The 57,671-nt window shown below is 70.2% G+C and carries 42 protein-coding genes, 1 tRNA gene and 5 pseudogenes (1 of these 48 cut by a window edge); 25 read left to right on the top strand and 23 right to left on the bottom strand.

The annotated features are described in order from the left end of the window. The 3 genes from AC5P09_RS23910 to AC5P09_RS23900 form a co-directional block, all read right to left on the bottom strand. Positions 1–198, bottom strand: the start of a protein-coding gene (locus tag AC5P09_RS23910; protein WP_493875834.1) for an ATP-binding cassette domain-containing protein. Its footprint begins 720 nt before the window's first position; only the first 198 of its 918 coding nucleotides appear in the window; the start codon lies at positions 196–198; the stop codon falls past the left edge of the window. Positions 199–353: 155 nt separating this feature from the next. Beyond that, a complete protein-coding gene (locus AC5P09_RS23905) occupies positions 354–509 on the bottom strand; it encodes a hypothetical protein (protein WP_493875833.1) in 156 nt (51 codons plus the stop codon). Between the two features lie 122 nt (positions 510–631). Further along, positions 632–871 carry a histidine kinase dimerization/phosphoacceptor domain-containing protein gene (locus tag AC5P09_RS23900; protein ID WP_493875832.1) on the bottom strand — a complete coding sequence of 80 codons (240 nt, stop codon included), beginning with the start codon at positions 869–871 and terminating at the stop codon, positions 632–634. A gap of 1,171 nt (positions 872–2,042) precedes the next feature. Between AC5P09_RS23900 and AC5P09_RS23895 the strand changes: the two genes are divergently transcribed. Then, positions 2,043–2,558: an LURP-one-related/scramblase family protein gene (locus AC5P09_RS23895; protein WP_493875831.1), complete on the top strand. Its 516-nt coding sequence runs from the start codon at positions 2,043–2,045 to the stop codon at positions 2,556–2,558. A 159-nt stretch (positions 2,559–2,717) separates the two neighbouring features. Here the strand turns inward: AC5P09_RS23895 and AC5P09_RS23890 are convergent, their stop codons facing one another. From AC5P09_RS23890 to AC5P09_RS23875, 4 genes are all read right to left on the bottom strand, one after another. Continuing rightward, entirely contained in the window at positions 2,718–4,913 is a 2,196-nt protein-coding gene (locus tag AC5P09_RS23890; protein ID WP_493875830.1) for a zinc ribbon domain-containing protein, read from the bottom strand. 271 nt (positions 4,914–5,184) lie between these two features. Beyond that, positions 5,185–6,069 carry a type 1 glutamine amidotransferase gene (locus tag AC5P09_RS23885; RefSeq protein WP_493875829.1) on the bottom strand — a complete coding sequence of 295 codons (885 nt, stop codon included), beginning with the start codon at positions 6,067–6,069 and terminating at the stop codon, positions 5,185–5,187. Between the two features lie 131 nt (positions 6,070–6,200). Continuing rightward, a complete protein-coding gene (locus AC5P09_RS23880) occupies positions 6,201–7,637 on the bottom strand; it encodes an amino acid permease (protein ID WP_493875828.1) in 1,437 nt (478 codons plus the stop codon). A gap of 228 nt (positions 7,638–7,865) precedes the next feature. After that, the gene (locus AC5P09_RS23875) at positions 7,866–9,221 is read right to left on the bottom strand and encodes a glutamine synthetase family protein (RefSeq protein WP_493875827.1); all 1,356 of its coding nucleotides are present in this window, start codon (positions 9,219–9,221) and stop codon (positions 7,866–7,868) included. Positions 9,222–9,492: 271 nt separating this feature from the next. Between AC5P09_RS23875 and AC5P09_RS23870 the strand changes: the two genes are divergently transcribed. From AC5P09_RS23870 to AC5P09_RS23825, 10 genes and pseudogenes are all read left to right on the top strand, one after another. Continuing rightward, positions 9,493–10,068: a MarR family winged helix-turn-helix transcriptional regulator gene (locus AC5P09_RS23870; RefSeq protein ID WP_493875826.1), complete on the top strand. Its 576-nt coding sequence runs from the start codon at positions 9,493–9,495 to the stop codon at positions 10,066–10,068. Positions 10,069–10,286: 218 nt separating this feature from the next. Continuing rightward, the gene (locus tag AC5P09_RS23865) at positions 10,287–11,756 is read left to right on the top strand and encodes an aldehyde dehydrogenase (protein WP_493875825.1); all 1,470 of its coding nucleotides are present in this window, start codon (positions 10,287–10,289) and stop codon (positions 11,754–11,756) included. Next, entirely contained in the window at positions 11,749–12,693 is a 945-nt protein-coding gene (locus AC5P09_RS23860) for a 3,4-dihydroxyphenylacetate 2,3-dioxygenase (protein WP_493875824.1), read from the top strand. Before AC5P09_RS23865 ends, AC5P09_RS23860 begins: the two co-directional genes overlap by 8 nt. 10 nt (positions 12,694–12,703) lie before the next feature. Beyond that, on the top strand, positions 12,704–13,549 hold the full coding sequence (locus tag AC5P09_RS23855; RefSeq protein WP_493875823.1) for a fumarylacetoacetate hydrolase family protein: 846 nt from the start codon (positions 12,704–12,706) through the stop codon (positions 13,547–13,549). A 42-nt stretch (positions 13,550–13,591) separates the two neighbouring features. After that, positions 13,592–14,956, top strand: a complete 1,365-nt coding sequence (locus AC5P09_RS23850) for a pyridoxal phosphate-dependent decarboxylase family protein (protein ID WP_493875822.1) — start codon at positions 13,592–13,594, stop codon at positions 14,954–14,956. A gap of 184 nt (positions 14,957–15,140) precedes the next feature. Continuing rightward, positions 15,141–15,947: an acetoacetate decarboxylase family protein gene (locus tag AC5P09_RS23845; protein WP_493875821.1), complete on the top strand. Its 807-nt coding sequence runs from the start codon at positions 15,141–15,143 to the stop codon at positions 15,945–15,947. 20 nt (positions 15,948–15,967) lie between these two features. After that, positions 15,968–17,458: an aldehyde dehydrogenase gene (locus tag AC5P09_RS23840; RefSeq protein ID WP_493875820.1), complete on the top strand. Its 1,491-nt coding sequence runs from the start codon at positions 15,968–15,970 to the stop codon at positions 17,456–17,458. Beyond that, on the top strand, positions 17,455–18,162 hold the full coding sequence (locus AC5P09_RS23835; RefSeq protein WP_493875819.1) for a gamma-glutamyl-gamma-aminobutyrate hydrolase family protein: 708 nt from the start codon (positions 17,455–17,457) through the stop codon (positions 18,160–18,162). Before AC5P09_RS23840 ends, AC5P09_RS23835 begins: the two co-directional genes overlap by 4 nt. Before the next feature lie 181 nt (positions 18,163–18,343). Then, positions 18,344–19,708, top strand: a complete 1,365-nt coding sequence (locus AC5P09_RS23830) for a Bcr/CflA family efflux MFS transporter (protein ID WP_493875892.1) — start codon at positions 18,344–18,346, stop codon at positions 19,706–19,708. 3 nt (positions 19,709–19,711) lie between these two features. Then, positions 19,712–20,050: pseudogene (locus tag AC5P09_RS23825) on the top strand (transposase); the annotation flags it as partial. Positions 20,051–20,796: 746 nt separating this feature from the next. On the opposite strand, the gene AC5P09_RS23820 reads toward AC5P09_RS23825, so the two are convergent. The 7 genes from AC5P09_RS23820 to AC5P09_RS23790 all read right to left on the bottom strand — a co-directional run bounded on the left by AC5P09_RS23820 (position 20,797) and on the right by AC5P09_RS23790 (position 30,773). Then, positions 20,797–22,929 carry an alpha-galactosidase gene (locus AC5P09_RS23820; protein WP_493875818.1) on the bottom strand — a complete coding sequence of 711 codons (2,133 nt, stop codon included), beginning with the start codon at positions 22,927–22,929 and terminating at the stop codon, positions 20,797–20,799. Positions 22,930–23,030: 101 nt separating this feature from the next. Next, positions 23,031–25,652 (bottom strand): CBM35 domain-containing protein, encoded by a 2,622-nt coding sequence (locus tag AC5P09_RS23815; protein ID WP_493875817.1) that lies wholly within the window; start codon positions 25,650–25,652, stop codon positions 23,031–23,033. A gap of 164 nt (positions 25,653–25,816) precedes the next feature. Beyond that, positions 25,817–26,896: a LacI family DNA-binding transcriptional regulator gene (locus AC5P09_RS23810; RefSeq protein WP_493875816.1), complete on the bottom strand. Its 1,080-nt coding sequence runs from the start codon at positions 26,894–26,896 to the stop codon at positions 25,817–25,819. Between the two features lie 53 nt (positions 26,897–26,949). Beyond that, complete coding sequence (locus AC5P09_RS23805) at positions 26,950–28,299, bottom strand: ABC transporter substrate-binding protein (RefSeq protein ID WP_493875815.1); 1,350 nt, start codon at positions 28,297–28,299, stop codon at positions 26,950–26,952. Between the two features lie 116 nt (positions 28,300–28,415). After that, a complete protein-coding gene (locus AC5P09_RS23800; RefSeq protein WP_493875814.1) occupies positions 28,416–29,249 on the bottom strand; it encodes a carbohydrate ABC transporter permease in 834 nt (277 codons plus the stop codon). 14 nt (positions 29,250–29,263) lie between these two features. Next, on the bottom strand, positions 29,264–30,247 hold the full coding sequence (locus AC5P09_RS23795) for a carbohydrate ABC transporter permease (protein ID WP_493875813.1): 984 nt from the start codon (positions 30,245–30,247) through the stop codon (positions 29,264–29,266). Between the two features lie 316 nt (positions 30,248–30,563). Then, complete coding sequence (locus AC5P09_RS23790) at positions 30,564–30,773, bottom strand: hypothetical protein (protein WP_493875812.1); 210 nt, start codon at positions 30,771–30,773, stop codon at positions 30,564–30,566. 247 nt (positions 30,774–31,020) lie between these two features. Between AC5P09_RS23790 and AC5P09_RS23785 the strand changes: the two genes are divergently transcribed. Next, positions 31,021–31,356 carry a hypothetical protein gene (locus AC5P09_RS23785; protein ID WP_493875811.1) on the top strand — a complete coding sequence of 112 codons (336 nt, stop codon included), beginning with the start codon at positions 31,021–31,023 and terminating at the stop codon, positions 31,354–31,356. On the opposite strand, the gene AC5P09_RS23780 is transcribed toward AC5P09_RS23785, so the two are convergent. Beyond that, the gene (locus tag AC5P09_RS23780; RefSeq protein ID WP_493875810.1) at positions 31,313–31,579 is read right to left on the bottom strand and encodes a PLD nuclease N-terminal domain-containing protein; all 267 of its coding nucleotides are present in this window, start codon (positions 31,577–31,579) and stop codon (positions 31,313–31,315) included. The two genes, AC5P09_RS23785 and AC5P09_RS23780, sit on opposite strands and share 44 nt — an antisense overlap. Before the next feature lie 193 nt (positions 31,580–31,772). Here AC5P09_RS23780 and AC5P09_RS23775 point away from each other — a divergent pair, with 193 nt between their 5' ends. Next, positions 31,773–32,204 carry a transposase gene (locus AC5P09_RS23775; RefSeq protein ID WP_493875809.1) on the top strand — a complete coding sequence of 144 codons (432 nt, stop codon included), beginning with the start codon at positions 31,773–31,775 and terminating at the stop codon, positions 32,202–32,204. After that, positions 32,104–32,512 (top strand): annotated as a pseudogene (locus tag AC5P09_RS23770) (transposase). The gene AC5P09_RS23775 and the pseudogene AC5P09_RS23770 overlap by 101 nt, the downstream one beginning before the upstream one ends. A 189-nt stretch (positions 32,513–32,701) precedes the next feature. On the opposite strand, the gene AC5P09_RS23765 reads toward AC5P09_RS23770, so the two are convergent. Then, complete coding sequence (locus AC5P09_RS23765) at positions 32,702–33,526, bottom strand: SDR family oxidoreductase (protein ID WP_493875808.1); 825 nt, start codon at positions 33,524–33,526, stop codon at positions 32,702–32,704. Positions 33,527–33,619: 93 nt separating this feature from the next. On the opposite strand from AC5P09_RS23765, the gene AC5P09_RS23760 reads away from it, so the two are divergent. From AC5P09_RS23760 to AC5P09_RS23735, 6 genes and pseudogenes are all read left to right on the top strand, one after another. After that, positions 33,620–34,240, top strand: a complete 621-nt coding sequence (locus tag AC5P09_RS23760) for a TetR/AcrR family transcriptional regulator (protein ID WP_493875807.1) — start codon at positions 33,620–33,622, stop codon at positions 34,238–34,240. Between the two features lie 383 nt (positions 34,241–34,623). Then, positions 34,624–34,938, top strand: a pseudogene (locus AC5P09_RS23755) (flavodoxin domain-containing protein); the annotation flags it as partial. Positions 34,939–35,469: 531 nt separating this feature from the next. Further along, a tRNA-Arg gene (locus AC5P09_RS23750) sits at positions 35,470–35,545 on the top strand. Positions 35,546–35,759: 214 nt separating this feature from the next. After that, the gene (locus AC5P09_RS23745; protein ID WP_493875806.1) at positions 35,760–36,026 is read left to right on the top strand and encodes a hypothetical protein; all 267 of its coding nucleotides are present in this window, start codon (positions 35,760–35,762) and stop codon (positions 36,024–36,026) included. After that, the gene (locus tag AC5P09_RS23740; RefSeq protein ID WP_493875805.1) at positions 36,023–36,469 is read left to right on the top strand and encodes a hypothetical protein; all 447 of its coding nucleotides are present in this window, start codon (positions 36,023–36,025) and stop codon (positions 36,467–36,469) included. Before AC5P09_RS23745 ends, AC5P09_RS23740 begins: the two co-directional genes overlap by 4 nt. A gap of 867 nt (positions 36,470–37,336) precedes the next feature. Then, complete coding sequence (locus tag AC5P09_RS23735; protein ID WP_493875804.1) at positions 37,337–37,903, top strand: Uma2 family endonuclease; 567 nt, start codon at positions 37,337–37,339, stop codon at positions 37,901–37,903. Positions 37,904–38,285: 382 nt separating this feature from the next. Here the strand turns inward: AC5P09_RS23735 and AC5P09_RS23730 are convergent, their stop codons facing one another. From AC5P09_RS23730 to AC5P09_RS23720, 3 genes are all read right to left on the bottom strand, one after another. Beyond that, on the bottom strand, positions 38,286–39,650 hold the full coding sequence (locus AC5P09_RS23730; RefSeq protein ID WP_493875803.1) for a protein kinase domain-containing protein: 1,365 nt from the start codon (positions 39,648–39,650) through the stop codon (positions 38,286–38,288). A 40-nt stretch (positions 39,651–39,690) separates the two neighbouring features. Further along, on the bottom strand, positions 39,691–41,181 hold the full coding sequence (locus AC5P09_RS23725) for a hypothetical protein (protein ID WP_493875802.1): 1,491 nt from the start codon (positions 41,179–41,181) through the stop codon (positions 39,691–39,693). 66 nt (positions 41,182–41,247) lie between these two features. Next, positions 41,248–44,820, bottom strand: a complete 3,573-nt coding sequence (locus AC5P09_RS23720; protein WP_493875801.1) for a protein kinase domain-containing protein — start codon at positions 44,818–44,820, stop codon at positions 41,248–41,250. Between the two features lie 158 nt (positions 44,821–44,978). Here AC5P09_RS23720 and AC5P09_RS23715 point away from each other — a divergent pair, with 158 nt between their 5' ends. Next, positions 44,979–47,867 carry an AfsR/SARP family transcriptional regulator gene (locus AC5P09_RS23715; RefSeq protein WP_493875800.1) on the top strand — a complete coding sequence of 963 codons (2,889 nt, stop codon included), beginning with the start codon at positions 44,979–44,981 and terminating at the stop codon, positions 47,865–47,867. Positions 47,868–47,898: 31 nt separating this feature from the next. Continuing rightward, the gene (locus AC5P09_RS23710) at positions 47,899–48,213 is read left to right on the top strand and encodes a serine/threonine kinase C-terminal domain-containing protein (RefSeq protein ID WP_493875891.1); all 315 of its coding nucleotides are present in this window, start codon (positions 47,899–47,901) and stop codon (positions 48,211–48,213) included. A 73-nt stretch (positions 48,214–48,286) separates the two neighbouring features. Here AC5P09_RS23710 and AC5P09_RS23705 read toward each other — a convergent pair whose 3' ends face one another. Beyond that, a complete protein-coding gene (locus AC5P09_RS23705) occupies positions 48,287–51,091 on the bottom strand; it encodes a tetratricopeptide repeat protein (RefSeq protein WP_493875799.1) in 2,805 nt (934 codons plus the stop codon). A 194-nt stretch (positions 51,092–51,285) separates the two neighbouring features. Between AC5P09_RS23705 and AC5P09_RS23700 the strand changes: the two genes are divergently transcribed. Then, the gene (locus tag AC5P09_RS23700; protein WP_493875798.1) at positions 51,286–51,516 is read left to right on the top strand and encodes a hypothetical protein; all 231 of its coding nucleotides are present in this window, start codon (positions 51,286–51,288) and stop codon (positions 51,514–51,516) included. A gap of 357 nt (positions 51,517–51,873) precedes the next feature. Here the strand turns inward: AC5P09_RS23700 and AC5P09_RS23695 are convergent, their stop codons facing one another. Then, the gene (locus AC5P09_RS23695; RefSeq protein ID WP_493875797.1) at positions 51,874–52,197 is read right to left on the bottom strand and encodes a hypothetical protein; all 324 of its coding nucleotides are present in this window, start codon (positions 52,195–52,197) and stop codon (positions 51,874–51,876) included. Positions 52,198–52,283: 86 nt separating this feature from the next. Between AC5P09_RS23695 and AC5P09_RS23690 the strand changes: the two are divergent. Beyond that, a pseudogene (locus AC5P09_RS23690) lies at positions 52,284–53,006 on the top strand (AfsR/SARP family transcriptional regulator); the annotation flags it as partial. A gap of 492 nt (positions 53,007–53,498) precedes the next feature. Here the strand turns inward: AC5P09_RS23690 and AC5P09_RS23685 are convergent. Both AC5P09_RS23685 and AC5P09_RS23680 read right to left on the bottom strand, forming a co-directional pair. Then, positions 53,499–54,389 (bottom strand): MFS transporter, encoded by an 891-nt coding sequence (locus AC5P09_RS23685; protein ID WP_493875796.1) that lies wholly within the window; start codon positions 54,387–54,389, stop codon positions 53,499–53,501. A gap of 884 nt (positions 54,390–55,273) precedes the next feature. Next, positions 55,274–55,500: pseudogene (locus AC5P09_RS23680) on the bottom strand (type II toxin-antitoxin system RelE/ParE family toxin); the annotation flags it as partial. Between the two features lie 321 nt (positions 55,501–55,821). Between AC5P09_RS23680 and AC5P09_RS23675 the strand changes: the two are divergent. Continuing rightward, positions 55,822–57,671 (top strand): fatty acyl-AMP ligase (locus AC5P09_RS23675; protein WP_493875795.1); only part of this gene is annotated, 1,850 nt, incomplete at its 3' end.

Raw genomic sequence — 57,671 nt, 5'->3', positions numbered from 1 at the left:
CTCCGCATAGGTGCGGCCGTCGAACGTGGTGCGGCCTTCGCCCTGGTCGAGGCCCAGCATCAGCCTCATCGTGGTGGACTTGCCCGCCCCGTTCGGCCCCAGGAACCCGGTCACCACACCGGGTTCCACCGTGAACGACACATCGTCAACAGCGGCCACCTGCCCGTACCGCTTGGTCAATCCCCGGGTGACGATCATCTGTCCTGTCCCCTCACGTGCTCCGGCACCACCGCGGTGCCGGCAGGACACCCAGGCTCGTCCAAGCTCACCGCCCGGCCGTCCGCCATCCGGCCAAAGCCGCATACGCCGAAGGATGTACGACGGCTGCTCACCACCCGGCCTCGTCTCGGCGATCAGCCGCCGCCACGGGCCACGGCAGGCAGCGCTGTGCCGCCCTCTCCGTTGTCGAACACGGTCACCTGAAGGACCTGGCCGTCGTGGGTGAGGTGGACGGTGATCTCGGTGGCGTCGGCGGCGTGGCGGCGGATGTTGGCGAGGTCCTCTTGCACGACGCGGTAGGCGAGACCTGGACGTCGTAGGGGCAGGTCGTCAGGGAGGGATGGATCGCGGTGGAGTACGGCTCTCGGGCCGACCAGATGCGCGAAGTGCTCAACGAGTTCGGGCAGAGCCTTCAGATCGCCCAGGCGTCGATCAGCGACGGCCTGTCCCGGGCCGTCTCGTCGAGGCTGTCGCGCAGGATGCCGACAGTGCGGCGCATGGAGGCGAGTGCTTCCGTGGCGCCGTGCTCGGCGCCGTCCAGCAGCCTGGCGAGCTGGTCGGGGTCGGTCGTGTGCACCATCTGTGCCGTGCGAACCTGCATCAGGATTCCGGTGACGCGGTGGGCCACGAAGTCGTGCGGATCCGCCGCCATCGCGAGGCGCTCGGCGCGCCGGGTGGCGGCGACGGCGGCACGTGAACGGTCACGATCAAGGAGAGGCCCCCGGGCACGGCGGTACGCAGCTCAGCGGGGAACCGGGGCGGCCGCTTGGCGACCGGCCACCCGATGACGGCCAGGCCCACCAGCAGCACAAGCAGATCCCACCATGGGCTGATCTCTTGGAGGTCCCGCCACATCGTCTGTTCCCAGACGTTGCGGTCCCCAAAGGGCCGCGCCCGCGGTCCTCGGTCAAGGGCTGCGGCAGCACACGTCACCTCTGTGCACGGTGGGCGAGTTCGCCGGAGCGGTTGGGGGCTGCCTGGACCCGGCCGTCGGCCGGATGGGGCGCATTCCGCCGCACCCGGGGCGGAAGGTGACAAGAGGGTCGCACGTTCGCAGCCGCCACGGTGTTCGCGATCTCAGGCCGTGTCCGGGGTTTGCGCCGGGAGTTCGGCAGCGGACAGCTTCAGGTCCTGTCCGTACATCTTTCGTCGTACGTGACTTTGGCTATCTGGCTAATGGATGGTCGGCGTGCTTCGACGAGCCTGGATGCCCTGACGGTGCCGCGCCGGTGCCCGGACACGTGAGGTGGAGGACAGGGTGATCGTCGTGATGGGACTGACCAGGCCGTACAGGCAGGTGACCGCAGCCGATGACATGTGGGTGGGAGCCGAACCCGGCGCGGTGACCAGGTTGCTGCGGCCGAACGCTCCCGACCGCCGGCGCAGACACCTCCTCATGTGGAGTGGATACATGGTCGGCCTCGCCGCGGCCGGCCTGATCGTGGTCTCCTGCCTGCGCTGCGCTCAGCGCACGGAAGAATGCCCGGCATCCCGCGCCGCCTTCTCCAGCCCCCGCGACGACACGCAAACCGCGGGCGGCGCGCTGCTGTCCCACCCGGGCGGCCCCAGAACCTGCGTCCCCACCGTGCCGGACCCTTCACCTGGGATACCGCCCAGGCCTCCCGTATGGCCGGCAGGCGGTCATCATCCAGAGGGCTCGCGGTGAGGAGAAGGCTCAGGTCGGGATCGGCAAGCAGGCCCACGGTGAGGTCGAAGGCGCCAACCCTGTCCGGCCTGCGGCGCGTCAGGGCCGGAGGCCGGCCGTCATATTTCGACCGGTCAACAAAAGACCGGCCAGCAGCACGGAGCAGGAGGAGAGCGGAATGAAGTACCTGGTACGGGAGCGGATCCTTGGGATCGGGGACGACTTCTGGATCGAGGACGAGCAGGGCCGCAAGGTGTTCCGGGTGGACGGAAAGGCTCTGCGGTTTCGCCAGACCTTCGAGCTGCAGGATCCGTCGGGCCTGGTGGTCGCGGTGATCCGGAAGAAATTGCTGAGCCTGCGTGACGTCATGCAGGTGAAGGACGCGCACGGCCAGGCGATCGCCGAGGTGAAGAAGAAGCTCTTCACCCCGTTCCGGGACGTCTACCGGGCGAAGCTGGCGGGTGGCCGGAAGCTTGAGATCCACGGCCACTTCCCTGACAAGGAATACGACATCGAGGCGGACGAGGACCGGGTGGCGCGGATCTCCCGCAAGTGGTTCCGGTTGCGGGACACCTATGCGGTGGATGTGGCGGAGGGCGCCGATGCGCCGCTGATTCTGGCGATCGCGGTGTGCGTGGACCGGCTGTCCGCCAAGGAGCACGAGAGCAACGAGACGCACGAGGACGAGAACTGACATCGCCCCGTCGCCCTTCCAGCAGACCCGCAGAGTGTGCAGGGACATCCTCCACTTGAGTGAGGGCTTCCCTCGGCGTCAGTGACCAGTCGAAACGACAGTCTCGACAAGGGTCTCCGCATAGGGGGCTCCCCAACGTTCCATGGGATCTCAGCGCCTCTAGAACTCTGTGTGTGCCTGTGGTTTCCAGGCTTTTCGGGCGCGGCGTGGCCGTGTGCGGTCGCTGTCCGGTGGTCCGAACCTCGGGGTGAGGGGGTGGACTTCGGTGGCGTGCAGGTGGTGGAAGCCGGTCCGCTCGGCGGCGCGGGTGCGTCGCCGACAGGTTCTGCGTGAGAGCCGCACCCGGCCGGATCGAAGAAGGTGGTCTTCGATCCGGTGGGGTGCGGGTACTCCATGACCTGGCACCGGCCTGCATGCTGCTGGTGTCGTGGTGTCATGCCCCGCCGGACGCTGGACTGCCCCCGGGGTGGGAGCGGTGGCGGGGACCGTACGCGCATCGGGCATACGGCGGGAAGTCTTCTGGCCCGGGGCCGGGGGCAGGGCCTGTTCTGTGGCGGCGCGCCGGACAGCTCGGTGCCGGGGGCAGGTGGGCTTGCTGGGGGTGGGACGCCCCTTGCCCTTGGTGGTCTTCGGCCCGTGCGGTCGGGGTGGGGCTGTCTCCGCGTGGCGTTGGCGGCGCAGGCGGCGGGTGGTCTTCTTCGGACGCCGGACCACGGCTACGGTGCCCTCCACCGTGGTGCGGATGCTCCGGGTCCCGGTGGCGCGTTCGGTGGTGGTGTGGGCCTGGGCGAGCAGGCCGCGGGAGACGATCCGGCGGGCGGCGGCATGATCCCGGTCCATCGACAGCCCGCAGCCCGCGCAGTGCGCCCATTTCCAGCCCCGCTCGTGCAGCCGGTCGGGGGCCGAATGGTGGGTGAGCGTGCTCAGGCAGCCGGGGCAGAGTTTGGAGGTGCCCCGGGCCGGAACGGTGACCACCGCGATCCCCGCCTTCGCTCCCAGGTGGCGGATCGCCTCAGCCACGGTGCCGCGCACCTGTCCGGACAGCCGGGCGTTGCCCTTGCGGTGGCCGCGGGCTTGAAGGGTGGCGAGGTCCTCGAGGTAGATGACGCTCGCGCCGAGCGCTACCGCCTGGTCGACGGCCCAGCGGGCCGCCGCCCAGGCCAGCGCGGCATTCAACTGCCGGATGCGGGCACACACCCGCACATGCTCCAACTCCAGCACCCGCGCCCGGTCGAGGTGTTCGCCCCAGGCAACGTGTGGGGAGGCGAGCCCGTCCGCGAGGGCCCGGTAGTGGTCGCGCTTGGCGGCGAGGTCCTCGCGGTGGCCGCGCAGCCGGTGCAGGCCGGCACTGATGGTGGTGGCGTCGAAGACCAGGGGACGCCCGTCGGTGACCACCCGGCGGGTGGGGCCGCCTGCGGTGAGGCGGCCGAGGGTGCCGGTGAGCAGGGTGTTGACACCCCAGTCGAAGCCGACCGCCACCCGATGCCCGCTCGCTTTGGTGGCCGGGGCGGGCTTTGAGTGCGGCAGGTCGACGGCGATCCGGCCCGCGCGGGTGGGACGCAAAGTGGGGGTGTGCAAGGCCGCGTCCGGCGTGATGGTGCCGGGCAGCCGGATGTCGATCACATGCCAGGCCCAGTCCCGCCCCGTGGCAGGAACCGCGTGCAGGGGGAGTTTGACCCGCAACCGGGCGGTGACCTCATCCACCCGGGCCAGGGTGACCTGCTGGCGGTCCATCGCGGCAAGGAGCACCTGAGGGGCCACCCGCGGCGGGCCCTCCAGGATGCACAGCCCGGCGGGCAGCTGCCCGTGCTCGGTCACGTAGGCGCGGATCTGGCGGGTGCGGTTGCGGATTTCCGCACCGCTCACCCCGGCGGGCAGTGCCGCCCGCAGCGCCGCCCACTCGCCCTCGGTGCGCCGCCGCGGATCGGCGGGCCAGGTGGCCAGGACGGCGGCCACGATGCTGCGCCGGTGCAGGGCCAGGCGCAGCGTGCGGGCCGCGTACTCCTCAGCACCCCGGCGCACCCGGTCCGAGACGTACGCCCCGGCCGGGGGCGGCACAGTCTGCGGCCAGTTCAGACGGCGCAGGGCCATCCACCCCTTGGACGGCAGGTCCTCGCCCTGCTCGTCCACCCCGGCGGCCAGCACGTCCAGGCACTTCTCGTCCCACCGGGAAGCCACTAGAGCGCCCGTCAGATCCTGGCTCAACCGGGTCAGAAAACCCACCCGTTCCAGCAGGACCCGCTGACCGACCCGCTCCCCGGTGGATTCCAGGACGCCGCGGAAGGCGGTACACGTCGCCGTCGCCATCACCCTGCCCACCCCCGCCACCTCGTTCTCCCTTATGAGTCCGGCCACTTCCCCAAGCGGCCTGTATCCCGGCACTCCGATCGGCCTAACGACCGACCATCGCACAAAGACACGCCCCCGTCCCGGCCTGTTCATCCACCCGGGGACTCCGCGCCCCGAGGGCGTGGGAAGGCCGCGGGCGTCAGCATCCGACCAGGAGGACGAGAAGGCGAACATTCACCTCTCTCGAAGCCAGCGGAAAACATGACTGACGGGGTGAAACCGGTGGCAGATCCTGAGGTTCCGTACCGATGCCACGAAAGAGCATCAACCAGCCTGCTTAAGCCAAACCCCCAACAGTTGAAGACCCTTCCACCGGGTGCCCACCCGGTACCTGCTTGCCGCCCTGTCCCGATTCGTCGGGCCCGGTGGTGCGCCACACGGCGGCCGATCGGTTTGCCGGCGGCCTTGGTGACGGCGGTGCGGCAGGGAGGACGAGGTTCACCCTGCCGACGGCACAGACCGGAGAGGCCACATGGTCGAGGAACGCGTCGACCAGGCGGTACGCGTTCTCCCGTGCCACCGGCTCCATGGCGCGGCTGCGTGCGACCAGCTCTTCCGGATCGATGCCGAGCCGCGCGCACTGCTCCGCGCCGCCGAAGTCGACCCAGCGCCGCACGACGGCCGGGATCGCCTCGGGGTGAAACTGGACCCCGAGCGAGTTCCTCACCCGGAACGCCTGCGTGCACACGGCGTTGCGGGCCGTCTCGTGGGCGCCGGGCGGCGGGACGCAGCAGTCGTAGTGCCACTGCATCCAGGGACCGGGCGGTATGAGGGAGGGGTCGTCCGTGTCGATCTCGACCCAGCCGATCTCGGGACGCGGGGCCGCCTCGACGCGGCCGCCAAGTGCGGTGGTCAGGGCTTGGGCGCCGAAGCAGATGCCCAGCACTGGGATGCCGAGGTGGTGGGCCTTGCGCAGCAGGGCGAGCTCGCCGCCGATCCAGCTGCCGACTGTGGTCTCGTCGTACACCGACCAGGGGGCGCCGAGCGACACGACCAGGTCCCAGCCGTCGGCGTCGGGGAAGTCGAACCTTACGTCGGGTGTGTGGTGCCGCTCCTGCGGGACGACTGTGAGGAGGGTGAGGTCGTACCCGCGCTGGACGAGCCGGTCTCCTACCAGTCCGGGCTCCGTGACGTGGTCGTGCCGGATGATGAGTGCACGCACGATGGGCTCTCCCTTTCTGTGGAATGTGAGGGGTTCGGCGCAGCCCTGGTGTGTCGAGGCGTCCTGGCGCTGCGCGGAGGGTGGTGCGCGTTTCGTCAGGGCTGCGGACTCCGCCGTCGAGGCGGTTCGTGCTATGGCTTGGCCTGGTTCTTTGCCCATGCGGTGCGGATGGCCGCGGCGATCAGGATGAGTGCGGTGAGGGCGGCGGTGGAGAGCAGCTGGGTGCGTGCGTCGGTGTCGGTGCACATCAGGGCGAGGACGCCGGTCATGCCGACCAGGGCGGTCCAGCTCAGCCAGGGGTGGCCCCACATGCGCACGGTCGGCGCCCGGCCGGGGGTGTGTTCGGCGGTCTGGCGCAGGCGGAGTTGGGAGAGGGCGATGGCGATCCAGACCACGAGGATGATGGCGCCGATGGTGTTGAGGAGGAAGGGCAGGACGCGGTCGGGGGCGAGGAAGTTGAGGATGACGGCGATGAAGCCGAAGGAGACGGAGGCGAGGACGGCGCGGCGGGGGACGCCGCCGCGGGAGACGTGCAGCACGCTCTGGGGGGCGTCACGGCGCTGGGCCAGGGAGAAGGCCATGCGGGAGGCGCCGTAGAGGTTGGAGTTGAGTGCGGAGAGCAGGGAGGTGAGGACGACGACGTTCATCAGCCCTGCGGACGCGGGGATGCCGATGCGCTGCAGGACGCTGACGAAGGGGCTGGTGGTGGCGGAGGCGGAGCTCCAGGGCAGCAGCAGCACCATGAGGGCGACGGAGCCGATGTAGAACAGCAGCAGCCTGACGATGACGGTGCGGGTGGCCTTGGCGACGGCCTGGGAGGGGTTGGGGGATTCGGCTGCGGCGATGGTGACGAGTTCCATGCCGCCGAAGGAGAAGACGACTGCGAGGAGTCCGGTCAGGACGCCGCTGATGCCGTGCGGGAGGAAGCCGCCGTGGGTGGTGAGGTTGGTCAGTCCGACGGAGTGGGTGCCGGGCAGCAGGCCGAAGACTGCGAGTGTGCCCAGGACGAGGAAGGCGACGACGGCGGTGACCTTGATGGCGCCGAACCAGAACTCGAACTCGCCGAAGTGGCCGACGTTGAAGAGGTTGACGGCGGTGAGGGCGGCCATGAAGGCCAGGACGTAGGCCCACTGGGGTACGGCCGGCAGCCAGCTGTGGGCGATGGCGGCCGCTCCGGTGGCTTCGGCCGCCACGACGACGACCAGCAGCCACCAGTACAGCCAGCCGACGGTGAAGCCGGCCCAGCGGCCGAAGGCTTTCTCGGCGTAGACGGAGAAGGATCCGCTGTTGGGCTGGGCGACGGCCATCTCGGCGAGCATGCGCATGACGAGGACCATGAGCAGGCCGGCCAGTGAGTAGGAGATCAGGATGCCGGGTCCGGCGGTGTGGATGCCTGCTCCGGCGCCGAGGAAGAGTCCGGCGCCGATGGCGCCGCTGATGGCCAGCATCGTGACGTGGCGCCGTTTGAGGCCGGTGCCCAGGGCGGGGGCGCCGGGCTGGGGACAGTTTTCGTCGGGTGAGTCTGCCGGGTGGGATGTGCTGCTGTCGGTCGGCGTACGAAATGCCATGTGAGGAGTCCTTCGCAAGTGGTGGGCTGACGTACGGACACGGCCCACCCCGCTGCGGCGGGGTGGGCGAAAGCCCGGCCCGCGCAGTGCGGCGGGGCAGGAGAAGGCCGCGGAAGGGCATGCGGAGGCTGCGCTTCGGCGAGGGTCGGCCTGGGGGAAGCAGGTGGAAGGGTGAGGCGCCGAGCAGGCGGCGGAACCAGATGGTCGAACGGGGAAGCGGTGCGGTGGTCAGTTGATCTGGGCGTACTCGCGGAACTCCCAGTCGGTGACGTGCTTGTGGAAGCGAGCGAGTTCGTCCCGCTTGAAGGTGAGGAAGGCGTCGACGAAGGACTTGCCGAGGATGTCGGTGAGCTGGTCGTCGGCCTGCAGGGCGTCCAGAGCCTGGCCGAGGTCGGTGGGCAGCCTGTCCGCGGCGTCGGTGTCGGCGGCGTGGCCGGTCGCCGGTGCGGGGGGCTCGGCGGCGGCGGTGATGCCGAGGTGGATGGCGGCCAGCAGGCCGGCGATGGCGAGGTAGGGGTTGGCTGTGGCGTCGCCGAGGCGGACTTCCAGCCGGGAGGCGGCACCGCGCTCCGGCGGGATGCGCACCATCGCGTTGCGGTTGTCCAGGCCCCAGTTGATCAGCCACGGGGCGGTGGTGTCCGGGCCGAACCGCTTGTAGGAGTTGACGGTCGGGTTGAGCAGCGCGGACAGAGCCGGAGCGTGTTCGAGGACGCCGGCCAGGGCGTGGCGGGCCGTGGCCGAAAGGCCGTGGGCGTCATGAGGGGCGTCGAAGACGTTGGTCCGGTCCGCGTCGACGAGAGAGACGTGCAGGTGGAATCCCGAGCCGCCGCCGTCGTTGAACGGCTTGGCCATGAACGTCGCCAGCCGGCCCTCGGCGCGGGCCAGTTCCTTGATCGCGGCCTTGAACCGGAAGGCGCGGTCCGCGGCGTTCAGTGCTTCGGAGTGGTTGAGGTTGATCTCGAACTGCCCGCCGTCGAACTCGCGGTTGCCGCCGCTGACGTCGAGGCCGAGCGCGTGCAGGGCGCGCACCGTGCGCAGGAGGTGTCCGTCCGGGTCGGCCCGGCGGCCGGTGGTGTAGACGTTGCCCGCTTCGGGGGCGTAGCGCTTCCACCCGGTGGGTGTGTCGGCGTCCGGCTCCAGCAGGACGTATTCCAGTTCCGGGCCCACGAGCGCGGTCAGGCCCGCGTCGTCCAGACGGGCGAGGACCTGACGCAGCAGGTCCCTGGGTGATTCGGGCACGCTCCGGCCGGTGGCGGGGTCCCGGACGTCGCCGATGCACCAGGCGACGTTTGGCTCCCAGGGCAGCGGGACGACGGTGTCCAGGTCGGGGCGCACCAGGACGTCCGGCAGGCCCGCGTCCAGGCCGCCGGCGATGTCAGAGTGATCGCCCAGGGCGCCGGTGTGATAGACGGCGCGGCTGAAGGCGAGGCCGTGTCCGGTCGCGTGCGGCAGATGGTGCAGCAGGATGTCCCGGCTGCGGTCGGATCCCATCAGGTCCGGGTAGGCGACGCGGAGGACATCGATGCCCTTGGCGTCCAGCGCTTCCATCGTCTGTTGGACCTTGGGGTCTGTGTGGGCGCTCAAGGGATGCTCCAGTGGGTGCGGCGATGAGTTGCATTCTGTCCGATTTGCCCGCGCGAAACCGTGTGGCCGCATGGCAGGCCGGTGACGCCAGGAGAATCATTTGATGCCAAACGATAAGAGGCGGATACGCCGCCCACAAGAGGTGTCAAGCAGATTTTTGCCGATGCTCATCCATGGCCGAAGTCCACCGGGCCAAGACGCTGCGGGATACATTTGGCCGCAAACGAACACTCCGGCGGCCCCGCGCCGCCCCGACGCGAAGGAGGAGCCTGTGCCTGGGCCCCGCCGATCCATCACCGAGACCGAGCAGGCCATACAGCGGCGGCTGGGCGGTCTGACCCTGCAGCGCGAGGCCATGGCCGCCGTGGGAAACATCCACCGGGCCGCCGCGGCCGTCCGTCAGCATCTGGAGAACTCGGTACTGCGTCCGCACGAGCTGACGTGGACCAGCTTCGTCGTGCTGTGGGTGCTGTGGATCTGGGGCGAGGCGGAGACCTGGTCGGTGGCGGAGGAGGCGGGCATCTCCAAGGGGACACTGACCGGCATTTCGCGCACCCTCGAGTCGCGCGGCCTCGTGTCCCGCTCACCCCACCCCGAGGATCGTCGCCGGGTCCTGCTCTCGCTGACCCCGGAAGGGGAGACGCTCATGGAGCAGCTGTTCCCGGCCTTCAATGCGGAGGAGGCGTTCGTCTCCGCCCCGCTGAGTCCCGAGCAGTGCCTCCAGCTCGCCGACAGTCTGCGCGCCGTCGTCAGCCGGCTCGAGGAGCAGGGTGAGCAGCGCCGGCGGGAGCTGCTCGCCGGCGAGGACCTGGCCCCGCGGCGATCGGGCCGTCGCCCGCGCCCGTAGCCATGCCGTCGGGGTCCCGGCTTCCCGTGCCGCGTCCGGCTTTGGGCGTCGCATCCATCGTCAGAGATGGACTGTGCGCCCTCCCGGACTGCCGGTCTGCTGCCGTGACAGGGTGACCCTTCCCTCAAACGTTTGGGTCCAAATAAAACTACCTTCAACCCTTGACACCGCCACGACCCGGCTGTTTATTTGAGGCCAAACGAAATGGAGGTTGGGACATGACCCGCGAGCCCCAAGCAGCTGTCATCGCCGGTGTGCCCGTTGACACCCGGCACTGGATCGGCGGCGAGCGCGTTGCCTCCACCGAGACGTTCACCGACATCTCACCGATCGACGGCAGCGTTCTGGGCGAGATCTCCCGGGGCACCGCGATGGAGGCGGCTGCGACCGTAGCCGCCGCGAAGGCCGCGTTCCCCGGCTGGGCCGCCACCTCGCGCGCCGAGCGCGCCCGGATCCTGCACGCGATCGCCGATGGCGTGGAGAAGCGGCTGGAGGACCTGGCGATCGTCGAGACATGCGACAACGGCGCCCTGCTGCGCTCGCACCGGCGCGGTGTGGTGCCCCGTGTCGCGCACAACTTCCGCTTCTTCGCCAACTGGTTGCTGACGCTGGACCACGAGGACTTCGAGACCCGCGGTCACACCAACCACGTCAGCTGGGACCCGGCGGGCCCCTGCGTACTGATCACCCCGTGGAACGCCCCGCTGATGCTGGCCACCTGGAAGGTCGCCCCGGCCCTCGCGGCCGGCAACACGGTGATCCTCAAGCCCGCCGAGTGGTCCCCGCTGACCGCCTCCCTGCTCGCCGACATCGCCGCCGAGGCCGGGCTGCCGGCCGGCGTCCTCAACGTGATCCAGGGCTACGGCTCCGAGATCGGCGACGCCCTCACCTCGCACCCGGACGTACGCCGCATCAGCTTCACCGGATCGGTGCCGACGGCCAAGCGGATCTCGTCGTCGGCCGCCGCCAACCTCACCCCGCTCAGCCTCGAACTCGGCGGCAAGTCACCGCTGCTGGTGTTCGCCGACGCCGACCTGGACCTCGCGGTCGACCTGGCGGTGGAGCAGTACGACAACGCCGGCCAGGTGTGCCTGGCGGGCACCCGGCTGCTGGTCGAGGAGTCGATCGAGGAGGAGTTCACACGCCGCTTCGTCGAGAAGGCGAGCGCCCTCAAGCAGGGCGACCCGCGCGACGAGGCAACCGACATCGGCCCCATCATCCACCCCCGCCAGCTGGAGAAGATCGACGGCTTCGTGCAGCGGGCGCTCGCGGCCGGGGCCCGCGCGGTCATCGGCGGCCACCGCAAGGACGGCCAGTACTACGCGCCGACCCTGCTCACGGACGTCGCCCAGGACTCGGAGATCGTGCAGGAGGAGGTCTTCGGCCCGGTCCTGACCCTGCAGACCTTCACCACCGAGGAAGAAGCCGTACGCCTCGCCAACGGCACTCGCTTCGGGCTGGCCGCGACGGTCGTCACCGGTGACCAGGAGCGCGCCGAGCGCGTCAGTGGACAGCTGGTCGCGGGCACGGTGTGGATCAACTGCTTCTTCGTCCGCGATCTCCAGGCCCCGTTCGGCGGTTCCCGCCTCTCCGGGGTCGGCCGGGAGGGCGGCACCTGGAGCTTCGACTTCTACTGCGACGTGAAGAACACCGTCACCGCCCCGAAGGGATGGACGAACCATGGGTGAAATCGTCGGGGCGGGCCTGCTCGCCCATGTCCCCACCATCGTGCTCCCGGAGGAGGAGCGGCTGGCGCTGAACGAGGGCAAGGAGATCACCCTCGTCACCGGCCTCCACCAGCTTCGTCAAGACGTCTTCGAGCGCGATGCCGCCCATGAGTACGACACCGTCGTCGTCCTCGACTCCCACTGGGCGACCACGGTGGAGTTCGTGGTGACGGCGCAGGACCGACGGGCCGGGCTGTTCACCTCCGAGGAGCTGCCGCGCGGCATGTGCCGGATGCCGTACGACTTCCCCGGCGACCCTGAGCTCGCCCACAACATCGCTTCCTTCGCCGACAAACACGGCACCTGGATCACCCCGATCGACGACGACTACCTGCCGATCTACTACGCCACCACCAACCTCTGGAAGTTCCTCGGCGAGGGCCTGCCCGACAAGCGGTGGGTGACCATCGGTGTCTGCCAGACCGGCGACATGGAGGACCACCTCCGCCTCGGTCGCGCCCTGGCCGACGGAATCGCCGCCACCCCGGGGCGCAGGGTCCTGGTCATCGCCTCGGGCGCCCTCTCACACACCTTCTGGCCGCTGCGTGAGATCCGGAAGCATGAGGCCAGCGACCCGGCGCACATCTTCACGCCCGAGGCCCGCGCGGCCGACGAGGAGCGCATCGCCTGGTTCGAGGAGGGCCGGCACGACAAGGTCCTCGACACCATGGACGCCTTCTGGAAGCACAAGCCCGAGGCGAAGTTCTTCCACTACCTGATGATGGCCGGCGCCCTCGGCGAGCAGCGTTGCGTGGCGAAGGCCCGCCGGTACGGCGAGTACGAGAACTCCGTCGGCACCGGTCAGGTCCACCTCTGGTTCGACCGCCCGGCCGCCGGCTGGACCGGTGCCGACCTGCCTGCCTCCCCGTCCCCACGTTCTCCGCACAGCCGTATCTAGGAGCCCCGCCATGCCCGAATACCGCCGCATCCTGCTCGACGGCGCCGCCGTCCAGGTCACCGTCGACGGTGACGAGCTCCTCGCCGCTGACGGCCGCCGTGTCAAGACGGAGGAGGCCCAGCACCTGCCCCCGGTCGTCCCCTCCAAGGTGATCGCCGTCCACCTCAACCACCGCAGCCGCGTCGACGAGTTCAAGATCGACCTCCCGGCCACCCCCACCTACTTCCACAAGCCGACCTCGTCCCTCAACTCCCACAAGGGTGCGATCGTCCGCCCCGAGGGCTGCAAGTGGCTCAACTACGAGGGCGAGGTCGCCATCGTCATCGGCAGGACGACGCGGAACGTCTCCCCGGCCGAGGCGGGCGACTACATCGCCGGCTACACCATCGCCAACGACTACGGCCTGCACGACTTCCGCGACACCGACGCCGGATCCATGCTCCGCGTCAAGGGCTCCGACACCCTCTGCCCCCTCGGCCCCGGCCTGGTCACAGACTGGGACTTCCACGGCAAGGCGCTGCGCACGTACGTCAACGGCAAGGTCGTCCAGGACGGCTCGACGGACGAGATGCAGTGGGACATGCACTACCTCGTCGCCGACATCGCCCGTACTATCACCCTCCACCCCGGAGACGTACTTCTGTCCGGCACCCCGGCCAACTCGCGCCCCGTCCGGCCCGGCGACGTCGTCGAGGTCGAGGTCGAGGGCCTCGGCCGCCTCACCAACCACATCGTCACCGGCCCGACCGCCATCCGTAGAGACGTCGGTGCCCAGCCCACCGAGTCCGAGGAAGTCCTGTCCACCGCCCTCGGCGGCGACTGGGAGTTCCGCGGCATCCGGCCGCCCAAGCGCTGAGCCCGACCACGTCAACACGCGAGATCACGGAGGACTGACGAGATGGATCTGAACAAGTGGCTGGCCGAGGCGGTCGCGTCGAACGCCGAGTGGGCGACGACCTTCGGCCCCTTCGACCCGCACCCGGCGCTGGCCGTCGACGACAGCCGGTTCGCCGCCGCGTTCGAGGTCTTCACCGAGCGGCTGAAGGACAACTATCCCTTCTTCCACCCCCGCTACGCGGGCCAGATGCTCAAGCCGCCGCACCCGGCGGCCGTGGTCGGCTACCTGACCGCGATGCTGATCAACCCCAACAACCACGCCCTTGACGGCGGGCCGGCCACCGCCGCGATGGAGCGTGAGGTGGTCCAGCAGCTGGCCACGATGTTCGGCTACGACACCCACCTCGGGCACCTGACCACCAGCGGCACCATAGCCAACCTCGAAGCGCTCTTCGTCGCCCGCGAACTTCACCCCGGCAAGGGCATCGCGTACAGCACCGAGGCGCACTACACGCACGGCCGGATGTGCGGCGTCCTCGGGGTGGAAGGCTTCCCCGTCGCCACCGACGACCTCGGCCGCATGGACCTCGACGCGCTGGAGGAACTGCTGCGCGGCGGGCAGGTCGGCACCGTCGTACTCACCACCGGTACGACCGGGCTCGGCGCCATCGAGCCGGTCCACGAGGCGCTGGCGCTGCGCGAGCGGTACGGCGTGCGCATCCACGTCGACGCCGCCTACGGCGGGTTCTTCACGCTGCTGGCCGGCGCCGACGGCCCAGAGGGCCTGCCGGCCGAGCCCTGGCAGGCGGTCGCCCGGGCCGACTCCATCGTGGTGGACCCGCACAAGCACGGCCTGCAGCCCTACGGCTGCGGCGCGGTCCTCTTCCGCGACCCCTCGGTCGGCCGGTTCTACCTGCACGACTCGCCGTACACGTACTTCACCTCCGACGAACTGCACCTGGGCGAGATCAGCCTGGAGTGCTCCCGCGCGGGCGCGGCGGCCGCCGCGCTGTGGCTGACCTTCCAGCTGCTGCCGCCCACCCGCGAAGGGCTGGGCCAGGTGCTGGCGGCCGGCCGGCGGGCGGCGCTGCGCTCGGCGGAACTGATCGAGGGCTCCGAGTACCTGGAGCTGTACCAGCCCCCGCAGCTCGACATCGTCAGCTACTTCCCCGTGACCGCCGGCAACACGCTGTCGCAGATCGACGCGGCCAGCAACCGGATCCTGCAGGAAGGCATGACCGACAGCCACGACCCGGTCTTCCTCAGCACCCTCCGCGTCGGCGCCGAGCGCTTCACCTCCCGCCACCCGAAGATCACCGCGGACGCCGACGGTGCGCGGATCCTGCGCAGCGTTCTGATGAAGCCCGAGTCCGAGACCTACGTCGAGCAGCTCCACCAGCGGCTGGAGCAGCTCGCCCGCTCGTGACCGCCCCGGGCGTCACCGGCTCACCCCGGCCCCGCCGGCGATGAGCCGGAAGCCGGGCGCCCGCGCAGCTCGCACCCGAACCTCACGCGACGGCGCACCCTCTCCTTTTCCTTTTCATCCCCGCCCGCCGTGCCTGCCGCAGGCGGCGTGCCCGCCCCTGCTCATCTCCCTGGAGCGTGACGACATGTCCAGTGTCCGTGGCTACTTCCACCCCAAGACGGCGACGGGTGTTTCGTCGCTGATCCCCTCCCCGCCGTGGCGCTACTCCGGCGACCTGCTCACCGTCGAGTACCGCACCGACCCCGCCCGGGTACGGGAACTGCTGCCCGAGCCGCTGGAACTCGCCGACGAGGACCCCGGCGCGGTGGCGCTGATCTGGGCCGACTGGCAGTCCTGCTCAGCCTCCGGCGTCGAGCTGCTGGACCCGGTGCGCGCCCAGTACAAGGAGGCGTTCGCGGTCGTCCGCTGCACGTACAAGGGCCGGACCTACACCCGCTGCGTGTACATCTGGGTCGACAAGGACTTCGCGATCGCCCGCGGTCTGCACCAGGGGTATCCGAAGAAGCTGGGCTCCATCCACCAGACCCGCCCGCACCCGTACGGGCCGGCGCCCCGCATCGAGGCCGGCGCCCGCTTCGGCGCCACCCTCGCCGCCGCCGACCGGCGCCTGGCCCAGACCGTGGTCACCCTGCGCGAGCCGTCGGAGACGAACGGGTTCGTCAACGCCCACCCGATGGCCCACCACCGCTGGCTGCCCTCGATCGAAAAGGGCAAGGGCCTCGCCCTGGACGAGCTGATCGAGTCCGGCGCCGCCTCCTTCGAGGGCGGTCAGTCCTGGGTCGGCGACGCCGACCTGGAGCTGTTCGAGTCGCCGACCGAGGAACTGGCCCGCCTGGAGATCCGCGAGCCGATCGCCGCCTACTACCGCCAGGTCGGCGTCGTCTGGGACGGCGGCCGGCTGCTGGAGTCCGGTATGTCCGGCGCCGAGTAGAGGGTCGTACGGAGACAGCCATGCGCAACGTCACCCATCAGGAACTGCTGACCCGGGCCGAGGCACTCGTCCCGCCCACCCAGCACCACATCGACGGCCGGGCCGAAAGCGGCAGTGGCGCGACGTTCGCCGTCATCGCGCCCCGCGACGGACAGATCCTCACCCACGTGGCCGACGCGGGTGAGGCCGAGGTCGCTCTCGCGGTCGCGTCCGCACGCCGCGCATTCGACTCCGGCCCCTGGCCGCGCCTGGCCCCAGCCGAACGCGGCCGGATCCTCCTGCGGATCGCCGAACTCCTCGACGAGCGACGCGAGGAACTGGCGCTCACGGTCAGCCTGGAGATGGGCAAGCCCGTCACCGACGCGTACGACATCGAACTGCGCGCCGTCATCAACACGTTTCGCTGGTACGGGCAGCTGGCCGACAAGCTCACCGACGAGTCCCCGCACACCGCGCCCGACGCCCTCGCCCTCGTCACACGCGAGCCGACCGGCGTGGTCGGTGCGGTCGTACCGTGGAACTTCCCGCTCACCCTCGCCGGTTGGAAGGTCGCCCCGGCCCTCGCCGCGGGCTGCACCGTCGTCCTGAAGCCGTCTGAATCGTCGCCGCTGTCGGCGCTGCTGCTGGGCCACATCGGCACCGACGCCGGCCTGCCTCCAGGCGTCCTCAACGTCGTCACCGGCGACGGCCCGACCGCCGGCCGGGCGATCGGCCTGCACCCGGACATCGACGTCCTCGCCTTCACCGGCTCCACCGCCGTCGGCCGCCACTTCCTGCGCTACGCCGCCGACTCCAACCTCAAACGCGTCTGGCTGGAGCTCGGCGGCAAGTCGCCGAACATCGTGCTGCCCGACGCCCCGGACCTGGAGAAGGCCGCCGCTACCGCCGCCTGGGGCATCTTCTTCAACCAGGGTGAGATGTGCACTGCCCCCTCCCGGCTCCTCGTGCACTCCTCCATCGCCGAGCAGGTCACCGACGCGGTGGTCCGGCGGGCGCGGGAACTGAAGGTCGGCGATCCCCTCGACCCCGCCACCGAGATGGGCGCCCTCGTCTCGAAGGCCCACCTCGGCCGCGTCCTCGACCACGTCACCGCCGGGCAGGCGGAGGGCGCCCGACTGCGCGCGGGCGGCGAGCGCGCCCTCACCGCCACCGGCGGCAGCTTCCTGCAACCCACCGTCTTCGACCGCGTCGAGCCCTGCATGCGGCTGGCGCGCGAGGAGATCTTCGGCCCCGTGCTGTCCGTCCTGACCTTCGACGACCTCGACGAGGCGGTACGGCTGGCCAACGCCACCGAGTACGGCCTCGCCGCGGGGCTGTGGACCTCCGACCTGTCCACCGCCCACCAGGTCTCCCGCGCCCTGAAGGCCGGCACGGTCTGGGTCAACTGCTACGAGGAGGGCGACCTCACCGTCCCCTTCGGCGGCATGAAGCAGTCCGGCAACGGCCGCGACAAGTCCGTCCACGCCCTGGAGAAGTACACCGAGCTCAAGACCACCTGGATCCAGCTGTGACGCGCCCGTTGATCGCCATCCCGGCCCGCTTCTCCGCCACGACCTCCGCGCTGCGGTACGCCGCCGAAGTCAACGCCCGGGCCCTCGTCGAGGCCGTCTGGCGCGCCGGCGGCGAACCGGTGAGCATCCACCCTTCCGACCCCGCCGACACCGACGTCGCCGCCCGGCTCACCCGCTTCGACGGCGTCCTCCTCCCCGGCGGCGGCGACCTCGCCCCGCACCGCTACGCCGCCACCGACACCCACGCCACCGTCTACGACGTCGACGACCTCCAGGACGCCTTCGACCTCCACGTCGCCCGTACCGCACTGGACTCCGGGATGCCGCTGCTGGCGATCTGCCGCGGCCTCCAGATCGTCGACGTCGCCCTCGGCGGCACGCTGGAGCAGGACATGGGCGGCCCCGACCGCGAGCACCGCCATCTGCTGCACCCGGTGACCATCCGCTCGGGAACGCTGACGGCGCAGGCGGTGGGCGCCGACAAGATCGAGGCGTCCTGCTACCACCACCAGCGGGTCAACCGCCTCGGCGACGGCCTGACCGTGGCTGCCACAGCCGAGGACGGCACGGTCGAAGCCCTCGAACTACCCAACGCACGAGGGTGGTTCGTGGCGGTGCAGTGGCATCCGGAGGACACCGCGCACCGTGACCCCGCCCAGCAACACCTGTTCGGCGCCCTGGTACGTCATGCCCGTTCCCACTGAGCAGCCCGGATGGGGCTTCGGCAACTCGCCGCCACGCGGGCATGTCCAAGGCACCGCGCCGGTCCTCGCCGCCGAACCAGAGGCTCCACAAGACCTCAGTGACAAAAGCACGGCACGGGGCCGCCCCGGTCGTCGGCCGGCAGGGCGACGGCCGTGGCACGTCTGGGCGCACCGCTCATCAATCTCCACTGGCACCGGCCCGCCCCGGCGGACCGGCGTCCTGATCGCGGTTCTCGGCGCGCTCACCGCCGTGGCCCCCTTGGCCACGGACATGTACGTGCCCGGCTTCCCCGAACTGGGGCGGGCCCTGCATGCAGGGGAACCGGCCGTGCAACTGTCCATGACTGCCTTCCTGGCCGGGCTCGTCCTGGGCCAACTGGTCATCGGGCCACTCAGCGACGGTCTCGGACGCCGCCGCCTGCTCCTGCCCGGCACCGCGCTGTTCGCCGTGCTGTCCCTGGCCTGCGCGCTCGTCCCCAACATCCAGGCGCTGATCGCTGTGCGGTTCCTGGAGGGCGTCGCCGGGGCTGCCGGAATGGTGCTTGCGCAGGCAGTGGTCACCGACTGGTTCCACGGCCCCGAACTTCCTCGCTACTTCTCGCTGCTGTCGATGGTGCTGGGCCTGGCGCCCGTCACAGCCCCGGTGCTCGGCGGTGCGATCCTGTCGGTCGCGAGCTGGCGGGCCGTCTTCGTCATGCTCACCTTCATCGGAATCCTGCTCGTCCTGGCCGCGCTGTTCGGCGTCCGTGAGTCCTTGCCGCCAGAGCGGCGCCACCAGGGCGGGGTGGTCATCGCGTTCCGGGCCATGGGCCGGCTGCTCCGCCGCCGCGCGTTCGTCGGCTGCATGCTGACCCAGGCGTTCAGCGCCGCGGCGCTCTTCTCGTACATCGCCGGCTCCAGCTTCGTCTTCGAGAACCTGTACGCGGTGTCCGCCACGAGGTACAGCCTGATCTTCGCGACCAACGCGGCGGGCATGGTGCTCGCCGGCTGGACCTTCGGGGCCCTCTCCAGACGCCTGCCGGTGGGCGCCCTGCTGACGGCCGGGACGGCGGTGGCGCTCGCAGGCACGCTGCTGCAGGTAACCATGCTCGCTGCGGGCGGCGGCAATCTGACCGGCACCTGGGCCTGCCTGTTCGTCTCTCTGTTCGGCATCGGGATCGTCTTCCCGGCCGGTATGTCTCTCGGGCAGTCACTGGGCCGGAAGACGTCCGGAGCAGCCTCGGCACTGCTCGGCGGGGTGGAGTTCCTGTTCGGAGCCCTCGCCTCCCCACTCGTGGGCATGTTCGGCACCGGCGGTCCCCTGCCGATGGCGGTCATCATGCTGAGCGCTACGCTCTGCGCCGCAATCGCGCTGGCGTTCCTGGCCCGCCCCTGGCGGACCCACGGCGCAGGGCAGCCGGCCACCCGCAGGTCCCCTCGACACCCAGCCCCCGACGAGCGGTGGAGTAGTCGTCAGGTGGCCAACCAGCCGCGCCAAGGGACGTTCTTGCTCAGGAGCCCGGCAGCGAGCCCGCGCACGCCCCCTTCATGCATGCGCGATGCGTGAACCGGAGGCGTCCTGCTGGTGGAGACGGCCCGTAGGACCGGGCTGGACCAGGCGATATCGGCGGCTCTGGCACCGTGGTGCAAGGCGCGGGCGGTGCACGATCCGGGGAAGATCCTGCTGGATGTGGCCCTGGCGGTCGCGCTCGGCGGGGACTGTCTGGCCGATGTGGGCATGCTGCGGGCCGAACCGGCCGTGTTCGGTCCGGTGGCCTCCGACCCCACCGTCTCCCGCCTCATCGACGCTCTCGCCTCGGCCGGGTCGAAGGCCCTGGCGGCGATCCGCACCGCGCGGGCCCGTGTCCGCGAACACGTCTGGAAGTTGGCCGGGCAAGCGGCACCGGACGCCGCTGTACTGCAGGTCGCCGGCGCAGTAGCGGGCGGAGCCGTGGATGCCGCGAAGCGCGAGGAAGAGGACATAGACATAGGGCGGATACTCGGGAGGTCGGCCCCGGCGCGGTCCGGGCGCTTGCTGATCTGTCCCGAGACGCCGGGCGACGGCCGGCCGTCTGCCTTGCCCGCCGTCCGGCGCCGGACGGGCGAGCCGTACCAGCAGGCCGCCGGCCGCCTCGCCCGCGCGATGGCCCCTGCCGGAGAGCTCCGGCTGGGCAAGGTCACCGGCCGGATCCCCCTGCCGAACGCGGCAGGGCGGCCCAACGGCGCGTGGAGCGCCGCTTGTTCACCGCGCATGCTCCCGCGCCGGCGGCCTGCATGCCCGCCTGACGGCACGCAACTGGTGTGGGTCCCCTACGACGAGCCGCCGCGCAGGTCGCACACCTGGGGATCGCGGAATTCGACGCCTTCCTGGAGGGCTAGGTGTTCTGTCCACGGAGGTTGGTGACAGCGATCACTGGAGAGTGATCTTGAAAGAGTGAGGGCCTTCCGGGTTCGGTGTGGATTCCGACATCTCCACCGAACAACGAAAGGCCCTCATGCCCCACCGTGATGCACCCCCTGACCGAGACTGGGCGGTTGCGGCTTGCCCGGCCGATTCGGGACAGAGCCGTTCGATTGACGGACCCGCCCGGCCCGGCCAGGTGGGCGGTCCGGGCAGAACTCGATCGCTGACACGGTCAAGGTGGCGCGCCGTCGTCAGGCCGGCTCGCGGACGAGGTGGACGAGTGCGGAGGCATAGTCGTCCGCGGCGAGGTCCAGGGGCAGTCCGTGGCTGAGCAGGATGGCGCCATGGTGCACGATGCCGGTGGCTGTGTCGCGGTAGCGGGCGGCGGGGTCGAGTGCACGCAGGGGCAGGGCCGGGTCGTGGTGTCCGTAGTGCCGTGACCGTCGCAGGGCGATCACTGCGGCTTCCCGGCCGTCCGGGGCGAGGTACTGCAGCGCGCTGAGCTCCCCGCCCCCGGGGGGCCGCAGCCGGTGCTGCTCGCCGAGCTGGACGAGGTGCCGTACGCGCTTGTACAGGGCCACGAGTTCGGCCGCGCGGGCCAGTTCGGCTTCGCTCCACCGGTTCAGGTCGCCGCCGATGCCCAGGACACCGTTCATGGCGACGTGGAAGCGGAAGTCGAGGGGCACGCTGCGCCCGGTGTAGGGGTTGGGGCTGTCGGTGACCCAGGCGCCCATGACCCGGGCCGGGTAGAGCTGGGAGAAGCCGTGCTGGATCCCGATGCGGTCGAGCGCGTCGGTGTTGTCGGAGGTCCACACCTGGTCGGTGCGGGCGAGGATGCCGAGGTCGAGGCGGCCGCCGCCGCTGCTGCACGTTTCGATGCGCAGGTCCGGGTGGTCGGCGCGCAGCCGGTCGAGCAGGGCGTAGAGGTTGTGTACGTGGTCGATCCACAGCCGGTCGGGGTCGCCGTCGGCGTCGGGCCAACCGGCTTCGGAGAAGGGGCGGTTCATGTCCCATTTGAGGAAGTCGATGGCGTTCTTCGACAGCAGTTCGTCGAGCCTGCTGTGCAGCCAGGCGGCCACATCGGGGCGGGCGAGGTTGAGCACCAGTTGGTTGCGGTGCTCGGTGCGGCGGCGGTGCGGGTGGTGGAGCACCCAGTCGGGGTGGGCGCGGTACAAGTCGCTGTCGGGGTTGACCATCTCGGGCTCCACCCACAGGCCGAACTGCATACCCAGGTCGTGCACCCGGTCGATCAGAGGGGTGAGGCCGTCGGGGAAGCGGTTCGGGTTGGGGGTCCAGTCGCCGAGGCCGGCGGCGTCATGGGTGCGGGCGCCGAACCAGCCGTCGTCCATCACGAACAGCTCGGCGCCGAGCGCCGCGGCCTTCTCGGCCAGCGCGATCTGACCGGTGACGTCGATGTCGAACTCGGTCGCCTCCCAGGAGTTGTAGAGCACCGGCCGCAGCTCCCCCGGGTGCGGCAGCACATGGTCCAGGACGTGCCGGTGCCACAGACGGGACGCGGCTCCGAAGCCGCCTTCGGTGTACGCCCCCACGCAGACCGGGGTGGCCAGCTCCTCGCCCGGCGGCAGCTCCCAGGTGACCGGGTCGTGGCCGAAGCCCGCGGACAGGGTGGCCCGTTCGGTGGGCAGCCGTTGGGCGGTGAGCCGCCAGCTTCCGCTCCAGGCGAGGGCGCACGACCAGACGCCGCCGTGGACCTCGTCGGCTTCGCCGTCGTCGATCACGGCCCAGGGGTTGCTCTGGTGTCCTGTGGTGCCGCGGCGGCTGGTGAGGACGGTCTCGCCGTAGGGCAGCGGGGTCCGGTTCAGCCGGGTCTCGGCGTTCCACTGCCCCCGCACCTGGCTCAGGCGGTACTCACGCAGCCTTGGCAGTACCCAGGTGGCGGAGTCGGCGCGCACGACCGTGATCGCGCCGTCGGTCTCGCTGCCGGTGTGGCGCAGGACGAGGTGGCGTTCGATGACATCGGTGCCGGTGCGCAGGCGGTAGCGCGTCTCAAGAGTGAGGGGGTAGTGCCGGTCGGTGAACCGCAGCAGCAGTTCCGTGCCGTCCTCGTGTTCGATCACCTCCTCGCCGGCCGGCTCCGGTTCGAGGTCGCGGACGCCGTCCGGGAAGCGGACCTGAACGCCCGAGTGGGCGTAACGCATGGCTCCGGCCGTGTCGAGGTCGAGGGTGCCGTCCGCGGGGTCCTCGAACGACCGGCGGCCGGGCTCCGGGGACCGGAGCAGGGAGACGGCCTGTTCGAGCGTGAGGCGGGGCCCCCAGTGGAGGCCGCGCAGTCGGCCGGCGTCGTCGAGGTGCAGCACGTAACTGGAGCCGGGTCCGGACAGGACCCACAGCCGGTGCTCGGGGTCATGGGCGATGTTCGGCATGGCGGCCTCTCGGGCTTGGGGTCGGACGGCGAGAACGTGCGGCGGCACGCAGAGGGAAGGGACCGCCGCCGGGATCGGCGGCGGTCCCTGAGGTGGAACGGTCAGCCGTTCACGGGGGCGACCTCGATGTAGTCGATGTCGGGTGCGTAGGAGGAGGAGTTGGAGATCTTCAGGGTGTTGGTTCCGGCGTTGAGGTTGACCGTGGTGCCCAGCGACCAGAAGTCGCTCCAGCCGTAGGTGTTGCGGAAGGTCACCGTGGCGGGCGTGCCGCCGTTCACCGTGAGCTGCGCGGTCCGGGACACGATGTTGGTGTTGTAGCTGGCGGTGCCCGACCGGTCGTTGTTGGCGTAGTGGATCACCAGGGCGTACCGGCCCGCGGCCGGGGCGCTGATGTTGCCGAAGGTCAGCGTGTTGGCGCTGCCGTTGCCGACGTAGCCGACGTCCTTGCCGCCGGAGGTCCACACGTTCGACTGGACCTTGGCCGCTCCGGCCAGGGTGCCGCTCTCGGCCTCGATCTTGGTGACGCCGCTGGTGTCACCCGAGCCGGCCACCTTCAAATCCTTCAGGGTGAGCGTGGCGCCGCTGTTCGGGCTGACCTTGATCCGGTTGATGCCGGCCACCAGGTAGAGGCGGTTGCTCGCGGTGGCCGCGGCGCCGCTGGAGTTGGCCAGGGTGGCGACGGTGGTGCCGTTCAGGGCCAGGGCGGCCGTTCCGCCCGTGGAGGCGTAGTCGGTCTTCACGGTGTAGTAGCCGTCGGTGGGCGCGTAGGCGTCGAACGTGGTGCTGTCACTGGAATCCAGCACGACGGCGCCGGTTCCGGCCTCGCCCACGTCGCCGTACGACCAGCCCGCGGTGCCGCTGGTGTCGGCGAACGTGGCCTCGTACAGCGTCTCCGGGTTGCTCTGCGCGGCCGTCAGGTCGATCTTGTCGAGCGTCACGTCACCCACGCCGGTGCCCAGGGTGGCGTCCGACTTGGCGAGCGAGACGGTGTGGCTGCCCGCGCTCAGCGTCACCGGGACGGTGACCGTGGAGCGGTACTCGGAGTTCAGCGTGGACGGGTAGGTGACGAACGCCGGGTTGGCGCCGTCGATCCGCAGCGCCTGCTGGGCCGGGGTACCGGTCTGGTTGCCGTAGAAGATCCGCAGGTTGTACGTGCCGGACGACGGGACGCTCACCGCGAAGTCGACCTTGCTGGTCGTCTGGTTGAGGGCGGTGACGTCCTTGGTGCCCGAGGCGGCGTAGAGCTGCGACGTGTTGTAGTTGGCGCCCGTGCCCTGGGTGCTGATCGTGCCGCTGGTGATGGTGCCGTTCTCGGCCTCGTACGAGGAGCTCGACGGCACGGTGGGCGTGGCGGCGGTGCCGCCGCCGTTCGGGGTGACCGTGACGCGGTAGGCGGACATGGCGTTCAGGCCGGTCAGCGGGACGGTGATGGAGCCGCTGGAGGGGGTGAAGGCGGCGCGGGAGATGGTCTGCGGCGGCGCCGACGTGCCGTCGTAGCCGCTCCAGTCCAGTGCCTGGACGGTGACCTCCACCTTGCTGCCGAACGTGGCGCTCGGGATGTTGTTGATCACCACGCTGGTGTCGGTGGCCGACCCGCCGAGGACCACCTGGGCCTGCTTGCGGGTGGTGTCCAGTGAGGCCATGCCCTGGAGGGTGTCCTGGACGCTGACCTGTGGCGGGGTCGCCTTGACGGTCTGCCCGGTCATCCCGGCGTACCAGTGCCAGAACCACCACGAGCCGTTCGGGCTGTTGGTGCGGGCCGTGTTGCCGTCCATGTTGCCGGCCGCGTCCCAGTAGGGCTGCTGGCCGTAGACCTTGGTGTCCTCGAACATCGTGGCCCACTGCACCATCTGCCCGGGCACCGACAGGTCACGCCGGTTGGCGTACTCGTCGATGTTGATGGGGATCGGGCTGATGCCGCGGGCGCTCTCCAGGGAGCGGTACGTCGAGTAGTGGCCGCGGTAGGCGGAGAGGGAGCCGGGGCCGAGCTCGTGCCAGGTGAACACGTCCGGCAGTTGGTTGTTGGCCTTGGCGTAGGTCAGGAAGTCGCCGAAGAACTTGCTGTTGAAGGCGGCGGTGTTGGGCCCGCCAATCTTCGCGCCGGGAATGATGCTCCGGATCCGGGCGTAGACGGCGCTCCAGTCGGAGTCGAACTTGTTCAGGGCGTTCTGGTAGGTGGTGGCGTCGCCGCTCTTGACGCCGGTGTACCAGATGCCGTCGGGCTCGTTGAAGGGGACGAAGACGACCTTGTCGGCGTACGAGGTCGCCTTGATCGCGTTGACCGCGGCGTCGACCTTGGTGAGGTAGTCGGTGATGCCGAGGTTCTGGTACGGCCAGTCCGAGTACTCGTCCTGGATGTTGGTGTACATCGTGCCGCCGCCGTTGCGGAAGAACGACGGGGCCACGTCCAGGATGTCCCCGTTGGGGTGCTGGGCGCCGTTCGGGGGCTTCTGGGAGCCGGTGGTGAGCTTCAGCGGCGCCAGCAGGTTGTCGCTGGGGACGCCGTCGTCGCTCTGCCCGTAGAGCGCGCCGTTCGAGCCGCGCAGGACGGTGCCGGTGGTCGTACCGAGGTCGACGGTGAACGTCTGGGTGGCGGCCGCCGCCGTCTGGGGCACCGCGAGGGCGGTGCCGACGAGGGCGGCTACGGCGAGCAGCGAGCTGGCGAGGGCTGCTCTTCTGCGGCCGGGCGGCGCAGCGCCCGGAGTGCGGGTGACGAGGGACATGGGGACCTGGCTTTCCCCTCCCGCGGCACTGCGGGAGGACAGAACGGGGAACGGGATGTTATCGCTCACATCCCCCGCAGATGGAGCGCTACGGAGCCGTCCGCCCCCAGGACCAGGATGGCCCCTTCGGGAACGGTCAGGCCGGAACGGTCAGGCCGGAACGGTCAGGCGAGACGGTGCGGTGCCGGGCCGGTGCTCTCGCGGACGATCAGGTCGGGTTCGGCCCACAGCGGTGGCGCCGGGGCGTTGTCCGGGTCGAGCAGCCGGTGCAGCATCCCGAAGGCGCCGCGCCCGAGCCCTTCGAAGTCCAGCCGTACGCTGGTCAGGGTGGGGTGGGTGTACGCCGCGTACGGCGCGTCGTCGAAGCCCATGACGCTCAGGTCGCCCGGCACGTCCCGGCCTGCCTCCCGGGCCGCCCGCAGCACACCGAGTGCGAGGTCGTCGTTGCCGCACAGCACGGCGGTGACCTGCGGGTCGGCCACCACGCTACGAGCGGCCAGGTATCCGGATCGAGGGCTCCAGCCGCCTTCCAGCGGTTCGGGGGCGGGTTGGCCGGCGCCGGTGAGCGCGTCCCGCCAGCCCTCGGCGCGCTGACCGACCCGGGTCGTGGTGGACGGGATCGTCATGTAGTGGACGGTCCGGTGGCCGAGGCCGAGCAGGTAGCGGGTGGCCTGGGCCGCCGCCGTCCGGTCGTCGAGCCAGGCTTCCGGTCTGCCGGTCCGCCCGGCATCCCGCGGCCGCTCCACCACGGCGGCTGCGGGGAACTCGGCGGGCAGCGCCTGCCAAGCCCGTTCGCCGACTGCGTTGAAGGCGATCACCAGGACGGGTTCCCCGGGACGGGCGAGCCGGCCGGCGACGTCGTCCGCCGTCAGCGGGGAGTTGTCGTCCAGGACACTGACCGACACGGCGAAGTTCGCCGCACGGGCCGCCTCCTCTATGCCCCGCAGGGCGAGGGAGGCGCCGTACAGGGTGGTGTCCGAGGTGAGCACCGTCACCGAGCGCACCACTCCCCCGGCCAGCGCCCGGGCGAGCCGGTTGGGTTTGTAACCCAGCTCGTCGATGACCTCCAGTACGCGTGCTCGGGTGGCCTTCGCAACCCTCGGGCGGTCGTTGATCACGCGGGAGACGGTCTGGTGGGACACCCCGGCCGCCTTGGCGACGTCGAAGATACTGACGGACCGCTGCCGGTCGGCGCCGTCCTGGGACGGCTCCTCGTCGCGGCGCGCCGGGGTGTGCTCCTGCATGTCCGTGGACTCCTGATGGATCGTCGCTCGAGGCACGTGCTGCCGGTGACTGCCTACTTGATCGCCGCGTTGGACTCCTCGTTGACGGAGTCCGCCGCCGCCTTCGGGGACTGCTGACCCAGCCACACCTGGTTGAAGGCGTCCTGCACCTTGACGTTGTACGTCGCCGAGGACGTGGTCAGCGGATATCCGACGGTCGTGCCCTCGGCCTCCTTGGAGAAGGCGCTGACGTCCACACCCCGCTGCTTCCACACAGCCACGTAGTCCTTGTTGAGCGTGGGGATGCCCGGCCACACCGACCCCTCGGAGACGATGATCTTCTGGGACTGCTCCGACCCGAGCCACTTCACCAGTTCCCACGCCTCCTTCGGGTGCTTGCTGCCCGCGTACAGGGCGTTGCTGAGCCCGTTGTACACCGTGCCCTTGCCCGCCGGGCCACTGGGCAGCTCGGCGACGCCGAAGTTGCCCTTCATCGAGCTCTGGTAGGCGTTGAGGTCCCAGCTGCCGTCCCACACGACGGCCGCCTGCTTGCGGGCCATGACCTGCGGCAGGGAGGCCCCGTTGGGGGTGTTGGTGACGGATGCCGGCACCGCCACGTGGTACTTCAGCCGCAGGTCCTGGACGAACTGGATGGCCTTGACGCACGACGGCTGGTTGATAGTCCACTTGCCCCACGCCTTGTCCTGGAGCTTGCAGCCGTTCTGGACCGCCGCGTCCCACCAGTCCGTCTGGCCGTTGGCCGACCCGAGCGCGAGCCCGTACTGCTTGACGTGCTTGCTGTCGAAGCCCGGCTCGTTCGGGTGCTTGCCGTTGTCGTCGACGGTCAGCTTCTGCAGCGCCTTGACGAAGCTGCCGCCGTCGGTAGTGTTCCAGGACAGGCTGCCCAGCTCATCCTGCGTCAGCCCCGCCTTCTCAAGCATGGTCTTGTTGTAGACCTGGGCGATGGTGTCCCAGTCCTTCGGCAGGCCGTACTGCTTGCCGTCCTGCTGCCAGCCCGTCAGGAGCTTGGGGTCGTAGATCGACGTGTCCAGCTTGTCGGCCTTGATGTACGGGGTGAGGTCGGCGAGGACGTTCTGCTGGGAGAACTGCGGGAAGTACGCCACGTGGTCCCAGAAGACGTCGGGCGCGGTGCGGCCGGCCATCTGGGTCTGCAGCTTGCTCCAGTACTGCGCCCACGCGTTCAGCTCGATCTTGACCTTGATCTTCGGGTGCTGCTTCTCGAACACGGCGATCGACTTCTGCAGCGCCGGCTCCTGGACGGCGTCCCAGATGGCGTACCGCAGGGTGACGGTGCCTCCGGAGGAGGAGGTGTCCGAGCCGGACGAGCCGCAGGCGGTGGTGAGGCAGAGCAGGAGTGCGCTGGTGGCGGTGGCGGCCAGGACTCTTCTGGAGGAAGCGGACATGGTTGGGCGTCCCTTTCGGTGCGGGCGGTGCGAGGTGGTGCGGGGGGAATCGGGGGGCCGATGGGCGGTGACGTCTTCGGTGGACGCGGACCGCTCGGGCCGCGGCGGCGGACGGCCTACTTGAGGCCGGTCAGCGCGATGGAGCGCACGATGTGCCGCTGGAACAGAAGGAACACCGCGATCAGGGGAAGCAGGGCGAGGGCCGCTCCGGCCAGCACGATGTGCGGCAGGTCGGAGACGTGTTCGCCCTGGAGGGCGGAGATGCCCACGGTGATCACCCGGGTCCGGTCGCTGTTGGTGATGATCAGCGGCCAGATCAGGTTGTTCCAGGTGTTGACGAACGTGATGATCGCGAGGGTGGCGAGGATCGGACGGCTCAGCGGCAGCATGATCCGCACCAGGATGGTCCAGGTGTTCGCCCCGTCGATGCGGGCGGCGGCCTCCAGGTCGTGCGGAATGGTGCGGAAGTGCTGGCGCACCAGGAAGACGCCGTACGGGGTGCCGAAGACGGTGGGCAGGATCAAACCCGCGTAGGTGTCCACCAGGCCGAGTTCACGCATCATCAGGAACAGCGGCACGAGCGTGATCATCTGAGGCACCATCATCGTGGCGAGGTATCCCCAGAAGAGCCAGTCGCGCCCCGGGAACTCCATCCGGGCGAGCGCGTAGGCCGCCAGCGCGCTGAACACCACCTGACCGGCGGTGACGACGACCGCCACGATCAGGGTGTGCAGCAGGAAGGACGACATCCCGTACTGGCCCCACACGGCACTGAAGTTGGCGAAGGTGGCCGGATGAGCGGGAGTCCAGGCATCGGTCGACAGCAGATCCGACGGCCGCTTGAGCGCGCCGTTCAGCGTCAGCAGGTACGGGGCGACGGACAGCAGCGCTCCGGCGGCGAGGATCCCGTACAGCGTCGTTCTGCGGACGGCGGTGGAGAGAGAAGACATGGGCGTGGCCGTCCTCAGCTGAAGTCGTAGATGGTGCGCTTGCGGAAGTACAGGAGCTGGACGGCCGTCACCAGCAGGATCACAGCGAACAGCAGCATCGCCAGCGCCGAGGCGTAGCCGGTGCGGAACAGCTGGAACGCCTGCTGGTAGATGTGGTAGTTCATCGTGTCCGTCGAGCCGCCCGGCCCGCCCTGGGTCATCACGTAGACGGTGTCGAACATCTGGAACGACCCGATCGTGTTGGTCACCAGCACGAAGAACATCGAGGGGCGCAGCAGCGGCAGCGTGATCCGGAAGAAGCGCTGCACGGTGCCGGCCCCGTCCAGGTCGGCCGCCTCGTAGAGCGATTCGGGGATCGCCTGGAGGCCCGCCAGCAGGAACAGCATGGTGTAGCCCGTGTACTGCCAGATGTTGACCGAGGCCAGCACCGGCATCGCCCAGCTGGTGGACGACAGCCACGCCGGGCCGTCCACGCCGAACAGGGCCAGGAACTGGTTGACCACGCCGTGCTGCGGGTCGAACGCCCAGCTCCAGACGATGCCGAGGGCCACCGGCATGGCCATCCACGGCAGGACGAACAGCACCCGGAACACCTTGCCGCCCCGCAGTTTCCGGTTCATCGCGAGGGCGAGCAGCAGCGCCAGCACGGTCTGCGCGGGGATGTTCAGCAGCACGTAGTACACGGTGTTGCGCATCGCGCGCCACACCTCGCTGTCGCCCATCATCTCGCGGTAGTTCGCCAGCCCTACGAAGCGCGGGGTGCCCATCAGGTTCCAGTCGAAGAAACTGATGACGACGACCCCGACGATGGGCGCCACGAGGAACATCAGGAGCCCGGCGAGGCTCGGCGCGAGAAGCAGGTACGCCTCCAGGGTGGCGCGGATCCGGCCCCGCCTGCGGCGGTGCCCAGCCGTGGACGACGGCGGGGGTTCGGTCGGGTGACGGCGGCTGCCGTCACCCCCCGGAGAAGGCTTGGTGGCAGGAATGTTATCGATCACACTTACGCTCCGTCGGGCGGCTCGTCCGGTGCAGCTGGGACACCGGCCGGAAAAGCATGGGGAAGCAGAAGCCACTGGAGGTGGGGCTCACGACGCGGCTGCGCGATACTGCGCTGCTGGATGTGAGTGAAGTGTTAGCGCTAACGCATCACTCGTCAAGAGGTGTCTTGAGGATTCCTCGCGACGGACTTCGGGTGGGGATCCGCCAACCCCGGCATGGCCCACGGAGGAAGCCGCGCCCCACGGCCGGGAAGAACCGCGCTCGTCCCGAAGCCCGGCGCCACGACTCCCGCTGCGCTCCGCTCCAACCTCATGGTCACCTGCGGGCGTAGGGACCGGGCGGTATCAGGGCGGGGTCGTCGGTGTCGATGTCGACCCAGCCGATCTCGGGGCGCGGGGCCGCCTCGACGGTCCCGCCGAGGGCAGTGGTCCGGTCGGGCCAGTGGTGGGTGCCGATCTCCGCTTTCAGCAGCGCGAAGAAGCTCTCGGCGGCGGCATTGTCGTAGCACGAGCCGGTTCGTCCCATGCTCTGCCGCAGCCCCAGCCGGCGTACGTCCCGGCGGAGTTCGTCAGCGGGGGTAGTTCGCTCCGCGGTCCGAGTGCACGATGCAGCCGGGCTGGAGGTCGCTGCGGCCAACGGCCATCGTCAGTGCGTCGACCACCAGGTTTTTCGAAGGCCGATGCAGTTGCTGAGGTGGCCACTGTCCTTACGTCCAGGTCCCCGCCTCTTACCGCGCAGGTCGCGCAGCCGAGCCATCCGAGCGGTCCTTCAAATGCCGCCCCTCGGCGGGTGGTCGGGAACTCCCTCCTCGTCGCTCGCCTCGCTGTTGGACCCGCGCTACCTCGCGGGCAGCGCCTTGATGAGCGGCCCCATGGCCGCAGCCGGTGGCTGTCTGCGCGCCCTGGACAACCGCCGCGGTGCCGCCGTCACCGCGCCCCGGCGCGCCGAACGCCTCGCGATGGCGGTCGGCCTGCGCGACTTCGTGGCCCACCACGTCACCGGCATCCTGGCGGCAGGGCCATGGGGCCGCCGGGCCGACAAGCGGGCATGGGCCGCTCTCGGTATCAGACGCTGCCCGGCCGACGCCGGGAGTCCCGACGGCCGATGAGGAACCAGCACAGAGATCCGAGGAACGGGGCCACGAAGGCGAAAACAATCCAGACCAGCTTCATCCCTCCGGCAAGCGCGGACCTGACGATGCTGATCAGCGCGCCCACGAAGAAGGCTGCGTAGGCAAGGCCGCAGATCAGGGTCACAGCAGCTGCCGTGAGGCCGATCGCCTGGTCGCCGCCTGCGGCGAGGCCCATATCGTGTACAAGCTGCGCATCCATCGGACGTTCCTCTCAAGGCGGGGAAGCTCGGGTTCACCGATCAGGTGAAGCGATCTTGGCTGCCACAGGATGTCGATGGCGTCGTACTTTTGATCTCATCCAGGTAAGTCAAAAGTGTTACTGATACCACCTGGAGCCGAGGGGCAGGCGCCGGTGGTGAAGAGCTGCCAGATGGTGGCGCTGACTGCGCGCAGTGTCGAGAGTGCGGCCGCAAGGCCGTGGAACGCGGGACACCCCTGATGAGACGCTGTTCGCGGCCATCATCTACGTCCTGGCCGGCGGATGCGCCTGGCGCCAACTGCCGCCTGGCTTCGGGATATCGAAGTCGACCGCCCACCGTCGGTTCTTGATCTGGTCGAGAGCAGGAGCCTGGGGCCGTCTGCACGAGCGGTACTGCACCGGCTCGACGACGGCGGCCTCATCGATGTCACCCGTGTCGTCCTCGACACCGCCCACGTCAGGGCTGAAGAGGGGGCGAACACACAGGTGCGAGCCCCGCGGACCGGGGCAAGCCGGATTCCAAGATGCACATCCTGTCGGACGCGAACGGACTGCCCCTTCTCGTCGGCGTCTCGGCCGGCAACCCCTACGACAGCGAAGGGCTGAAGCCCATGATCGAGGGTAACCAAACGAGACACGACCCCCACCGCGGCCGCCACTTCAAGCCCCAGCGCCTGCACGCGGACAAAGCCTACGACCGTGCTGACCTGCGGACACGGCAAGCGCATCGGAGTCCGGATCGCACGCAAAGGAACCGAGTCCAGCAAGCGATTGGGCCGCCGCCGCTGGGTGATCGAACGCACCACGCCGTGGCTGTCCGGCTACCGCCGACTCAGCCCACGCTACGAACGCAATCCCCGCAACTACCTGGCCTTCCTCGGCCTCGCCGCCGCCATCTGCTGCTACAAACGACTTGTCCGCCGCACCACGTAGGACACGGTCTCAGCCTCGATCTTTTGTGGTGGGCGGCCGACGGAGTCAGTGGCCTATTTCGTTGTCGGTGGCCGGAGGGCGGGACGCCGGGTTCCACTGCTCGCCGGCCTCGCGGCGGGCCACCCCTCAGCGCGCCAAGAGGTGGTCCGCCCCTTCAGGCTCAGGTCCTGAGCGGCACCAAGGCTCGGTTCACGCAGAGGCGCCCTGGGCCTGGGTGGAGACGTCGGCCCAGTCCTGCCAGGTCTTGAGGCGCTCGGCGTAGACATGAGGAACCATGCCCAGGGGTGCGGTGCCGAAGAAGACGCGCAGCGGCGGGTTGTCGGCGTCGACGATCTTCAGGAGCGCCGGGCCGGCGGCTGCCGGGTCGCCGACCTTGATCCCGCTCCAGCCGGCGGCCACGGCCGCGCGCAGGTCGTCGTAGGCGGGCAGTTGCCCGGCGAAGACGGCGGAGGCGCCGGACCAGTCGGTGGCGAAACCGCCGGGCTCGACGAGGGTGACCTTGATCCCGAAGCCGGCGACCTCCTGCGCGAGGGCCTCGGTCAGTCCCTCCAGGGCCCACTTGGAGGCGTTGTAGCCGCCGAGATTGGGGAAGGCCGTGACACCGCCGACGGTGGAGATCTGCACGATGTGACCGCTGCTCTGGGTCCGCAGGAGCGGGAGGGCGGCCTGGGTCACCCACAGGGCGCCGAAGAAGTTGGTCTCCATCTGGCCGCGAACCTGCTGCTCGGTCAGCTCCTCGACGGCGCCGAACAGGCCGTAGCCGGCGTTGTTGACGATGACGTCCAAGCGGCTGAAGTGGGCGTGCGCGCGCTCGACGACCTCGAACGCGGCGGCCTTGTCGGTCACGTCCAGGGTCAGCGGAAGGATCGCCTCGCCGTGGGCGGCGAGCAGGTCCTTCAGGGAGTCGGTGTTGCGGGCGGTGGCCGCGACCTTGTCGCCGCGTTCCAAGGCCGCCTCGGTGAACTGGCGACCGAAACCACGCGACGAGCCAGTGATGAACCAGACCTTGCTCATGAGAACACTCCCGTTCGAAACGAAGTACCTGGCCGAGATGCTAGCTCGTTCTGATACTCCGTTTCAAGCTGAGTTTGGATGTACCCTTCGCGCATGACTGACACCGCCGGTACTCCCGCCCGCCCCGCCGCCAAGCCCGGCCTGCGTGAGCGCATGCGGGCGACGGTCCGCACGGAAGTGGTCGACGTTGCGCTCCGGCTCTTCACCGAGCAGGGCTTCGACCGGACGACCGTCGACCAGATCGCCGCCGAGGCGGGACTGTCGCGCGCCAGCCTCTTCCGGTACTTCGGCACCAAGGAGGACATCGTCCTGGTCGGCCTGGAGGACACCGGTCGCCAGATCGCGGAGGCACTCGCCGCGCGCCCCGACGGGGAGCGGCCCTGGGAGGCACTGCGCAGGGCGTTCGACGTCCTGACGCGGATGAACGAGGCAGCACCCGAGCAGACGCTCCGCTACCTGCGCATGCTCCAAGAGACCCCGTCACTGCGCGCCCGGCACTACGAGAAGCAACTGCACTGGCAGGAGATGCTGGTACCGGACATCGCACGGCGACTGGACGTCAGCCCCGACCAGCCGGAAGACCCCAGGCCGAACGCGCTCGTCGCGGCCGCCCTCGCCTGCCTGGACGCCGCCTCCACCGGCTGGGTGGCCTGCGAGGGATCCGTCCCCTTGGCTGTGCTGCTCGACCGCGCGATGGGCGCGTTCGCGGAGTAGCCCCGACTGGGTCAGCATGAGCGCGGAAGCTCACCCTGCGCTGATCGACGCAAGCTCGGCCCAAGAGGGTGATGCGGGTTTTGCCGCACCACGGCGGTCCGGCGCGGGCCATCCTTCCGTACCTGAAACTTTTCAGCTCCGACGATCCCCATTCGCTCGTGGCCGGCCAAGGGTCAGCGAGGGGGAGCTGACCGGTCATCGCGGCGTCACTGTCCTCTGAAGCTGACCTTGTGCAAGCCCTGCCTCCAGTGCCATGGCGTGCCAGTGTCTCGGCACCGCTGCCTCGAGCTGCGAAGGCGAATTGAGCACCGCAGAAGCTTGGGCAGGGACGCCTCCTACCAGTCGATGTCTCATGAGACATGCTGAACGAAAAAGAACACTTCCACGCCGACTGCTGGCACAAGAACGCCCGCCGCTTCGTCCGGCGTCACGGCAAGGCCCTGGCCGAACGCCCGGTGTGATTCTTCAGCAGCGGCCCGCTCGACCCCTCGGCCTCGGAGCAGGACATCCCACCGGTGCCCGGCGTGAAGAAGGCTTTGGCCCGGCTCGATGCCAGGGAGCACGTCACCTTCGGAGGCTGCCTGAGGAGGGCGCGAAGGCTGGATCGCGCGGGTAATTGCCCGTAGCGCAAAGGGCGGGACCTTCGCGACTTCGAGCGGATCGAGACGTGCGCGGCGCGGATCGGTCACGAGCTGACTCCTGCGCTGTCTGCGCCGCCTACGTCGGCCGGATCGCGAGGCGTAAGGCAGCGTCCAGTTGCCTCCTGCCGCGTAGTGGAGGCCGGGGCCCTTCACGGGCTGGGGTCAGCCCGCCGGCGCAGCTTCCGAGCAGGACGAGGAAGGGTTGCGCGCCCGCGGCGCCGACACCGGGCGGCCGGCCAGGCCAGGTGTCGAGCGAGACCGCAAAATGCCACACAAGCCGACACAGAGTGCAGAACGGCCCTTCCATCCTCGACCTCTGGCACTTGAGCATCTACCCATCCATCGGAGAAGACTGCAGAATCAGCAGGTCATAGGCACTCCTGCGTGCCACCCCTTCTCGTCTGCCCCCATACCGACGACGCTCGCTGGCGCGCATCCGCTACGCTGTCACTGGTCGGTCTTCGGTACGTCGCGTTGTCTGCTCAGGTGACACTGCGGAGGACGTCGCACCATGTCTGACCAGCGGGCTTGTGATCCTCGCCGAAGATCCACTTCCTGGATTTTCTCCAAGGTTTTCTACAAGCCCCCGCCTTCGTAGCTCAGGGGATAGAGCACCGCTCTCCTAAAGCGGGTGTCGCAGGTTCGAATCCTGCCGGGGGCACCACCTGCACCGCAGGTAAGGGAGTTCCAGGCCCCCTCGTTCCATTCGAACGAGGGGGCTTTCCTCATGTCTGGAGTCCACAAGGAGTCCACATCCCCACGCGCCCCGAGACACGCCTCTCGCAGGTCTGCACGGCGTCTGTCGGGAGGGCGGCCCGAAGCAGGTGAGGATCCCGAGGAGGCCACCCGCACCGGACAGAATCTGGCATACTTGAAGTATGGCAACTCGGAAGATCACCATCACCGTGCCGGAAGAACTGGTGGAATCGATCAAGGAGCGCGTCGACGCGCGCGGGGTGTCCGGCTACATCGCGGCCGCCGCCGCTCATCAGGACGCCATGGACCGATTGCGCGAGTTGGCCGAACGCATCGAGGAAGAGCACGGCGTCGTGACGGACGACGAGCAGCAAGCAGCGCTGGACCGTATCGCCGCCATCGACGGCTGGCATGACGAGCAGCGATCGTCTCCGGACGAGGCCGCGTGAGCCGCACAGCCCGAGCGAAACTGCACCGGCCGCGACAGCGCGTGTTCGTGTTCGACTGCGAGGCTCTGTCCAAGGCGGTTCAGGGCGATCGGGAGATGTCTGCGCTGATCAAGACGGCTCCGCGGCTCGACATCCCGATCGTCACCTCGGCGCTCACGACCTTGGAGGCATGGGACCCTCGCGAAACGTCGAGGCAGGCACTGTGGAACTGGACGCTGTCCCGGATCCGCATCGTGCACACGGACGATCAGGTGATCGCCATGGCGCGCGACATGCTGAAAGCAGCCGGCCTGCATGGGCACAAGTACGCCATCGACGCCATTCTGGCGGCCGTGGCAGGGCGGGAAGCCGTACAGGGAGTTCAGGCAACCGTCTTCACCTCCGACACTGACGACATGCATCAACTCCTTGCCGGACACTCCGTGCGAGTCGAGAAGGTGTGACGAGACGCCCGCACCTCACGCCGGCCACTCGCCGACTCCCCGAGCAACCCGTGCCTTCTTCGGACAACCTCCGCCGGCACGCATGCAGAACACACGGGGACGGGAAGCACCCGTGAACACGTGAGAACCGCGGAGGAGCGTTTCCCCAGGCCAGACACCCTGCGGCCCACGTTTCCGCAGGTCAAAGCCTCGCCCAGAGAAAACTCCTCAAGCGGGTGTCACAGGTTCGAATCCTGCCGGGGGCACAACGTGTTACGCCGCACCTGCGGGTTCTCCCACAGGGAGGCGCTCTAATCGGCCTCGGACTCGTCGTCCGGGGCCGTTTTTTACGTGAGCGACCGGATGCTGCTCAGCCTGGAGGCGGGGGGAGGCGGCGCGGGGCTGCGCCCAGGTCTGGACGTCGGGACCCTTTCCGGTTCAGGCCAGACCGAACTCTTCAACGTGCACCTGTCGTGCGGAGGCCCGCAGGTCTCATGGGCCGGCGAGCACAGCCCGGTCGCAGACGTCGCGTTCGGTGATGTCGGGGACCAGTGTCTGCAGGTTGCCGGGGCTGAATGGGCGGGGTGCCGCCCTCGCCGGTTCGCCGGTGAGCGGGTGTCCGTTCCGTAGCGCGACCAGGTGGGGCGTACCTCGTTCAGTAGCCCGGCGCAGCGTCGGGAACGCTATACAGTCCTTCGACGACGGCGCGGCTACCGACCCAGGACGTTCCGCGGGCCAGCACTGGTTCCTCGCTTGTCGTGGGCTCGCTGGTCGGATACCGGCCGACGGGGAGGGGGCGTGAGCGGGATGAGCGTGCCGGACGGATGGCGGACAGTACGCTGGATCCAGCGGGATCGGGCCCGCAGCACAGTGTCCGGGAGGTGCTTCATGACGACCGAGATGGTGGCCCCGGCGTGGATGCATGAGCAGATCACGGCGGAGGAGTACGGGTCCTGGTCCGAGGAGCAGTGCGCCGGCATCGAGATCGTGGACGGGATGGTCGTCGTGAGTCCGAGTGCGTCCAAGCGGCACAACCGTCTGGCCCGGATTCTGGCGAACGCCCTGGATGCCGCCGCGGGCCCGGAGTGGAACGCCGACACGGACTTCGACGTGCGGCTTCAGGACGTCCCGCTCACCAATCGCCGCCCGGACGTCGTCGTGTACCGCGCAGACACGATCGACATCACCCCCACCCGCCCTGAGCACGTGCTGCTGGTCGCGGAGGTGGTGTCGCCGGGCTCGGAGACCACCGACCGGATCGTGAAGGTCGACCAGTACGCCAAGGCAGGCATCGGCTTCTACTGGCGGATCGAGCAGGCCGCGACAGGCGTTCCTCTCGTGTACACCTACGTTCTCGACCCCGCGACGAAGACCTACCGGGACGGAGACGTGTTCACCGGCGTCCTCAAGGTAGTGGCCCCGTTCCCGGTGGAGATCGACCTCGGGCAGGTCTGACCAGGCGCTGCTCGGCAGCCAACAGCGCGTGAGCGATGCGTGAGCGGACGGTCCGGCACTGGTCGGCATGAGCCGGATCAAGTGGCTCGCCGTGCCGTTCCGACCAGGGGAAAACAGCACCGCGCGGCAGCGCCGGGCACCACCCGGCAAGGACGCGATCCCACTCCTAAAGCGGGTGTCGCAGGTTCGAATCCTGTCGGGGGCACAGCATTTGTACAGGTCAGTGCACACGCAGCCGCTCGGGAGATCACTTCCGAGGGGCTGTTTCCCGTGTGCGGGGGACAGTGCGGGGACACGCTGCCGACGCCAGGAGGTCGTACGGACGTCGTGGCCCGCTCCGCGGGCAGGCCGCCCGCGGAGCGGATCCGGTACCCACCGCTCGTCAGCCGTGGGTCGCCTCGAGGAGTGCCTGCCGCAGGTCGGCCGCGCTCTGGAAGCCGAACTCCGGTTCCTCCCGGAGCGCTTGGTCGATCACGTCGGCGAGGGCCTGCGGCACCTCCGGCTCGCGCTCGCACACCGGCACCGCGGGGGATTCCAGGACGATCCGCCAGGGGTCCTCGCCGTGCGGGAAGTCTCGGGGGCAGGCCCCGGTCAGCATGTTGTACAGGCAGGCGGCGAGGGCCCACACATCCACTCCGGGCTTGGCGTCCTTGAAGTTGGTCACCTGCCGGGCCGGCATGAACCAGGGCTTGCCCATGGCGTCCCCGGTGCGGGTGAGACCGCTGAGGCCGGCCCGGTCGAAGGCCTTGGCCAGACCGAAGTCGCTGATCTTCGCCGTCAGGGAGCCGTCCGCGGCCTTGTGCAGCAGGATGTTGGACGGGCTGAGGTCACGGTGAACCACGCCCTGGCGGTGCGCGGCCTCCAGCCCCCGCAGCGCCTGGACGGCAAAGTCGACGGCCTCGTCCACGGGCAGTCGTCCCCCGCCGCGCCGCAGGAGGGTGTCCAGCCCGCCGCCGGTGCAGTACTCGGTGGTGAAGAAGAAGACGCCGTCGCAGTATCCGGCGCCCTCCAACGCGGCGATGTTGGGATGCCGCAGCGCCTTGGTGAGCGCCGCTTCGCGCAGGAAGCGCTCCCGCGCCTCGGGACGCGTCGCGACCCTCGGCAGCATCACCTTCAGGGCCACCTCCTTCCCGGACGACTCGTGGCGGGCCAGATGGACGACGCCCATGCCGCCGTGGCCGAGTTCCTGGAGGAGGGTGTATCCGGCGATGACGTCGAGTTCGGCGTGCCCGGGGTGCGCCAGGTCGAGGAGCATCCTGAGGATCGCGCCCGGTCTGGCCTGGCAGGCGGCGCAGAGGTAGTCCCCCGGCAGGAAGCCCGCCTCGTCGCCGACGTCGCGGCCGCACTTGGCGCACCGGGCCCGGGTGACGGTGTCCTCGGCGTGGATGTCGACGCGGAAGACCGTGTCACCGATCCTGATCCGGTCGCCGTCGGTGAGGTCGTGTTCGGGGTAGGTCTGGGCGGCGGCCTCCTCGGGGCTCTCGTCCTTCGCCCGCTGGCCGATCTTGCGGCCGTTGAGGTACGTGCCGTTGAGGCTGCCGAAGTCGCGGATGCGGATGGCGGGCGGGTTGACGTCCAGCAGGCAGTGGTGCCGGGAGACGGTGCGGTGGTGTTCGTCGTTGGGCAGCTGGGGTGAGCAGTCCCCGGAGCGGCCGACTATGGAGGTGCCGCGCTCCTCGAAGACGTAGGAGGTGCGGTCGAGATGGCCGCTGACGAGGGTGAGGGTGACGGTGGGCGGTCGGGACATGGGTGACGGCTCCTGCGAAGGGGTGTCCGGGGGCGACGCGTCAGTACTGCGCGTGCCGGCGTTCCTGGAACTGCTTCTCGAAGTCGGCGACGAACGTCGACGGCGCGATGGAGGAGGACGAGCGCACCAGGAAGCCGTCGTCGGCGATGTAGAAGATGGTCCGGCCGATGGCTATTTCGCCGCGCTCCACGGGCACATAGACCATCCACCCGATACTGAACCTGTCGGCCACCAGGTCCGAGGCGGGATAGCCCGAACTGCTCCCGACGACGGCCAGGATGTAATCCCGCACCCGGGCGATGGCGTCCTCCTCGTGCATCTGCGCCGGCACCGTGACCACCTGGCCGGCGAGCGAGAGCTGGTAGAGGGCGCCGTCGATGTCGTAACGGCCGTCGTCGCCGAAGACGCTCACCAGCGTCTCGCGGGTCACATGCCCCTCCTCCGCGGCGGACACCAGCTCCGCCGCGGACGCCCGCCGCTCCACGTCCGGCTCCCGGGAGCCGGTGACCAGCCCCGCGACGATGCCCGCGGTGGTGTCGGCCGTCCACAGACCCGGCACGGCGGTGCTCACCTGTTCCGCCGACGGTGAGTCGCCCCGGTACCAGCGCCCGGCGTCCCACCAGTAGCAGAACGACAACAGGCCGGTGGCGGCGCGCGGGTTGAGCACCTGGTTCGCCACCCAGTCCGGCGCGCCCGCGTAGAGGTTCGGCAGGTCGTCGCCGTCGTTGTAGGCGGCGTCCAGCCTGGGGTCGTCCCACACGCCCCCCGACAGCACCGCCCGCCCACCGGGCAGCCGGTAGAGCGTGGAGCCGCCGCGGCGGGAGCTCTCGAACCAGCCCATGCCGGGCAGGACCCTCGGCCCCCACTCGGACCGGGCGGCGACGAACGCCGCCGAGATCACCGCCCAGCGCGCCCACAGCTGCGGGAAGTACGGGAAGTCGTTCTCGCTGAGGGTCGGCCACACCTTCTTCCTGCGGTCGGCGCGAGCCTGCGTGGCGGCCTGTTGCGGGGTGCGCTGCTGCCGGGCGTCGTGGGAGACGTAGGCCGCCAGCCACACCGGCAGGTCGCCTCGCGGATACGCTTCCAGATCCATCTCGTACTCCTCGGGCTCGAACAGCTGACCGTCGGGGAAGGGCTCGCTGCCGTAGTCGTAGGCGACGGAGAGGTCACCGGTGTCGTCCAGGTTCAGCGTCAGCCGCCACCAGGGGCCCGCGCCGAGCTCGGCCGAGATCTCGCGCTGTCTGCGCACGAGCCCGAGGACGGAGCGCGGCGGCTCGATCGTCGTCCAGGTGTGGTCGAACACGGAGACCTTCGCGAACTCGGCCCCGACCGTGAGCGCGAACTCGGCTTTCAGGTACTCCCAGTCGGGCGGGCCGACGCGGATGAGCGCGCCGGCGATACGGAGCGCCAACTCCTCGGCCTGCGCCCGGACTCCGAGTCCCGTCGGCAGCGGTGCGTCCGGGTCCTTGCCCTTGGCCCACACATCGGGTCGCCCGATGTCCACCCGGAAATCCTTCAGGAACTCCCCCATGAACACTCCTTCGTGAGCACTTGTTTCCTACGATTCCTTCTGTTTTCGTGCGTTTCTCGTGGCCCGTCATGGTGTGAGCCGTGCCCGCACTCCCTCGGGCCGCAGCCAGCCGTAGCCCGCGTCCTGGAGCCGCCGCAGCAGGCCGTCGAAGTCGCCCGGCGTCCACCGCGCACCGAACCGGCGCCGGAACACCTCCAGGTGCGGCAGCGCGCCGTCGTCCCAGTCGGCCGGTTCGCGGGTGTGCCACTCCCAGTCGAGCGCCCACGACCGGAGGTTCCCGTCGCCGTCCGCCGAGAGCACCGCCTGCCCGTCGGGCGTCGTCGCGAGGCAGGTCGGCGCCTTGTCGAGCCCGTCGAGCGTGCGCACGCAGCGGCCGCTGTCGACCTCCCACACCCCCACGCTCGTGCCGGCGGACATCGCGTAGCGTCCGTCCGCGGTGATCCGCAGCCCGCCGGAGGCCGAACCCTCGTCGAAGGGCCGCACCTCGGCCCCGGTGGCGACGTCCCACATGCGGACGGCCCGGTCGTATCCGCTCGCGGAGGACAGGACGAAGCTGCCGTCGGCGGCGACGCACAGCGCCGTCACGGCGCTCTTGTGCCCCTCCAGGGCATGGACGCACCGGCTCTCCTCCAGATCCCACAGCCGTACGGTCCCGTCGGCCCCGCCCGATGCGAGAAGGCGGCCGTCGGCGCCGGGCCAGAGGCAGTTGACCGGTCCCTCGTGACCGGTCAGCGTCCCCGTGAGGTCGCCGGTCTCCACGTCCCAGAGCCTGATCGCGCCGTCACCGCCGCCGACGACGGCCTGCCGCCCGTCCACGGCGAACCGCACCGGTACCGGCGGCGCGGGAGGAAACCTGTTCGTCCGCAGGATGCGCCGGCACGTCCCGGTGCCGACGTCCCACAGCCGTACGGTGCCGTCCTGGCCGCCGGACAGGACCCGGCGCCCGTCCGCGCTCAGGCAGACGGACCTGACCGGGCTCTGGTGGCCCTCCAGTTCGCGCAGGCAGGTGCCGTTGCCGAGGTCCCACAGCCGTACGGTCCAATCGGCGCCGGCGGACACCGCGAGCCGCCCGTCGTCGGTCAGGTCGACCGCGTACAGGTCCTCGTCGGACGCGTCCAGGGTGCGGGTGGGCCAGGCCGTGCGCAGCCCCGCCCGCACCGCGTGCCGGCCCAACTCCCACCAGGCGGACATCACGCGCGGAGCGCGTTCGTGCCCGGCGACCTTGCGGGCCTGCAGGAGCAGGTCGTGCGCCGTCACGTAACGGCGCTCGGCCATGGCCTGCTCCGCCTCGGCGACCTTCGCGCCCGCGCGGCTCTCCAACTCACGCAGCTCCGCGAGCGGGAGGGGGCGGCTCAGCTGCGGCGGGGCGGGGTGACCGCCCGGCAGGTCCAGCGGCCAGGCCCGTACGCGGTTCTCGGCACAGACGGCGAGTCCGGTCCCCGGCCTGGTGGTGTCGAGCAGTGCGGCGTTGATCCGCATGTCCTGGTAGGTGCGCAGGCACTGACCGCTCTCCAGGTCCCAGTAGCTCACGGTCCCCGTGGTGTCGTCGACGGCGAGCAGGAAGCGGCCGTCGGCGCTGAACGACATGAGGTTGGCCCGCCTGCCTCTCAGGACACGGCGGCACCGGCCGTCCCGCAGGTCCCACAGGCCGATCGTGTCGTCCCGGTAGGCGATGACCGCCGTACGCCCGTCGGGGTGGAAGGCCATCGCGAACACCGGTGCCCGGTGGCCGGTCAGGACCTGTTCGCACCGGCCGTCGGCGAGGTTCCACAGCCTGACCGACTGCCCCTGCCGGTCCCAGCCGCTGGACAGCACCCGCCGGCCGTCCGCGCCCACCTCCACGCGCTCCACGCCGGCCGTGTGCCCGGCGAGCGGCTCCCGGAGTTCCCCGCTGCGGGTGTCCCAGACCTGGATGGAGTCGCGGGACCATCCCCACAGGGCGAGGCGTCCGTCAGGGGCCAGGCGGATGCCGTCGGCCTTGGCGGTGAGGGTGTGCAGGCATCGTCCGGCGGTCAGGTCCCAGAACCGTACGCTGCTCCTCTCACCTCTGTCGTCGGAGGAAACGGCGAAGCGACCGTCCGGCGTCAGGTCAAGCGCGTGCGTGCGTGGGAAGTTTCCTTCTGCGCCGTGTCCGTCGAGATCCAGCAGGCACTGACCGTCGGCCAGGTCCCACAACCGAATCCGGTCATAGCCACCCGTCAGGGCCAGGCGTCCGTCGGGAGTGAGTTGGACAGGTGCTAGTCCTCGGTCCCAGTCCTGGTGCTTCTTGTACCGAGGTACCTCCCGAACACTGGTGACCCGCCCCGAGCGGATGGCGCGCAGCGCCGACCGGACCTCCGGCTCCCTGGGCCGCTCCTGGGCCACCTCCTCCAGGAGTTCGCGGGCCGACTCCAGATCGCCCCGCTCCACCGCCACCTGGGCGAGCAACTGCCGTGCCTGCCAAGGGTCCTCGGCGTCGGGACGTACCGCCTCGATCCTGCTGATCATGTCCTCGTCGGTGAGGTCGCCGCGCCGCCACCGCAGCAGTCCGCTGTTGTACGTCGCTCCCAGGTGCCGCGGGTCGGCCGCGAGGGCCTGCGCGAACGCCTTCTCCGCCTCGGGCGTCCGGTCCAGGTCGAGCAGGGAAACGCCGCGGTTGTTCAACTCGTCGGCGCGCAGGTCGGCTTCGACCGGTTCCGGGTGCGGGTAGGCCCGGCCGGTCACCTCGCCGTGGATGTCGACGAGACGGGCGGCGATCTCGGTCATCGAGCGTGGCCGGTCGGCCGGGTCCCTGGCGAGGCAGTGGGCGAGGAGGCCGGCGAGGTCGGCGGGGACGATCGGCAGATGCGGCTCGCCCGTACCGCCGGCTTCGAGGTACGCGTCGAGTGCCATCCCCACCCCGCGCCCCACACGCCAGCTCACGCCGCCGGTGAACATCTCGAAGACCGACACCGCGAAGCTGTAGATGTCGCTGCGCCGGCCGAGCGGCCGACCGTCCGCCTGCTCCGGCGAGGCGTACGCCGGGGTCATCCCGCTGTTGGGGACCAGGACCGTGACGCCGGGCGGAAGCGACGGATCCGCTACGGGGGCGGCACCCTCCGGCGCGGTCGCGGCGGCACGGGCGCGGGCCAGCCCGAAGTCCGTGACCTTGGCCGTACCGTCCTTCGTCACGAGCACGTTGCCCGGCTTGACGTCCTGGTGCACGAGATTCCGGCCGTGCGCGTGGGCCAGGCCCCACGCCGTCTGGATCGCCAGGTCCAGGACGCGGGCCAGGGCCGCCGACGGTCCGCCCTCGTACAGCGTGCCGTCCGCGATCCAGTCCGCGAGGCTGCCTCCCGGGACGTACTCGGCGAACACACAGGGGACACCGTCGAGCGTGCGCACGTAGTGGCAGGTGCACACGTGCGGATGCAGTCCCAGCGACACCCAGGTCTCCGCCTCGGCGGCGAACCTCTGTTTGTGCGCGGAGTTCCTGAACCACTCCGGCCGGGGCCGCTTCACCGCCAGGTCGGTGTCCCACAGCAGGTGCCGCACCCGGTACACCAGGCCCATGCCGCCCTGATGGTGCACCTGATCCACCCGGTAACGACCATCGATGACCGTGCCGACCCGCCAGGACGAGGAGACGCGGGACGTCGGATCGGGCGTTATCGCGTACACGTCAGGCGGTCCGCCATCGAAACATCGGTCGCTTCGGTCACTTCGATCACTTCAGTCACCTTCACTTGTGCGGGTTGTGCGATGTCACGCCCGTCAGCCTGGCCACAGGTGCTGCAATGCTCATGAATTTCCGATGAAGCACGGAGCGGAGGCTCGGGGTGGGCAGGACTTCTCAGCTGCGGATCGAGGTGCTCGGATCCTTACGGGCCTGGCGGGGCGAAGCCCACCTGGATCTGGGACCGGTGAAGCGGCAGGCCGTGCTGGCCGCGCTGCTGCTGAGGCAGGGGGCCACGGTCAGCCACGAGCAGTTGCTCGAAAGGGTCTGGGGATACGAGCCGCCCGCCTCCAAAGTGCTGCCCACGCACGTCAACTCCCTGCGCAGGGCGCTCGATCCGGAAGGCACCCCGCACACCGAGTCGGTGATCCGCAGCGGCAAGGGCTGGTACCGCTTCGTCCTCGACGGCGTCCGCCTCGACACGACCGACCTGGCCGAACACGGCGAGGTGGCGCTGCGCAGCAAGGAGTCCGGCCAACTCACCCTGGCCACCGAACAGTTGGCCGAAGCACTCGGGCTGTTCCGGGGTGAACCGCTCGCCGGTCTGGAGGGACCCTTCGCGCGGGCCGAGCGGGACCGGCTCACCGAGCGGCGGCGGGCACTCAGACGCGAACGGCTGGAGTGCCTCGTTCTGCTGGGCCGGTCCCGGGAGGCGCTGGACGACCTGGCCGACATGTCCGGGCCCGACCTGTACGACGAGTCGCTGCTGGCCCTGCGGATCCGGGCCCTGTACGGCTGCGAACGTCAGGCGGAGGCGCTGAACACCTTCGAGAACGTGCGGATCAGGCTGCGCGACGAGCTCGGCGTCACCCCCGGCGAGGAGCTGCGCCGGGTGCACAGGGCGGTGCTGAAGCAGGACGACCGCTTCCTCCTCGGGGCGGCCCCGGCCCGGCTTCGCGTCGGCGTCGTCAACGAACTTCCGGGTGACATGGGGCAGTTGACCGGCCGGGAGGCCGAGCTGGCCCAGCTGACCGCGCCCGCCGCGCCCGGCTCCGGCTCCGTGTCGGTCGTGACGGTGGACGGTCCGGCCGGGGTCGGCAAGAGCGCGCTCGTCGTCCGCGCGGCCCGTGAGCTCAGCGCCGGCCACCCCGACGGCTGCCTCTTCGTGGACCTGCGCGCCCACAGCACCCAGCAACGCCAGTCCCCGGCACGGGCGTTGCAACGGCTGCTGCGCTCGCTCGGCGCGGCCAAGGGCGAGTTGCCGAGCGACCTCGACGAACTCACCGCCGCCTGGCGGGCGGCGACCAGTTCGCTCCGGCTGCTGCTCGTGCTGGACGACGCCCTGGACGCCGATCAGATACGGCCGCTGCTGCCCTCGGGGGCGGGCAGCCGGGTCCTGGTGGCGGGCAGGCGCCGGCTGGCCGAGCTGGACGCGGACGTACGGGTCACCCTGGAGCCGCTGGCGAGCGGGGACGCCGTAGCGCTGCTCACGCACCTCATCGGCGAGGAGCGCGCGAGCCGGGAGCCTGAGGCCGCGCGACGGCTGGCGGGGCTGTGCGACGGGCTGCCGCTGGCCCTGCGCATCGCCGGGTCCCGGCTGCAGAGCCGGCGGGCCTGGACGGTGGAGGACCTGGTGGGCCGACTGGCGGGCGACGAGGGGCGGCTCGGCGAACTGCGCGTCGGGGACCGCAGCGTGGAGGCCGCCTTCCGGCTGTCGTACGACCAACTGAACTCCGAGCAGCAGCGGGCGTTCCGGGTGCTGGGGCTGGCACCGACGGTGGAGTTCGACGTGCTGACACCGGCGGCGATGCTGGGGCGTCCGGCGCGTGGCACCGAGCGTCTCCTGGAGAGCCTGGTGGACACGAGCCTGGTGCAGGAACCGCGGCCGGGGCGGTATCGGCTGCACGACCTGGTGCGGGTGCACGCCCGGCGGGTGGCGGAGGCCGAGCCGGAGGAGGCGGTGGCCGCGCGGAGGGCGGCGCTGCGGCTGTTCCTGGACGCGGGGAGGATGGCCAGCGACTGGGGGGCGGTGGCGTTCCCGACGGGGCCCCGGCCGACGGCTGGGAGCTTCGGCGGCTGGCGGGAGGCGGAGACGTGGCTGGACGCGGCGGGGGGTGAGCTGCCGGATGTCGTCGCGTATGCCGTGGCCTTCGGAGAGATCGACCACGCCTGCTGGATCGCCCACGCGCTGTGCGACTACTTCGTACGGCAGGGCCGGTACCACGAGTCCCAGACAGCCCTGGAGACCGCGCTCGCGCGCGTCGACGAGGCCGGCGACGAACACATGACCACCGGGCTGCGGAACTGCCTGGCCTACACCAGCGTCTATCAGCGCCGATACCACCAGGCGCGCGCCCTGTTCACCGAGACACTGCACCTGAGCCGGCACCACGGCCGCCGGGTCGACGAGGCCCGGGCTCTCACCGGGCTGGGATCCGTCGCCCTGAGTGTGGGCGAGGCCGACCAGGCGATCTCCCATGTCACCAAGGGGGTGGTCCTGTCCCGACACCTGGGCGACGACTGGGCCGCCGCGATGGCTCGCCTCGTCCAGGGGCGCGCTCACCAGATGGCGGGACGGGACGAGGAGGCGCTGGCCTGCTTCGCCGCCGCGTGCACCCATGCCGAGGCGGGCGGCCGACAGCATGTGCTCGGCCGGGTGCTGAGCCTCGCCGCCGACGCCCACCTCCGCCTCGGCCGGCACGGCGAGGCGAGGCACCTCCTGCGTCAGGCGGTCCACCTGAGCGAGCAGTGCGGGGACGTCTTCTTCTGCGCGCGCAGCCTGACCCGGCTGGGAACGGTGGAACAGAGCGAGGGAGACCCGCGAGCAGCCCTCGCCTTCCACCGACTGGCTCTGGAACTGCACGAGTCGCTGTCGCGTGTCACCGAACCCGCCTACGACTGGCTGGAGATGGACATCCGCACCCGCTTGGCCCACGCCCACCTGGCGACGGGTTCGGTCCACGAGGCGCACCGGCAGTTCCAGCGCGTCCTCGACGTGTACGAAGCCCGCAAGCACCGCAAGGCTCAGGGCCTGCGCCCCACCCCGCGATAGGCATCCACCGCACCCGGCCCACTCCCCTCACATCGCCACTCCGTCACCTGCCCCCGGACCAACCAGCTCCAGCCCGTCGAAGAACGGGCGACCGCCCGGAACGGGGACCGGCGGCTCACCCACGACCTCCACGCGGCCGACGACCTCCCCTACGGCCACCCCCACAGCCACAGCCACCAAGGGCTATGTCCAGGCCCAGGAAGCCGAGTTCGCCCTGGAAGTGCCAGCGGGATGGCAGCGGCACGCCAAGAACGTCGACGGGCAGCAGTACCGGTACACCAAGGGCCCGTACGAACTCGTCGTCGAGCCCGGACGGGACAGCGCGGTGGCCGGTCCCGAGGGGTGATGCCGTACCAGCGGAAAGAGGAGCCCGAGTTGCAGCGAACGGGAGACGGTACTGCGATTCCGCGACCAGGCCGTCACGACGTACTCGCCGTCGGATCGTCCTTGACGGTCTTGACAGCCTTGACGGCCTCGGCGGCCTTGACGGCCTCGGCGGACTTGCGTGCCTGTGCCGCGTCCTGGTCTGCTCCAGCCGCCTCGAAGAGCTCCGCTACGGCCAGCCAGGTGGCACGGGCCCGTTGCGGAGCGGGCGTCATCTCCTGGATCAGGGCGACGACCGAGAGGACTTCGCCCTGCTCGTACGGAGCGCCTGCGTCGGCATGGGCGTCGAACGCCTTCGCCAGTTCCCGCACGGCCTGAGGAAGGTCGGCCAGCTTGACGAGTACTCCGCCCAGTTGTCCCCGTGCCGCGCCTTCCCCGTACCTGTCTCCGAGGCGTTCGAAGGCGTCGGCAGCCGTACGCAACGTCGCTGCGGCTTCCCGGAACCGGCTCTCCCCCTCCAGCATCGCGGCCAGGCTGACCTGCATCTTGGCCACGCTGTGCTCGTCGCCCAGATCTGCGAACAGGTCGGCCGCGAGGGTGGCCGACTCAGCGGCTTCCGCGGTGCGTCCGAGTTCCCGCAGCAGCGCGGCCCGCGTGGCCAGGGCGATGGCCCGATCGTGGTCGTCATCGAGAGCCTCGAAGATCCCGGCGGCGACGGCGATGGCCGCCTCCGCCTCCCCGTACCGGCCTTCATGACGCAGGGCGTTGCCGAGTCCGAGGGACGCCGCGGCCCGGCGCCGCTTCTCGCCGAGTTGTTCGGCGATGTCCGCCGCCTCTTCGTAGAGGGAGACGGCCTCGGCGTGACGTCCCCTGTCCTGGAGGGTGTTGCCCCGATTGTGAAGCGTTTCGGCGTAACCACGCAGGTCGCCGACTCGTTGGAAGATCTCCCCGGCCTCCGCGAAGGTTTCGATGGCCTCCTCGAAACGCCGTTGATCACTCTGCGCGTTGCCCAGATTGTTCAGGACGACCGCGGTGCCCGCGTCGTCGCCGAGGCTTCGCAGCGCCTCGACCGACTGGGCGAGGAGCTGTACGGACTCCTCGAAACGGCGTATCTGCCGCATTACGAGCCCGAGTCGGCCCAGCGCGCAGGCGGTCGCCTTTTCGTGCGCTGCGAGTTGGGCGGCGACGAGGCCCGTGGTGTGGAGGGCGATCGCTTCATCGAAGTAACGTCCACGCGACAGGTACAGGTCGAGACGATCGGGCACCAGGTAGGCGGTGGACAGGTCTCCCGCCTCCAACGCCGCTCCCGGAACGGCCAGCAGGTTGGTGTGCTCGGCCCGCAGCCACGCCGAGGCCTGTTCCCGGTCGGCGAAGCGTTTCGCGACGGCTGGTGCGCGAGGCTCGCGAAGCCACGCGGTGGCCTCCTCCACACCCTCCGCGTAGTACGCCAACAGCCGCGGCAGGGCCTCTCGGTCCTCGTGGTCCGCACCCGTGTGATGCACTGCGAAGTCCCGCACCAGATCATGCGTCGACCACCGCTCCCCGGCACTGTCGATCAGATGCCCCCGCACCAGTTCCCGCAGCCCCGCCCGGACCTCGTGGACGTCCCGGTCCGCGAGGGCGACCGCGGCGGGCAGGCCGAGGTCGGGGCCCGGGTTCAGGGCGAGGAGCCGGAAGAGGCGGGCGTGGCCGGGCGACAGGTGGCGGTAGGAGAGGTCGAAGGTGGCACGCAGGGCCCGCTCGCCGTCGTCGAGGTGCTTCAGCCGGGAGCGGGCGCCGTCGAGTTCGGCGGTCAGGTCGTCGACCGTCCGGCCCGGCTCCAGGATGAGCAGGCCGGCGGCGATGTGCAGGGCCAGCGGGATACGGCCGCACAGGGCGACCAGCCGCTCAGCCGCCTCCCGGCCGTCGTCGACGCGCACGTCGGTGCGGTGCAGGACGTCGCGCAGCAGGTCGAGGGACGCGTCGGGCGTGAGCGTGGTGAGGTCGACGAGACGGGCGCCGTGGGAGGCCAGCCTCGGATGGGTGTGGCGCGAGGTGGCCAGCAGCCGGTGGGGGCCCGGTCCGGGGAGCAGCGGCAGGATCTGGTCGGCGTCGGAGGCGTTGTCGGCGAGGACGAGCACGCGCCGCCCCGCTCCCGCGAGCGCGGCCAGCGTCGAGCGGTAGAGGTCCTCTCGTTCCGGCTGCGTGGGCGGGATGTCCTCGGGTGCCGTGCCCATGGCACGCAGGAGGGACTCCAGGGCCTGGTGGGCGCTGACGGGGGCGGGGTCGTAACCGCGCAGGTTCACCGCGTACGTGTCGGTGAACCATCCCTGTTCCACGGCGTGGTGGGACGCCACCAGCGCGAGCGCCGTCTTCCCGATGCCGCCCATGCCCGCGACGGCCGCCGCACCGGTGACCACGACTCCGCTCGGACCACCGTCACGGGGCGGGGCGAGGATGTCGAGGAGGTGGCTCAGCTCGTCGTCCCGGCCGGTGAACACGCTCGGCGCCGCGGGGAGCGTCAATGAGGCTCGCGGCACGGTGAAGCCGGCTTCCTGCCTGTCTCCCCCGATCCGGTCCAGGAGGCTCAGCACCTCGTCCAGGGCTGCCAGCCGCCGCTGCCACATGTCCGGATCGACCTCTGCGGGCGCAAACGGGACCGCGTGATCGACGGCGTGTTGCTTACAGGCGAGCACGAAGGTGTGCACCAGGTCCCAGTCCGGCGCGCCCGCCGACTCGCCCTTCAGCAGCGCGCTCAGTCGCGTGGTGCTCAACTCGCGCACGCCCACGGTCTGCTCCGCGACAAGACTCTTGGACGCCCGATGCAGATCGGCGTTCTTCGCCCGGACGGAGTCACGCAGGGCGCACAGCCGCTTCACGAAGTCACGGCGCGCCTGGTCCGCAGCCGCGTTCACCACCACGCACCGACCTCCAGCTCCCCGGCACCACGCCGTCCCGGAGCGTCCCGTCCCGTGCCGGCCAGCCTAGGGTTCACCGCGCCCGAGAACATTCGAAATCCCGATCCGTCCCGGGCTCCCCGTTTCTCCGGCCCCTTCGCGGACTCTGCTCCCACGCGACAACCGCGCGTCCGTCCGAGTCTTCTGGGAGCACCGCCATGATCCACGCCCTTGCGGCCGTCACGTCCGACCCGTCGGCCGGGCACCTTCCTCCGACGACGACCATCGTCGTGATCGTGCTGCTGGCGGTGGTAGTCGCTCAGCGCGTGTACCAGGTCGCCGCCCAGGAGCTCACCTTGAAGCTCGCCGTCCTCACGGCCACCGGGACCTCCTTCGGCGGGACCTTCTATCTGCTGAAGACCATCGCCGATGCCCTGCATCTGCTCTGAGCCGTCGTCAGCGGGGGATCAGGCGCTGCTCCGAGGGGTCCAGGCGGCGGGTGCGGGAGCCGTACTCGCCCATGTAGCCTGGCCAGTTGGCCACGTTGCGGCCGTATGGCGTGGGTCTGCTCGGCCTCGGACAACTCGGTGTTATCGCTCAGGTGTCTCGCCTCACTGCGGGCCTGGGTCAGCACAGCGAGGAAGCCCGCGTACAGGTCACGTCGGGTGTTCCGCCACTCGGAGGTGACGTCGTGGTTGTGCTTGTGTGACTCCAGCAGCAGCTGGCGCCGCGCGCCTCCACCAACAGCGAGGTCCCCATGGCCACGCCCGCGCCCAACAGCGTGGCCAAGAGCGTCGTCCACTGCGTCATCGGCGCAGCCCGTTGTGCTGTGTGGTGCCGTCCCCGACCAGCATCCCTCGGGCGCCGCAGCCGTCCACGACGATGTGCCTCGTCCGGCGCTCCGCGCGCAGCACAGCGCGGGCCGCCGCGAGGATCTCCTCGTCGGTCTCCGCCCCGGAGCGCGTCAGGACCTGGAGCAGCCGGGTCCACCACACGTTGGGGTCAGTCTCGTACGCGTCCAGCACGCGTACGCCGTAGCCGCCACCCCCACTGTTGCCGCGTCCGGTGTCCGTGAGTCCGGCCGCCGCCCCCGTGGCCAACGCGGTGGTCACCAGCTCCACTTCGGTCACCGGGACCCCCTTCAGATGTGCGGGTCGTGCAATGTCATGTCCGTCACCATGGCCGGGGGTGCTGCAATGCTGATGAAATTCCGGTGATGTACGGGAGCGGAGGCTTCGCGGTGGACGGGGGAACTCCTCAGCGGCTTCGGATCGCGTTGCTCGGGCCGCTCCGGGCCTGGCGTGGCGGAACGCCGCTGGATCTGGGACCGGTGCGGCGACAGGCCGTACTCGCGGCGCTGGTGCTGCGCGCGGACACCCGGGTGAGCCATGAGCAGTTGCTCGACGATCTGTGGGACGGACAGCCGCCGGGGTCGGGCCACAAGGTTCTGCCGAGCCACGTCCATCCACTGCGCAGGGCACTTGACGTGGCGAGTGCCGGGCCGACGGAGTCGGTGATCCGCAGCGGCAAGGGCTGGTACAGCTTCGTCGGCCACGGGGTCCGGCTCGACGTGACCGAGCTGGACGAACGGGCTGCCGAGGCACGGCACGCGAAGGTGTCCGGCGACGTGACCACCGCCATGGACCGGTTCTCCGAGGCGCTCGCCCTGTTTGGTGGCGAACCCCTGACCGGCCTGCCGGGTCGGCGCGCACAGGCGGAGCGGGAGCGGCAGCTGGAGCGCCGGCTCTCACTCCGGCTGGAGAGACTCGAGTGTCTGGTTCTGCTCGGCCGGTCCGCCGGCACACTGGACGAGCTCGCCGAACTGTCCGCGTCCGCTCCCCTCAACGAGTCGGTACTGGCGCTGCGGATGCGCGCTCTGTACTGCAGCGGACGCCAGGCGGAAGCCCTGAACTCCTATCTGGAGATGCGGGTTCGCCTGCGCGACGAGCTGGGCATCGATCCCGGCGAAGGGCTCCGCCAGACGTACGACGCGGTGCTGCACCAGGACGACGAACGCCTCCTCGCTCCGGCAACGGCTCGTCCCACCGCTCATCCCGCCGCTCCTCCCACCCGGCCCCGGCTCCGCCGCACGGTCAACGACCTGCCGGGCGACGCCGGCCGGCTGATCGGGCGGGAGGCCGAGCTGGCGCGGCTGGTCGCGCCCTGCGCGCCCGGATCCGTATCGATCGCGACGGTGGACGGTACGGCCGGGGTCGGCAAGACCGCGCTCGTCGTGCGGGCGGCCCGGGAGCTCAGCGCCCGGTACCCGGACGGCTGCCTGTTCGTGGACCTGCGTGCACACAGCACGCAGCGGCGGCAGTCGCCGGAGCGAGCGCTGCAGCGACTGCTGCGATCGCTGGGTGCGGCCAAAGGCGAGTTACCGAGCGACCTCGAAGAACTCACCGCTGTCTGGCGCGCGACGACCAGCCCGTTACGGCTGCTGCGGACTGCGCTCCAGGCCGTTCTGGACGTAATAGGCGAGCAGGGCGAGAAAGCCCTGGTTTCCGGCATAGAAGGCCAGGATGGCGGCCAGCCCCCGGGCGAAACGGCGCTGCCGGAACAGGTCCGGGGGAACGATGGGAGGCAGCGACCGCGCTTCGAGACGGCGCTCCCGCGCCCAGAACACCACCAGCAGGGCCCCGGCCACGGCCAGTGCCCCCACGAGGTGGGCCGGGGCGAGAGCGAGGGATCCGCCCAGCCCGGACAGCAGCAGGAAGAGGGCGGCGCCGAGGATCACCGCGCCCGTCACATCGAGCCGCTTGCGCGGTCCATGGCTCTCGGGCACGCGGTTCCAGGCACCGGCGATGACCAGCACGCCGATGGGGATGTTGACCAGGAACAGCCCGCGCCAGCCGAGGTCGTACGGGTTCCACGCCATGAGGGCCCCGCCGCACACCGGTCCGGCGACCCAGGCCAGCCCGATGGTGGCGCCGTAGAGTCCCACCGCCCGGCGCCGGACCGCTGGGGGCAGGGAGGCACGGATGATCGCCAGTACTTGAGGCAGCATCAGCGCGGCGGTCAGTCCCTGGGCGACACGGGCCACGATGAGCACGGTCGGCGTCGTCGCGAGGGCGCAGACCGCCGAGGTGAGCGTGAAGCCCGCGGCACCCCACAGGAACCCGCGCCTGCGGCCGAAGACGTCACCCAGCCTGCCCCCCGTCATCAGGGCGACCGCGTACGCCGTCGTGTACCCGACGACGACCAGCTGGGTCTGGACGAAGGACGCTCCGAGCGCGCTCTGCAGCGTGGGAACCGCCAGCAGCATCATGCTGGAGTCGAAGCCACCGATGAAGGTCGCGGTCAGGAGGGACACGAGCACCATGCCATACCCTGCTCCCGCGCCGTCCGCGGCTCCGCCGGAGTCCATGGTTCGCCGAAGAGTTCGCATGCACTGATTGATCCATGATGGTCTCTTCGCGTCCAAGTCTGGTTGCTTTTCAACTGATAAGCGAAAATGCTCAGGCGGAACCGTAGGGACGAACGTCCGTGGTTGTCCGCCGAAGGCGCCGCGCACCGTGGGGCGGCGGGATGAGGAGCGGGCGGGGCCCCGGCACGGTGCGGCGTACCCAACACGCCCGGGTAACGCGCATGCTGCAGGAGTTCGCAGCCGCGCGGTGATGACCAGCCGTCGCGTCCTGCCCGGCCTCGATGAAACCACTCGCGTGGACGGCACGTCGTCGTAGCTCGCCCAGTCGGCGACCGGCGGAGGGTCGAGCATGTTCGGCACATCCCCCATGTCCCGGAATGACGTAACTGCGGCCTCCTGGAGGGCTGTGCTGAGCGGTCAAGGTTCATCCAGTCGCTCCTCCTCCTGGTCTGACATGCCCCAGCCAGAAGCGCTCCCACCACGGCTGACGCCGATGATGGAGCACTGCCGGGTCAGCGGCTCAACCTCGGGCAACGGTTCGCTGAGGTCCTCCCCCACGACCACTGGATGACCCCAAGCCACGCAACAGGCCCGGCACTTTCTCGGCCGAGCCGGCGGCGTGCGGCAGGCTCACCCGATCAATCTCATCCACCAGGCATCTACGACGCACGCTGACTCAGGTCGACGACGTCCCCGACGGACCGGGCAGGGCTCGGCTTCAAGCGGCATGCGGGGTGAAGGTGACGCGGGAGTCACCCTCGTCGATCGCCAGGTTCAGGATGACGTCCCGAGCCTTGGCCAGGCGTCGCACCAACGGGAGAGTCGGCACGGTGTCGCCGCTCGGCCTCGCAGACCTTCTGGGCCTGATGCGCACTCCGACTTCCGCCGCCTCACGCATCCTCGTCTTACGGAACACCGTCAACAGAACGATCCACTGCCCGGGGGCGAGCCAGTACGGGACGCGCACGGCCTCGCCGTCCAGGTCGTAGCGCAGCTCACGCAGTGGGCCGCCCAGGTGACGCGAGTACGGCTCACCAAGCGTCGTCGGCTCGTCCAGGAGACAGTCGTCCTGTCCGCTCCGTCATGCAGGCTCGCCGAGGCCCCCAGGCCCGCCGGCGGGCGATCACCGCACCCCACCTCGTCGCCCTCGTCCGAAGCGGCGCCCGCTTCGAAAACGGCCGCCTCGGCGAACGACCCGAAGCGGCCCTGAGCCTCAACTCCCCGATCCTCAACTCCCCGAGCCTCAACTCCCCCAAAAGTCTTGACAATTACTCGTCCGGCGGTTCGCCGGAGTGCCCTTTGGGGTAGGGCTATGGCCCGTGGATGACGCTCAGTTATCAACCGTTCCGCCGATGGAGACCGTTCCGCCGATGGAGGCTGACACTGCATGCACGAGCACAAGACCTTCGTCGAACTCATGTGTGCGAGGGCGGCGGAGCACGGTGACCGGACCGCCCTGATCTTCAGCGTGGATCCGCTCCGCGCCGAGGCCGACGAGGCCGTGACGTACGGGGAACTCGACCGGGCCGCCCGCCGGGTCGCCGCGCTGCTACAGGACCGGTTCGCCGTCGGCGACCGCCTGCTGGTGCTGCATCCCTCTGGGCCGGGGTTCGCGCGGTCTCTCTTGGGTTGCATGTACGCGGGTATGGTCCCGGTGCCCGCGCCGCCGCCCGAGGGCCGTCAGCGGCGGCAGGCCGACCGGCTCGCCGGGATCGCCCGGGACGCGGGAGCCGCCGGTGTGCTGGCCGATGGCACGGACCTGGAAGCGCTCACGTCCTGGGCCAAGGAGCAGGACCTCCGGGGCGTGACCGTACTCGCACCCCACTGCGCCGAAGCCGGAGACGAGCTGCCCGCGGACGAGCTGCCGGCAGCGGACCGGTGGCGGCCGCCACCGGCCGACCCGCACGCTCTGGCCTTCCTCCAGTACACCTCAGGGTCCACCGACGACCCCAAGGGCGTCATGGTCGACCATGCCAACCTGCTGGCCAACGCCGAGATCCTCGCGGCGATCTCCGGCATGAGCGCCGACGGCCCGGTGGGCGGCTGGCTGCCGCTGTACCACGACTTCGGGCTGATCGGGCTGCTGCTCACGCCGCTCGTCCTGGGCGGTCGCAGCGTGCTGATGCCGCCGGTGGCCTTCCTCAAGCGCCCACACACGTGGTTGACGCTGATCGACCGGCACGGCATCGACTTCTCCCCCGCTCCGAACTTCGCCTACGACCTGTGCCTGACGCGGATCACCGACGAGGAACTGGCCCGGCTGGACCTCTCGCGCTGGCGGTGCGCGGTGAACGGCGCCGAGCCCGTCCAGGCCGCCACCGTCGAGGCGTTCACCCGGCGGTTCGCCGCCGCCGGGCTGCGACCCGAGGCGATGCTCCCCGGCTACGGCATGGCCGAGACGACCCTGGTCGTCTCCGGCGACCGGCCTGCCCGCCGCGCCGTGATCACCGAGGTGGACGCCGTCGCGTTCGAGCGCGGCGAGCTGCTGCCCCCGACCTCCGGCGCGCCCGTGCACCGCATCGTCAGCAGCGGCCCCGCCGAGCACCTCGACGTCCGGATCATCGACGCCGACGCGGGTCGGACGCTGCCGGACGGCCGGGCCGGCGAGATCTGGGTGCGCGGCCCGAACGTCGCCCGGGGCTACTGGGGACGTCCCGCGGAGACCCGGCGCGTCTTCGACGCCGTCACGCCCGACGGGGAGAGCGGCTTCCTGCGCACCGGGGATCTGGGGATCCTGCATGAGGGCGAGCTGTACGTCACGGGCCGCAGCAAGGAGCTGATCATCGTCCGCGGCCGCAACCTCTACCCACAGGACCTGGAGGCGGCGACGCGGGAGGCCCACCCGGCTCTGGAACGCGGCGTCGGGGCGGCCTTCTCAGTCCCGGTGCCCGAGGAGGAGGTCGTGGTCGTCCGCGAGTGCCGGGCCGACCGGGTCGCGCCGGACGAGCTGGCCCGCGTCGCCGCGAGTGTCCGCGACCGCCTCACCCGGGATGTCGGGGTGCCCGCCCACAACGTCGTACTCGTGCCTCCCGGCACGGTGGCGCGGACCACCAGCGGAAAGATCCAGCGTCGGCTGCTGCGCCGGCGGTTTCTCGGCGGCGAGCTCGAGATCCTGCATGCGGAACTGTCGCCGGCCGTCCGCGCCCGGCTGGGCGACACGGCGGCCGGTGACACCTCAGCCGTACGCACCCGACTGGACGACACAGCGGCCGGTGACACCTCAGCCGTACGCACCCG

The sequence above is a fragment of the Streptomyces sp. a15 genome, from assembly GCF_059026085.1.
The sequence above is the reverse complement of the archived record's forward strand: the minus strand, read 5'-3'. Positions and strand labels throughout refer to the sequence as shown.

Excerpts from the sequence above, each read along its gene's own strand:
- AC5P09_RS23730 (WP_493875803.1), bottom strand. The coding sequence starts at position 39,650 with ATGTCCCGACCGCCCACCGTCACCCTCACCCTCGTCAGCGGCCATCTC.
- AC5P09_RS23780 (WP_493875810.1), bottom strand. The coding sequence starts at position 31,579 with ATGGATGCGCAGCTTGTACACGATATGGGCCTCGCCGCAGGCGGCGAC.
- AC5P09_RS23845 (WP_493875821.1), top strand. The coding sequence starts at position 15,141 with ATGTCCAGTGTCCGTGGCTACTTCCACCCCAAGACGGCGACGGGTGTT.
- AC5P09_RS23745 (WP_493875806.1), top strand. The coding sequence starts at position 35,760 with ATGGCAACTCGGAAGATCACCATCACCGTGCCGGAAGAACTGGTGGAA.
- AC5P09_RS23725 (WP_493875802.1), bottom strand. The coding sequence starts at position 41,181 with ATGGGGGAGTTCCTGAAGGATTTCCGGGTGGACATCGGGCGACCCGAT.
- AC5P09_RS23810 (WP_493875816.1), bottom strand. The coding sequence starts at position 26,896 with ATGCAGGAGCACACCCCGGCGCGCCGCGACGAGGAGCCGTCCCAGGAC.
- AC5P09_RS23800 (WP_493875814.1), bottom strand. The coding sequence starts at position 29,249 with ATGTCTTCTCTCTCCACCGCCGTCCGCAGAACGACGCTGTACGGGATC.
- AC5P09_RS23685 (WP_493875796.1), bottom strand. The coding sequence starts at position 54,389 with ATGGTGCTCGTGTCCCTCCTGACCGCGACCTTCATCGGTGGCTTCGAC.
- AC5P09_RS23850 (WP_493875822.1), top strand. The coding sequence starts at position 13,592 with ATGGATCTGAACAAGTGGCTGGCCGAGGCGGTCGCGTCGAACGCCGAG.
- AC5P09_RS23895 (WP_493875831.1), top strand. The coding sequence starts at position 2,043 with ATGAAGTACCTGGTACGGGAGCGGATCCTTGGGATCGGGGACGACTTC.
- AC5P09_RS23765 (WP_493875808.1), bottom strand. The coding sequence starts at position 33,526 with ATGAGCAAGGTCTGGTTCATCACTGGCTCGTCGCGTGGTTTCGGTCGC.
- AC5P09_RS23735 (WP_493875804.1), top strand. The coding sequence starts at position 37,337 with ATGACGACCGAGATGGTGGCCCCGGCGTGGATGCATGAGCAGATCACG.
- AC5P09_RS23855 (WP_493875823.1), top strand. The coding sequence starts at position 12,704 with ATGCCCGAATACCGCCGCATCCTGCTCGACGGCGCCGCCGTCCAGGTC.
- AC5P09_RS23815 (WP_493875817.1), bottom strand. The coding sequence starts at position 25,652 with ATGTCCCTCGTCACCCGCACTCCGGGCGCTGCGCCGCCCGGCCGCAGA.
- AC5P09_RS23900 (WP_493875832.1), bottom strand. The coding sequence starts at position 871 with ATGGCGGCGGATCCGCACGACTTCGTGGCCCACCGCGTCACCGGAATC.
- AC5P09_RS23700 (WP_493875798.1), top strand. The coding sequence starts at position 51,286 with ATGATCCACGCCCTTGCGGCCGTCACGTCCGACCCGTCGGCCGGGCAC.
- AC5P09_RS23785 (WP_493875811.1), top strand. The coding sequence starts at position 31,021 with ATGCCGCCCCTCGGCGGGTGGTCGGGAACTCCCTCCTCGTCGCTCGCC.
- AC5P09_RS23840 (WP_493875820.1), top strand. The coding sequence starts at position 15,968 with ATGCGCAACGTCACCCATCAGGAACTGCTGACCCGGGCCGAGGCACTC.
- AC5P09_RS23805 (WP_493875815.1), bottom strand. The coding sequence starts at position 28,299 with ATGTCCGCTTCCTCCAGAAGAGTCCTGGCCGCCACCGCCACCAGCGCA.
- AC5P09_RS23820 (WP_493875818.1), bottom strand. The coding sequence starts at position 22,929 with ATGCCGAACATCGCCCATGACCCCGAGCACCGGCTGTGGGTCCTGTCC.
- AC5P09_RS23860 (WP_493875824.1), top strand. The coding sequence starts at position 11,749 with ATGGGTGAAATCGTCGGGGCGGGCCTGCTCGCCCATGTCCCCACCATC.
- AC5P09_RS23880 (WP_493875828.1), bottom strand. The coding sequence starts at position 7,637 with ATGGCATTTCGTACGCCGACCGACAGCAGCACATCCCACCCGGCAGAC.
- AC5P09_RS23790 (WP_493875812.1), bottom strand. The coding sequence starts at position 30,773 with ATGGGACGAACCGGCTCGTGCTACGACAATGCCGCCGCCGAGAGCTTC.
- AC5P09_RS23865 (WP_493875825.1), top strand. The coding sequence starts at position 10,287 with ATGACCCGCGAGCCCCAAGCAGCTGTCATCGCCGGTGTGCCCGTTGAC.
- AC5P09_RS23760 (WP_493875807.1), top strand. The coding sequence starts at position 33,620 with ATGACTGACACCGCCGGTACTCCCGCCCGCCCCGCCGCCAAGCCCGGC.